The following is a 57,671-nucleotide window of genomic DNA, read 5'->3' as shown; positions in this document are numbered from 1 at the left end:
CCTTGAAGGTCACCCAGGGCGCCGTGCGGTTCGAGAACGTGCGCTTTCATTATGGGGAGGCGAGGAATGTGATCGAGGGGCTGAACTTGGCGATCAGGCCCGGGGAAAAGATCGGGTTGATTGGGCCGTCGGGGGCCGGGAAATCGACCCTGGTGAATTTGCTGTTGCGTCTGTACGACGTGCAGGGTGGGCAGATTCTGATCGATGACCAGGACATTGCGCAGGTGAGCCAGGCAAGCCTGCGTGCGCAGATCGGCATGATTACCCAGGACACATCGTTGCTGCACCGTTCGATCCGCGAGAACCTGCTGTACGGCCGTCCGGATGCGACTGAAGCCCAGTTGCAGGAAGCGGTGCGCCGCGCCCGCGCCGATGAGTTCATCCCTCACTTGTCGGACGCCCAGGGCCGTACCGGCCTAGATGCGCATGTGGGTGAGCGTGGGGTGAAATTGTCCGGCGGCCAGCGCCAGCGCATCGCGATTGCCCGGGTGCTGCTGAAGAACGCGCCGATTCTGATCATGGATGAGGCCACATCGGCGCTGGATTCGGAGGTGGAAGCGGCGATTCAGGAGAGCCTGGAAACGCTGATGCAGGGCAAGACCGTGATCGCCATCGCCCACCGGCTTTCCACCATTGCCCGCATGGACCGGCTGGTAGTGCTGGACAAAGGTCGCATCGTGGAAGTGGGCAGCCATGCGCAGTTGCTGGAGCAGCGGGGGTTGTATGCGCGGCTTTGGCAGCATCAGACAGGTGGGTTTGTGGGGGTTGATTAGGTGAGGCCTCGGCTTTGAGGTTTCAGGCTTGAGGAGGGAGATGAAACCTCGCGCCTGCTCAAAACCCGGGGCCGCTGCGCGGCCCATCGCGGCCGGTCCCACCCCTGATAGCGCTGGCCTTCGGGTGTCATGAAGGTGAGCAATTCTTCAAAGAGCAACTGCTTGCGCCGACTTGGAGGCTAGCAAACTTCCGGGTAGGAGCGGCCTTGCCGGGGCGCCGGACCGGCCGCGATAGGCCGCAAAGCGGCCCCACTCTGATAGTGCTGGCCTTCAGGTGTCATGTAGCTGAGCAACTCTTCAAAGAGCAACTGCCTGCGCCGACTTAGAAGCTAGCGAACTTCCGGGTGGGGGCGTCCCAAGTCAAAGGCTGTAAAACTGTCTCTCTCAAAAGCCGGGGCCGCTGCGCGGCCCATCGCGGCACGAGGCCGCTCCCACCCCTCATAGCGCTGGCCTTCGGGTGTCATATAGCTGAGCAACTCTTCAGCCTGCGCCGACTTAGAAGCTAGCGAACTTCCGGGTAGGAGCGGCCTTGCGCCGCNNGGGCCGCAAAGCGGCCCCAAGTCATAAGCTGTAAAACTGTCTCACTCTGCCCACTTCAATGGCCAGCTACCCTTGCAATGACTACGCAAGGAGGTAGCCATGATAGGCCGAGGTTCTCATCGCTTGCGTCTGGGCAGGTTCTCCGAACCTGGGCGTTTATACCTGCTGACCACCGTCACCCGAAACCGTACCCCACTCTTCAAACACTTGTACTACGCCAGGGCCGTGATCCAGCAATTGCGACTCACCGCTACGCACCGTCAGTGTCAAAGCCTCGCCTGGGTACTGATGCCCGATCACCTGCACTGGCTAATCACGCTCGGCCACTGCAGCCTCGGCGAACTGATGCGTGAGTTCAAATCACGCAGCAGTTGCGCGCTTTACAGGCAAGGCGCCGAGCACCAGCGGATCTGGCAGCCTGGCTTCCATGACCGCGCCCTGCGCCGTGACGAACAAGTGCGCAGGGTTGCTCGCTACATCATTGCCAACCCGATCCGCGCTGGCCTGGTAACGCGAGTGAGCGACTACCCACACTGGGACTGTGTCTGGCTCAATGCCCCTCGTTCCGGCGATAAGGCAACATCTCCCGTGCCTGCGCAGCATACGCCATCATCCCTTCACGCTCCTGGAGCAGAAAATCGGCCACCGCCGTGCGCAACCCGGGATGCAGCAGATAATGCCACGACCGGGTGATCACCGGCTCGAACCCGCGGATCAGCTTGTGCTCACCCTGGGCGCCAGCATCGAAACGTTGCAGCCCATGGGCAATGGCGAAGTCCATACCTTGGTAGAAGCACGTCTCGAAATGCAGGCGATCGAATTCGGCCAGGCAGCCCCAGTAACGGCCAAAGAAGCTGTCGCCACCTATCAGGCTCAGTGCCATTGCCACATCTCGCCCGGCCTGGCGGGCCATTACCACGCGCAGGGCGTGGGGCATGCGCTCGGCCAGCAGGCTAAAGAACTCGCGGGTCAGGTAAGGCGCCCGGCCGCGCACGGCGTAGGTGTTGGCGTAGCACAGGTAGACGAAATCCCATTGGGCTTCGTCCAGTTCGTCACCCCGATACCAGCGAAAATCGATGCCCTGCCCCGCCACCTGCTCACGCTCCTTGCGCATCTGCTTGCGCTTGCGCGAACTGAGGGTGTCGAGAAAATCCTGGAAATCGCGATAGCCGCGGTTCTGCCAGTGAAACTGGCAACCCAGGCGCTCCATCCAGCCCGGCAGACGCGCCATCTGTACATCCAATGCAGGCTCGGTGAAGTTGATGTGGGCGCCGGACAGGGCGGCTTTGCTCAGGTACTCGGGCAAGGCTTGCAGTAACAAGTGCCCGGCTGCCGGATCGGCCGTCAGCAAGCGCGGGCCACTGACCGGGCTGAACGGCACGGCCCCCAGCCATTTGGGATAGTACGCGATGCCCGCCCGTTCGCAGGCGTCCGCCCAACCATGATCGAACACGTACTCACCGTACGAATGCCACTTGCGGTAACCCGGCAGCAGCGCTTGCACCTTGCCCTCATGCTCAAGCACCAGGTGTTCGGCCGCCCATCCGGTGGTGCGCGCGACACTGCCACTGTCTTCCATCGCACTGAGAAAGGCATGGCTGAGAAACGGCTGGCCCGCAGGGACCAAGGCGTCCCAGGTGGCAGCTGGCATATCACGTAAATGAGCAAGGCTATACAGACTGGTCACAGGGTCGGCTCGCGGCATCAAGGCCCCCAGTATCACCAAGCCGGGCGCCGGACTCAAATGACGATCGCCTGGCGGCCTTCACTTCACAACAGTGCCACTATTCCGACATTAATCTGTCACTCGCCCCCGCAATACTTGCGCCTGTTTTCCGGAACCACAGAACCTGTCTATTCAGGCCCTTTCGGAGACGTGCCAACACAGGGGCGGGCGCTCGGCGTCCCCCATCTTATTCAGTAGGGAGAACCGTATGCGTCTTGTTTCTACACTTACCGGAGCAAGCCTGACCGGCATGGTGCTGGCCATGAGCACCACTCCGGCCAGTGCGGCCGTTGACGCCAAGCTGCTCGAAATGCTCCGCGCCAACGGCTCGATCAATCAGGCGCAATACAGCGAGCTGCAGGCTGACCTGGCCCAGGAAACCAAGGAAAAGGCCGCTCAGAAAGCCCAGTCCGAGCGCATGAGTTCGTTCGAGCAGAAAGTAGCCTGGGCAGCGAAGACTCAGATCAAAGGCGACGTGCGCCTGCGTTATGAAGACGTCAACGTGGACAACCCGATTTCCCGCAGTGGCAACCAGGACCGGGAACGTGTGCGTGCCCGCGTCGGTTTCTACAGCGAAATCAACCCGCAAGTAGACGCCGGGGTACGGGTAGCCACCGGCAGCAGCGCCGATGCACGTTCGACCAACCAGAGCCTGGACAACTACTTCGAGAAGAAATCGCTGTGGGTCGACCTGGCCTACCTCGACTGGCACCCCACTGCCGTGCCGAACCTGCACCTGATCGGCGGCAAGATGATGCAGCCCTGGGTGAGCATGGGCGACATCATCTGGGACAGCGACATCAACCCTGAAGGCGTAGCCGCCACCTACAAGACCAACCTGGGCCCTGCTGAAGTGTTCGGCAGCATTGGCCACTACAACCTCAAGGACAACGTCGACGGCGACGGCGTGCAGTTCAAGCACGATGCACAGCTCTACGCCGCGCAGCTTGGGACCAAGTTCAACGCAGCCGATACCGTCAAGGTCACGGTGGGCGGCAGCGTGTACGGCTACGACAACGACAAGTCATCTGCGGCCCTGCGCTCGCTGGGCAACACCACCGACGAATTCAACCTGGTCGAAGGCTTTGGCCAGGTGGACTTCACCGGCTTCGCCATCCCGCTGTCGGCCTATGGCCAATTCGTGAAGAACACCGAGAGCACCGATGGTCAGGACAAGGCCTGGCTGGCGGGTCTGAAGAGCAAGATCGGGGCATGGAGCCTGGACTACAACTACCGCGACGTGCAGCGCAATGGCGTCGTGAGCCTGTTCACAGACTCGGACTTCGGCAACGGCTTCACCGGTTCGCGCGGCCACAAGTTCAAGGTTGGCTATGAGATCGACAAGAACTTCGCACTCGGTGCGGCCTACATGATGGCCAAAACCGACTACTCCAACCTGCCCAACAGCAACGCCGATGTGGATACGCTGCAGGTGGACCTGGAAGCCAAGTTCTAAGCATCGCCAAGCTGCAAACGGCCGCCCCCATCCGGCCGTTTGCGCGTTTATGCGGGCATCGCCCGCCTTGCCGGCTTAGCGTTTGCGCAATATCACGCTGCCAATCGAATACCCCGCCCCGAACGAGCTGAGCACCCCCAACGCACCTTGCGGCAAGTCATCCTGATACAAGTGGAAGGCAATGACCGACCCTGCCGAACTGGTGTTGGCGTAGCGGTCCAGGATCACCGGTGCTTCCTGTTCACTCACTTCGCGCCCCAGCAGCTTCTTGACGATCAGGTGGTTCATGCTGAGGTTGGCCTGGTGCAGCCAGAAGCGCGCCACGTCGCTGGGCTGAAGGCCGTTTTCCTGCAAATGCTCGCCTACCAGCTCCGCCACTTTCGGGCACACCTCGCGGAACACCTTGCGGCCTTCCTGGATGAACAGCTTGTCTGCGGCGCCCTCGCCCTCCTCTGCTGCGCGGTTGAGGAAACCGAAGTTGTTGCGGATGTTGTTGGAAAACTCGGTCCACAGCTTGCTGCTGACCACGTCGAACTGGTGCACCGAAGTGGCTCGATCGGCGCGTTCGAGCAGCACCGCGGTCGCCGCATCGCCAAAGATGAAGTGGCTGTCACGGTCGCGGAAATTAAGGTGGCCGGTGCACACCTCAGGGTTGACCATGAGCACGGCACGCGCCTGCCCCAGCGCCACGCTGTTGGCGGCGGTCTGGATGCCGAAGGTGGCTGACGAACAGGCCACGTTCATGTCGAACGCAAACCCCTGGATGCCCAGCGCCTGCTGCACTTCGATGGCAATGGCCGGGTACGGGCGCTGCAAGTTGGAGCAGGCGACGATGACCCCGTCCACATCGGCCGCGCTGCGGCCAGCGCGCTCCAGCGCCTGATGTGCCGCTGCCACGGCCATTTCGCACAGCACCGACGGTTCGTCGTTGGCGCGCTCTGGCAGGCGCGGTTTCATGCGCTGCGGGTCGAGGATGCCGGCCTTGTCCATGACGAAGCGGCTCTTGATACCGGAGGCCTTTTCGATGAACGCCGCATCGGACAGCGGTGCGGCTTCGACCTCGCCACGCTCGATGGCCTGGGCGTTGTCCTGGTTGAATTGCTGCGACCAGGTGTTGAAGGACGCTACCAGTTCTTCGTTGGAGATGCTCTGGGCCGGGGTGTACAGGCCGGTGCCGCTGATCACGACATTATGCACGGTCGTTCCTCTGTTCGTGGGCCATCGCCACCCGGCGCTGGCTGGAAATACACTGGATTAGTGGCACTTTAGTACTAACTTCACGACGAGGGCCAAGCCCTTGTTTGACAGTAGCCCGTCTCACTTAAGCCATCACCCCGCGAGCGGTGAATGGACAAGCGAAGCAGGGCTGCCCGCACTGGGCCGCCAAGCGGCCTGACATTGTCTCAATAGTGCCACAACTGTGTGAGTTTAGCCTTCCACCAGGCTCCACTGCTTGCTCAATCGCTTGTCTGAAATCGGCACTTTTGTGCCCAACTGCTGGGCGAACAGCGACACGCGGTATTCTTCCAGCCACCAGCGGTACAGGGCCAGTTGCTCGTCGCGCTTGCCTTCCTGAGCATGTTTGTCGGCACGGGCCTTGTACTGCGCCCACAGATTGGCCAGTTCGCCACTCCATACCCGGTCCTTCTGCACCTGAGAACCCAACTTCTCCAGGCGCAGCTCGATGGCCCTGAGGTAGCGTGGCAGTTCCTTGAACCATACCGCCGGCGTTTCGCGCACAAAGCCGGGGTACACAAGGTTGCCCAACTGCTGCTTGATATCGTTCAGGGCCACGGCCTGGCTCAGGTCGATCTTGCCCTTGAAGCGTTTCTGCAACCCGTGCCACAGCTTCAGCACCTCGAGGGTTTGCCGCGCCAGGCGCTCGGCATGTTCGGCCCAGCTGCCCCGCTTGCGTTCGGCCAGCGCCGCCAGCGCGGCACCTTCACGGGGCAATACCGGCTCACCGTCGAGGATGCAACTGTCCAGGCTTGCCAGCAGAATGTCCTCGACCAGCGCGTCGACCCGGCCCATGTCGCGGTACAACAGCCCCAGTTCAGTCAGGCCAGGCAGTTTGCCACGCAGGAACTTGGCCGGCTCGGCCAGCTGTTGCAACAGCAGGCGCTGCAAGGCGCGGCGGTGCTGGAAGTCGGCCTCGGCCTGGGTCGAGAAGCGGCCTTCACGCACCGTGCCGTTATCCTCGACCAGTGCCGGGTAAACCGTCATCGACAGCCCTGCGATCTTTTGCTGCGCCGTGGGCTTCACTTCGCTGAAGGCCTTGGCCTGCACCGGCTGCTCGCTCTTGGCATCGCCTGGCACCGCCAGGGCTGCCTGGCTGGCAGCGGCGAACCGCGCCGTAAGCTCAGCCAGGTCACGCCCTTCACCCAGGAACTTGCCCTGCCCGTCGACCACCTCGATGTTCATGCGCAGGTGACCTTCAACCAGGCTGACCGACTCGTCCCAGGCGTCATCGGGCACGCGCGCACCGGTCATGCGCAGCAGTTCATGGCCCAAGGCCTGGGGCAACGCGCCTTGGCCAAACGTCATGCGGGCCAAGGCGGCCTTGACGAAGTCCGGCACCGGCACGAAGTTCTTGCGCAGGGCCTTGGGCAAGTTGCGAATCAGCGCCACGCACTTGGCCTCGAGCAGGCCGGGCACCAGCCACTCCAGGCGCTCGCCCGGCAGGCTCGGCAACAGGGGTGCCGGCACCCGCACGGTCACGCCGTCACGGGGGTGATTGGGCTCGAAGTGGTAGGTCAACGGCAAGCGCAGTTGGCCGACCTGCAAGCTGTCGGGGTACTGCGCGGCGGTCACCTCACTGGCCTCGCGCGCCAGCACGTCTTCCTCGCGCATGATCAGCAGGTTGGGATCTTTCTGGCTGCCCATGCGGTACCAGCTGTCGAAGGTGGCCGTCTGGTGGATCTCGGCCGGCAAACGCGCTTCGTAGAAGGCATAGAGCGTTTCTTCGTCGGCCAGAATATCGCGACGGCGGGCCTTGGCCTCGAGGGCGTCGAGCGTTTCGAGCAGGCGCTTGTTGGCCGCCAGGCACTTGGCCCGCGACTGGATCTCACCGCCCACCAGGGCTTCACGAATGAACAGCTCGCGGGAGGTGGCCGGGTCGATGGGGCCAAAGTGTACCGGCCTGCGGCCGACCAGGATCAACCCATACAGGGTGATCTGCTCATAGGCCACGACCTGTCCGCGCTTCTTCTCCCAATGGGGCTCGAAGTGGTTCTTCTTGATCAGATGGCCGGCCAGCGGCTCGATCCAGTCCGGCTCGATGCGCGCGACCACGCGGGCATAAAGCTTGGTGGTTTCCACCAGTTCGGCCGCCATGACCCACTGCGGACGCTTGCGCCCGATACCCGATGACGGGTGCACCCAGAACCTGCGCTGCCGCGCGCCTTGGTAGTCACCGTCTTCGGTCTTGTGGCCTATCTGGCTGAGCAGGCCGCTGAGTACGGCTTTGTGCAGCTTGGGGTAGTCGCACGGTTCCTTGTTGACCGTCAGTTGCAGCTCGCGGCAGATCAGCGCCAGCTGGCGATGGGCGTCGCGCCACTCGCGCAGGCGCAGGTAATTGAGGAACTGCTTGCGGCACCAGTTGCGCAAGGGGTTGGCCGTCAGCGCCTGGCGCTGTTCCTCGAAGCCCCGCCACAGGTTGACCAGTGCGGCGAAGTCCGAATCCACGTCCTTCCATTGTGCGTGGGCCTGGTCGGCGGCCTGCTGGCGCTCAGGGGGGCGTTCGCGTGGGTCCTGCACCGACAGGGCGCTGGTGACGATCAGCACTTCCTGCAGGCTGCCCAGGCGCGCGCCTTCGAGCAGCATACGGCCCAGGCGCGGGTCGATGGGCAGCCGCGCCAGCTGACGCCCGACCGGCGTCAGTTGGTTTTCACGGTTGACCGCCGAGAGCTCTTGCAGCAGGTTGAAACCGTCGCTGATCGCCTTGCCGTCTGGCGGCTCGATGAAGGGAAACGCGTCGATGGCGCCCAGGCGCAGGTGCAGCATCTGCAGGATGACGGCCGCCAGGTTGGTGCGCAGTATCTCGGGGTCGGTGAAAGCCGGCCGGCTGTTGAAGTCTTCTTCGCTGTAAAGGCGCACGCAGATACCCGGCTCCACCCGTCCACAACGGCCCTTGCGCTGGTTGGCGCTGGCCTGGGACACGGCTTCGATGGGCAGGCGCTGCACCTTGGCGCGGTAGCTGTAGCGGCTGATGCGGGCCGTACCGGTATCGATCACATAACGGATGCCGGGCACCGTCAGCGATGTTTCGGCCACGTTGGTGGCCAGCACCACACGCCGCCCGGCATGGGGCTGGAAGATCCGTTGCTGCTCGGCTGGCGACAGGCGCGCGTACAGGGGCAGGATTTCGGTATGGCGCAGCTGCGCCTTGCGCAGAATCTCGGCGGCGTCGCGGATTTCGCGCTCACCGGGCAGGAAGATCAGCACATCCCCCGGGCCCTTGCCCTGGCCGCGCTCGTGCTGGGCCAGTTCGTCGAGGGTGGCGAGGATAGCCTGGTCGACGGTGAGGTCGTCCTCGATCGGGTTGCCCTCCTCGTCCTGTTCGCTGGTCAGCGGGCGGTACCAGGTTTCCACCGGGAAGGTACGGCCGGACACCTCGATGATGGGCGCGTTGTCGAAATGCTTGGAGAACCGCTCCAGGTCGATGGTGGCCGAGGTGATGATGAGCTTGAGTTCGGGCCGCCGGTGCAGGAGGGTTTTGAGGTAGCCGAGCAGGAAGTCGATGTTCAGGCTGCGTTCGTGGGCTTCGTCGACGATGATGGTGTCGTAGCGTTCCAGGAAGCGGTCGTGCTGGGTTTCGGCCAGCAGGATGCCGTCGGTCATGAGTTTGACCAGTGTGTTGGCATCGCTCTGGTCTTCGAAGCGCACCTGGTACCCCACCAGGCCGCCCAACGGCGTGCCCAACTCCTCGGCCACCCGGGCAGCGACACTGCGCGCGGCGATCCGGCGTGGCTGGGTGTGGGCGATCAGGCCATGGCTGCCACGGCCCAGTTCCAGGCAGATCTTGGGCAGCTGGGTGGTCTTGCCCGAGCCGGTTTCGCCAGCGATGACCAGCACCTGGTGTTCGGCCAGGGCCTTTTTTATCTCGTCGCGCTTGGCGGCGATGGGCAGGCTGTCGTCGTAGCGCACCAATGGCACGCTCTGCTGGCGGGCGGTGACCTGGGCGCAGGACGCCTGCACCCGCTCAGCCCACTGCGCCAGCTTCGCCTCGTCGGGGCGCTTGCGCAGTTCGTGCAACTGGCGCCGCAGGCGGTGGCGGTCGGCGATCATGGCGTGGTCGAGGTTTTGCAGCAGTTTGTCGATGGCGTGGTCAGTCATTGGGCTTTTCGGTGATGCAGGTGGGCCTGCGGTGTGATCGGCATTCGAAAGAGGTGTGATTGTCGCAGATTTGGTTAGTGCGTGCTGGGGGTGCTTGAGCGGTTGGGCTGGCGGGTCGGTGTGAGGGTTCAGTTTCTCTCGGCGGGGGGTGTAGCTGGGGGGTGCAGGGATGATGGACGGTGATGTGGGTGAGAGCAGGCGGTGTGCGAACTGGCTGAGGTCGCCTGGGCCGATTTGCGCCCATCGCGGCCGATCCGCGCCCCGCCAAGGCTGCTCCACGGAGCATTGGACAGCCTCGTAACGCAGCGCAATGGGGTCGTTCCCACGCCAACGAAACCGCTCGAACGCTTGAGGCTCGAACGGCTTCATTTCAGGGCATCAGCGCACAGCGTTCTACTTGCCCGTCCAGTCCTTCACGCGCTCAGGGTGCTTGGCCACCCAGTCCTTGGCAGCCGCTTCGGGCTTGGCGCCTTCCTGGATAGCCAGCATCACCTCGCCGATCTCATCCTTGGACTGCCAGCTGAACTTCTTCAGGAACTCGGCCACTTCCGGGGCCTTGGTGGCCAGCTCCTTGCTGCCGATGCTATTGACGGTTTCAGCAGCGCCATACACGCCTTTGGGGTCCTCGAGGAACTTGAGTTTCCATTTGGCGAACATCCAGTGCGGTACCCATCCGGTCACGGCGATGGATTGCTGCTTGGCGTAGGCACGGCCCAGCTCGGCGGTCATTGCAGCACCGGAACTTGCCTGCAGCTTGTAGCCGGTCAGGTCGTAGTCCTTGATCGCCTGATCGGTCTTGATCATTACACCCGAGCCAGCATCGATGCCGACGATTTTCTGCTTGAACGAGGAATCGGTCTTCAGGTCAGCGATGCTCACCGCCTTGACGTACTCAGGCACGATCAGGCCAATCTTGGCATCCTTGAAGTTCGCGCCGTAGTCGACCACGTTGTCCTTGTTCTTGGTCCAGTACTCACCGTGGGTCACCGGCAGCCATGCCGACAGCATGGCATCGAGCTTACCGGTGGCCACGCCCTGCCACATGATGCCCGTGGCCACGGCTTGCAGCTTCACATCGTAGCCAAGCTTCTGCTTGATCACCTCGGCGGCCACGTTGGTGGTCGCCACACTGTCTGCCCACCCATCCACGTAACCAATGCTGACTTCTTTGGCCATGGCCTGTGCGCCGCTCAAGGCCAGTGCCAGGGCGGTACCTACGCCCAGGAAACGACGCATTTTTGTTGAAGTAGCCATCAAAGCATTCCCTCGTCAGGTCTCGGAGATTCCATCATCTGCCTGCAACCAAGCCAGACCTGATCCAAGTACGACGCCCAGGCGCTCATACGCGACAGCACTGTGCCATTAGCGGCAGCGGCATGAACCTGCCTGCGCGATCCTTGCATGCCAAAGGTTTGGCGCCGGGCTACTATTGACCCTTTTGCCCCCGATGATGGACCGCCCGATGCCCAGTTCCACCCGCCTGCTGACACTTCTGTACACCCTTGCTTGCCTGATCGGTCTGCTCGGGCTCGGCGTGCTCTGGCACGGGCTGGGCAGACCGGTGCACCTGCCCGACGCCGCCAATGCCACGCACAAGCTGCAGTGCGCATCCTATACCCCGTTCGACAAGGACCAGTCGCCCTACGATCAACCCATGCAACTGCGCCCGGCGCGCATGGATGCCGACTTGGCCCTGCTCGCTGAGCGATTCCAGTGCATCCGCACCTATTCGATGAGCGGTCTTGAGGCTATCCCAGCGCTGGCGCGCAAGCATGGACTGAAGGTGATGCTCGGGGCCTGGGTCAATGCTCACCCGGCCGACACCGACCGGGAAGTCGCGCTGCTGATCGCCGCCGCCAATGCCAACCCCGATGTGGTCAGCGCCGTCATCGTGGGTAACGAGACCTTGCTGCGCAAGGAAGTCACCGGCAAACGACTGGCCGAGTTGATCGCGCGGGTCAAGCGCCAGGTAAGCGTGCCGGTCACCTACGCCGATGTGTGGGAGTTCTGGTTGCAGCACCCCGAGATCGCGCCTGAAGTAGACTTTCTCACCATTCACTTGCTGCCGTATTGGGAAGACGAGCCACGGGGCATCGACGATGCGTTGGCCCATGTCGCCGACATACGCCGGCAATTCGGCCAGCGCTTCGCGCCCAAGGACATCCTGATCGGTGAAACCGGCTGGCCCAGCGAAGGCAGGCAGCGTGAAACCGCCCTGCCCAGCCGGGTCAACGAAGCGCGCTTCATTCGCGGCTTCGTCGCCATGGCCGAGCACAACGGCTGGCGCTACAACCTGATCGAAGCCTTCGACCAGCCCTGGAAACGCGCCAACGAAGGTGCCGTGGGCGGGTATTGGGGCCTCTACGATGCCGACCGGCAGGACAAGGGCATCCTTGAAGGGCCCGTCAGCAACTTGCCCGACTGGCCCACATGGTGGCTGGCATGCGCGGCGCTGGCGGGGCTGATGCTGTGCATGGCCGGGCGGCCACGCACACGCCGTGGCGCGTGGGCCATGCCAATACTGGCCATGTTCGGTGCGGCGTGCCTGGGCCTGTGGGGCGAGCTGATGCGCAGCCACGCCCGTTTCGCCCCCGAATGGATGTGGGCAGGGCTGTTGGCGGGGTTGAACGTGCTGGTACTGGCCCGGGCACTGCTGCACCTGTCCCAGCCGCAAGGCGTGCGCGGGCGCTGGTCTGCCTGGCTGCAAAGGCGAGCTGGCGGGTTGCTGCTGCTGGCCGGCTTTGCTGCCGCCGTAAGCACGTTGGCGATGGTGTTCGACCCCCGCTACCGCAGTTTCCCCAGTGCCGCGCTGGCCTTGCCAGCCCTGGTGTTCGTCCTGTGGCCCGTGCCAGTGCGGCGACGGGAGGCCACCTTTCTGGCAAGTATCATCGGGCTTGGCATACTGCCCCAGCTACTCATCGAGGGGATGAACAGCGGGCAGGCGTGGCGCTGGGCAGCAGTGAGCGCGCTGATGACCGCCGCCCTGTGGCGCAGCCAGAGACTCGGCCACGCCTGATACCTCTATTTGTCAGCGTCACGGAGCGCCCCCTGGCGGGCGCACGTTTACCTGACCAGGCGCAACCCGGCCAGGACCAATGCGAATACGGCGATGCTCGCGGTATACAGCACCAATGCTGGCACTGCGAACAGCAGGGCAATGCCGGCCAGCCATGTACCGGTCCGCCCCTGTAGCAGCCAGCCAAGCGCTGCCAGGGCCAGCCCGGTCCAGGCCAGGACCTGGTGGTGAATGCCCCACCCCAGCACTGCCCGCATCTCGCACTGCCAATAGGCGGCTGGCTCCGTGCACAACCCCACCCACTGGCCGTCCTCCATCAGTCCATAGCGCACGCCATAGCTGGCAGCGAGCCAGAGCCCGACGAACATCAGCAGTAGTGCGCCAGGCAGCCTGCGACTCATTGACTTTTCCCACTTGATTGATCAAAAAATCAATGATCGCTTACATCACGGTCTAAGGCAAAATACCTGCCTGCAACGCGGTTCAGATAACTGGCACACCAAAGGCCATCACGCCCGGCAACTTTGCCACGGCCCATGTGGTCTTAGCTTGCACACGCGCCACCTTGCGTTCTTTTGGGGGATTACATGCTTCGTTCTTTGCGCCTCGCTGCCGTTCTCGGCAGCCTGCTCATGGCTGTGGCCGCTTCTGCGCGGGATATCGACGCCGCGAGCTATGGCTACCCCCTGACCAACCCGTTCGAGGCGACCATCGCCACGACGCCGCCGGACCAGCGCCCGATGCTGCCCAGCGATGACGAGATCGACCAGTCCGACTACAGCCTCACCTTGCGCCCGGAGCGTGAATTCACGCTGCCGGACAACTTCTGGGCGGTCAAGAAACTCAAGTACCGCATGGCCCAGCAGGACCACGCTGCCCCCTTGATCTTCATCATTGCCGGTACCGGTGCGTCCTACAGCAGCAGCATCAACGAATACCTGAAAAAGCTGTACTACAAGGCCGGCTTCCACGTGGTGCAGCTGTCCTCGCCCACCAGCTACGATTTCATCAGCGCCGCGTCTCGCTTCGCCACGCCCGGCATCAGCCAGGATGACGCCGAGGACATGTACCGGGTGATGCAATCGGTCCGCGCCCAGCACCCTCGCCTGCCGGTGACCGAGTTCTACCTGACCGGCTACAGCCTGGGCGCGCTCGATGCGGCCTTCGTCAGCCACCTGGACGAAACCCGGCGCAGCTTCAACTTCAAGCGTGTGCTGCTGCTCAACCCACCCGTGAACCTCTACACCTCGATCAACAACCTGGACAAGCTGGTGCAGACCCAAGTCAAGGGCATCGACCGCAGCACCACGTTCTATGAGCTGATGCTGGAAAAACTCACGCGCTACTTCCAGGAAAAGGGGTTCATCGACCTCAACGAAGCGCTCTTGTACGACTTCCAGCAGTCGCGCCAGCACCTGTCCAACGAGCAGATGGCCATGCTCATCGGCACCTCGTTCCGCTTCTCGGCCGCCGATATCGCCTTCACCTCCGACCTGATCAACCGCCGCGGCCTGATCATCCCGCCGAAGGTCAAGATCACCGAAGGCACGAGCCTGACGCCCTACTTCAAGCGTGCCTTGCAGTGCGATTTCGACTGTTACATGAGCGAACAGGTAATCCCGATGTGGCGTGCCCGCACCGGCGGGGGCACCATCCTGGAGCTGACCAACCAGGTCAGCCTGTACGCCCTGGCCGATTACCTGCAAAACAGCCCCAAGATCGCCGTGATGCACAATGCCGACGACGTCATTCTCGGCCCTGGCGATATCGGGTTCCTGCGCAAGGTGTTCGGTGATCGCCTGACCCTTTATCCCCATGGTGGCCATTGCGGCAACATCAACTACCGCGTCAACAGTGACGCCATGCTGGAGTTCTTCCGTGGTTAACAAACTGCTCTTTGCCACGGCCCTGCTTGCCGCAGGCCATACCCTGGCCGCCGAGACCGCTCCCCGAGCCAGCGTCATCGAGGCTGATCCGCAGGTGATCGGTACCGCCCCGCTGGCACCGGAAGCCGATGGCTTCCTCGACCCGCTGCGCGAGTTGAAATTCAACCCGGGCCTGGACCAGCGTGAGTTCGAGCGCTCGACCCTCGAAGCGCTGAACGTCTACGACCCGCTCGAGTCGATGAACCGCCGCATCTATCACTTCAACTACCGCCTGGACCAATGGGTGCTGCTGCCGCTGGTCAATGGCTACCAGTACGTCACCCCGCGTTTTCTGCGCAGTGGCGTGACCAACTTCTTCAACAACCTGGGGGACGTGCCCAACCTGTTCAACAGCGTGCTGCAGCTCAAGGCCAAACGCTCGGCCGAGATCACAGCGCGGCTGATGTTCAACACGATCATCGGGGTAGGCGGTTTGTGGGACCCGGCGACCAAGATGGGCCTGCCGCGCCAGAGCGAGGATTTCGGCCAGACCTTGGGCTTCTATGGCGTACCGGCAGGCCCGTACCTGATGCTGCCGCTGTTGGGCCCTTCGAACCTGCGCGACACCGCCGGGCTGGTGGTGGATTATTCCGGCGAGCAGGCGATCAATTACCTGGACATGGCCAAAGTCAGCCGCGAGCACCCGGAGTTCTTCGGCCTGCGGGTCATCGACAAGCGCTACACCACCAACTTCCGCTACGGGCAGATGAACTCACCGTTCGAGTATGAAAAGGTGCGCTACGTCTACACCCAGTCGCGCAAGCTGCAGATCGCCGAGTGAGCCGGCAGCGCCACTGCCATTACGGCAGCGGCGCACTCGCTTTCAACGCCCTTTCTTTTCGTACAGCCTTGGGGCCCCGTCCGGTCGGGACTTGAACCGGCGGTGTGCCCACAAGTACTGCTCGGGGCATTCGCGCAGTACCTGCTCGACCCATTGATTGATTCGCAGGCAATCAGCCTCTTCGCTCTCACCGGGGAAATCGCTCAGTGGGGGATGAATCACCAACCGATAACCGCTGCCGTCTTCGAGTCGCTTCTGCGTGAAGGGAATGACCTGGGCGCGGCCCAGGCGCGCAAACTTGGTGGTGGCCGTGACCGTGGCTGCCGGGATCCCGAACAAGGGCACGAACAGGCTTTGCTTGGCGCCGTAGTCCTGGTCGGGTGCGTACCAGATTGCGCGGCCGGCGCGCAGCAGCTTGAGCATGCCCCTGACATCCTCGCGTTCGACGGCCAGTGAGTCCAGGTTGTGCCGTTCGCGTCCGCTGCGCTGGATGAAATCGAACAGGGCATTGCCATGTTCGCGGTACATGCCATCGATGGTGTGACGCTGGCCGAGCAAGGCCGCACCGATTTCCAGGGTAGTGAAGTGCACCGCCATCAGGATTGCGCCCTGCCCCGCCTGCTGGGCGGCCTGCAAGTGCTCAAGCCCCTCGACATGGGCCAGGCGCGCCAACCGCGTCTTGGGCCACCACCAGCTCATGGCCATTTCGAAGAAGGCGATGCCGGTCGAGGCAAAATTGGCTTTGAGCAGCCGTTGCCGTTCGTCCGCCGACAGCTCGGGGAAGCACAGTTCCAGGTTGCGCGCGGCGATACGCCTGCGTTCACCAGCAAAGCGGTACATGATCGCGCCTAACCCCGCACCCAGCTTGAGCAATGCCCGGTACGGCAGCTGCACCACCAGCCACAGCAGCCCCAGGCCCAGCCACAGGCCCCAGAACTTGGGATGAAGGAAATAGGGACGAAAACGCGGGCGATCCATTGAAGCTTCCAGCAAGACATGGGCCGCGCATTCTACAACGGATCGGCTCATGTTGCGGGCAACCGGTCTTATCGTTATAAGTCAGGGCACTTTTTCCGCAACAAGCCGTCTATGCAGACCATGAGCCCAAACCACACCCCCGACACCCCCTCCGTGTTCCAGCTCAAGGGCAGCATGCTTGCCATTACCGTTCTGGAACTGGCGCGCAACGACCTTGAAGCCCTCGATCGCCAGTTGGCGGCCAAAGTGGCGCAGGCGCCGAACTTCTTCAGTAACACGCCGTTGGTGCTGGCGCTGGACAAGCTGCCGGCCGGCGAAGGCGCGGTCGACTTGCCTGGTTTGATGCGGATTTGCCGCCACCATGGCCTGCGGACCCTGGCCATCCGCGCCAACCGCATAGAGGACATTGCCGCGGCCATCGCCATCGATCTGCCAGTGCTGCCCCCGTCCGGCGCCCGCGAGCGGCCACTGGAACCCGAGCCCGAGGCCAAGAAACCCGAGCCGGCCCCTGCCCCGCCACCGGTACTCGAACCTGAGGTGCGCCCCACGCGCATCATCACCGCTCCGGTACGTGGCGGCCAGCAGATCTATGCCCAAGGGGGCGACCTGGTGGTCACCGCCTCGGTCAGCCCGGGTGCGGAACTTCTTGCCGATGGCAACATCCATGTGTACGGCGCCATGCGTGGCCGTGCCCTGGCAGGTATCAAGGGCAATACCAAGGCGCGTATCTTCTGCCAGCAGATGACCGCCGAAATGGTCTCCATTGCCGGCCAGTACAAAGTGTGCGAAGACTTGCGCCGCGATCCTTTGTGGGGGGCGGGCGTACAAGTCAGCCTGTCTGGCGACGTGTTGAACATCACCCGTCTTTAACGGATACTTGCCAGCATTTTTAGAGCAACTTTTTTATCGTTGCCGTTATTTCAGTTATTTGCAGGGACTTGCGTCCCGATCATTTTAGGGGTGAAACACCTTGGCCAAGATTCTCGTGGTTACTTCCGGCAAAGGGGGTGTGGGCAAGACCACCACCAGCGCCGCCATCGGTACCGGCCTCGCACTGCGTGGCCACAAGACGGTTATCGTCGACTTCGACGTGGGCCTGCGTAACCTCGACCTGATCATGGGCTGCGAACGCCGCGTGGTGTACGACTTCGTCAACGTGGTCAATGGCGAAGCCAACCTGCAGCAAGCCCTGATCAAGGACAAGCGCCTGGAAAACCTGTACGTGCTGGCGGCCAGCCAGACCCGTGACAAGGACGCGCTTACTCAGGAAGGCGTCGAGAAAGTCCTGATGGACCTCAAGGAGCAGTTCGAGTACGTGATCTGCGACTCGCCGGCCGGTATCGAGAAAGGTGCCCACCTGGCCATGTATTTCGCCGACGAGGCCATCGTGGTCACCAACCCCGAAGTGTCTTCGGTCCGTGACTCCGACCGCATGCTGGGCATCCTGTCGAGCAAGTCGCGCCGCTCGGAAAACGGCGAGGAGCCGATCAAGGAGCACCTGTTGATCACTCGCTACCACCCCGAGCGCGTCGTCAAGGGCGAAATGCTGAGCGTGGCCGACGTGGAAGAGATTCTCTCGATCAAGCTCAAGGGCGTGATTCCCGAATCGCAGGCGGTGCTCAAGGCATCCAACCAGGGTATCCCGGTCATTCTCGATGACCAGAGCGATGCCGGCCAGGCGTACAGTGACGCAGTCGACCGCCTGCTGGGCAAAGAGAAGCCGATGCGCTTCATCGATGTACAGAAGAAGGGATTCTTCGAGCGCATTTTCGGGAGCAAATAAACCATGAACCTTTTTGACTTCTTTCGTGGCAGACAGAAACAGACCAGCGCGTCGGTGGCGAAAGAGCGTCTACAGATCATCGTGGCGCACGAGCGCGGACAACGCAGCGAACCGGACTATCTGCCCGAGTTGCAGAAGGAACTGCTGGAAGTGATTCGCAAGTATGTGAACATCGGCAATGACGATGTGCATATCGAGCTGGAAAACCAGGGCAGCTGCTCCATTCTGGAGCTGAACATCACCCTGCCGGATCGCTGATCCGGCCAAGAGCCAGGGCTGCGCTGTAGCCCATTCGCGGCACGAGGCCGCTCCGACAAGGGATCGCGTTCCACTGTCGGAGCGGCCTTGCCGCGTATGGGTTGCAGCACAGCCCCGCTTTTTTCTCCCGATTCAACAGAGACCACGCAATGCCGCTGTCCACCCTCCAGATCCTTCATGAAGACGCCGCCATCCTGGTGATCAACAAGCCGACGCTGCTGCTGTCGGTCCCGGGCCGGGCCGACGACAACAAGGATTGCCTGATCACCCGCCTTCAGGAAAACGGCTATCCCGATGCGCTGATCGTGCATCGCCTGGACTGGGAAACCTCGGGCATCATCCTGCTGGCCCGCGATGCCGACAGCCACCGCGAGCTATCGCGCCAGTTCCATGACCGGGAAACCGAAAAGGCCTACACCGCCCTGTGTTGGGGGCAGCCGGCCCTGGACAGCGGCAGCATCGACCTGCCACTGCGGTATGACCCACCCACCAAGCCACGCCACGTCGTGGATCATGAACAAGGCAAGCATGCGCTGACGTTCTGGCGGGTGGTGGAACGTTGCGGCGAGTACTGCCGTGTGGAGCTGACGCCGATCACAGGGCGCTCGCACCAACTGCGTGTGCACATGCTATCGATCGGCCACCCGCTGCTGGGTGATCGGCTGTATGCCAACCCCCAGGCCTTGGCCGCCCACGAGCGGCTGTGCCTGCATGCATCGATGCTCAGCTTTACCCACCCGGTGTCCGGTGAACGCCTCAGATTCGAGTGCCCGGCACCGTTTTGATGGGGTGTGGCTGTGGCTAGCAGTCCACGAGCGCTGCTGGCCCTGCCCTGCCGAGCTGTAATGCGAGCCGAAGCGCTGGGGCCGCAGTGCGGCCTGGAGCCTTCGCTATACCTGCGCAACCACTGTCGCCTGGCCAACCGCACAACCCACAGCCCGACACCGCTCGGCGACTCAATACGCTAAACTCGCGCCACTGCTGTCTGGAGTGAACTATGCGCGATGTACTCAATGCAGGCCTGATCGATTTTCTGAAGGCCTCCCCTACTCCCTTCCACGCTACTGCCAGCCTGGCCCTGCGCCTGGAGGCCGCTGGTTACCAGCGCCTGGACGAACGCGAGAGCTGGTCCGTCGTGTCGGGCGGGCGCTATTACGTCACCCGCAACGATTCCTCGATCATCGCGATCAAGATGGGCAGGCAGGCGCCGCTGCTCAACGGCATCCGCATGGTCGGCGCCCACACCGATAGCCCCTGCCTGCGGGTCAAGCCGCAGCCGGAACTGCAGCGCCAGGGCTTCTTGCAGCTGGGCGTGGAAGTGTATGGCGGTGCCCTGCTGGCGCCGTGGTTCGACCGCGACCTGTCGCTGGCGGGGCGGGTCACCTACCGCCGTGACGGCAAGGTGGAAAGCCAGCTGATCGACTTCAAGTTGCCGATCGCCGTCATCCCCAACCTGGCCATCCACCTCAACCGTACCGCCAACGATGGCTGGCATATCAACCCGCAGACCGAACTGCCACCGATCCTGGCCCAGGTGGCCGGTGACGAGCGCATCGACTTTCGCGCCCTGCTGACCGAGCAACTGGCACGCGAGCACCAACTCAACGCCGACGTGGTGCTGGACTACGAGCTGAGTTTCTACGATACCCAGGACGCCGCGCAGATCGGGCTCAATGGCGACTTCATTGCCGGCGCCCGCCTGGACAACCTGCTGTCGTGCTATGCCGGGCTGCAGGCCCTGCTGGCCGCTGACAGCGCTGAAACCTGCATCCTGGTGTGCAATGACCACGAGGAAGTCGGCAGCAGCTCGGCCTGCGGCGCCGACGGGCCGATGCTCGAGCAGACGTTGCAGCGCCTGTTGCCCGACGGTGACGCCTACGTGCGCACCATCCAGCGCTCGTTGATGGTCTCGGCCGACAATGCCCATGGCGTGCATCCGAACTACGCCGACAAGCACGACGGCAACCACGGCCCGAAACTCAACGCAGGGCCGGTGATCAAGGTGAACAACAACCAGCGCTACGCCACCAACAGCGAAACCGCCGGCTTCTTCCGCCACTTGTGCATGGCCGAAGAAGTACCGGTGCAGAGCTTCGTGGTACGCAGCGACATGGGCTGTGGCTCGACCATAGGGCCCATTGCGGCAAGTCACCTTGGCGTGCGGACGGTCGACATCGGGCTGCCGACCTTCGCCATGCACTCCATCCGCGAGCTGTGCGGCAGCCATGACCTGGCGCACTTGGTGAAGGTCCTGACAGCGTTCTACCGCAGCCACGACTTGCCGTGAGCCACGCGGGGCGCCGGGGTGCTACACACCCGGCGCCAACAGGCCGCGCTGCTGCACATGGCCGACGAGTCCGCCTCCAGCAGGCCAGGCCGGGGGTTAGCGACTATGCTAAGGGCATGTCTCACTGCAAAGGACTGTCGCCATGTCACCCTTCCTGGCCCTGCTGATTCCCGTCTGCGCATCGCTGTTGTTGCTGACCCTCGGGTTCGGCCTGCGCGAGCGCGATGTTGGCGTGCTGATGATGTGGGTGGGCACCCTGGGCATCTTCGGCCTGACCTGCTGGAAGATCCTGGAGAAACTGCCGTCATAAACCTCTACACTCGGGCAATCGTTTGACCTGAGGTAGATCTGCCCGTGCCTGCCCTTCTGCGTTACCTGTTTGTTGTGCTGTTGCTGTTCATAGGTTCTGCACACGCAGCAGGCCTGCCCGGCCTTCTGGGTTCCAGTGCCCCCGCCCAGCCCGAGGCTTCCGAGCCGCTGGGCAAATCCCTGGACGAGGTGATCAAGAGCCTGGAGAACGACCAGCAGCGTGCCAAACTCCTGGCCGACCTGAAAAAGCTGCGCGACGCTACGCAAAAGTCGCAACCGAGCGTTGAGCAAGGCGTGCTTGGCTTGATCGGTGGCGCCCTGCACGATTTCGAAAAGCAGTTCACCGGGGAAGCCAACCCGTTCCAGCGCTGGGGCATGGAAATCGACCAGGCCCAGGAAGAACTGGCGGCCTTGATGGTGCCCGTTCATCAATGGCCCGCGATCCTGTTCGGCTTTGCTGCGGTTATCGCGGTGTGGAGCGTACTGGCGTTCGCGTTCAACTGGGTGGGCCATCGGGTCCGCCTGCGGTTCGGCCTGAGCGAAGAACTGCCCCAGCATCCTCGCACCTGGGACCTGGTCCGCTTCGCCCTGCGCAAGCTGGGCCCCTGGTTGGTCGCGCTGGTGTTCACGGTGTACCTGAGCTTCGTACTGCCCCCGTCGCTGGGTAAATCGCTGGCCATGGTGCTGGCGTATGCCCTGGTGGTCGGCACCTGCTTCTCGGCCATCTGCGTGATCGCGTTTTCCCTGCTGGACGGCCCGCACCGCCACCGGGCATTGCACATCCTGCGCCACCGTGCATTCCGACCCTTGTGGCTGATCGGCAGCTTTGCAGCCTTCGGCGAGGCCATGAGCGACCCGCGCCTCACCGCTGCGCTGGGCATACACCTGGCTCATGGGGTGGCAACCCTGGCCAACGTCGTCGCCGCGGTGTGCACCGGCCTGTTCATCCTGCGTTTTCGCCGGCCGATTGCCCACCTGATCCGCAACCAACCCTTGTCGCGCCGCCTGACGCGACGAACCCTGAGCGACACCATCGAGATCCTGGGCAGTTTCTGGTTCATTCCGGCGCTGATTCTGGTGGCCATCTCGCTGTTCGCCACTTTCGTTTCGGCCGGTGATACCAGCACGGCGCTTCGCCAGTCACTGATGTGCACGGTGCTGGTGGTGGTGTGCATGGTGCTCAATGGCCTCGTCCGCCGCCACGCTGCCAACCCCAAGCGCGCCGGCAAGCGCCATGCGGTGTACGCCGAGCGGCTGCGCAACTTTGGCTACTTGTTGGTCCACCTGTTCATCTGGCTGGTGTTCATCGAACTGGGCCTTCGGGTATGGGGGCTGTCGATGATCAGCTTCGCCGAAGGCGATGGGCATGACATCAGCCTGCGCCTGATGGGCCTGGCAGGGACGCTGATTGTCGCGTGGCTGGTGTGGATCCTGGCGGACACGGCGGTACACCATGCGCTGGTCCGCTCGCGCCGCGGCATGGCCAACGCCCGGGCGCAGACCATGATGCCGTTGATCCGCAACGTGATGTTCGTGTTCATCTTCATCATCGCGGTGATCGTCGCCCTGGCCAACATGGGCATGAACGTGACGCCGCTGCTGGCCGGTGCCGGTGTCATCGGCCTGGCGATCGGCTTCGGCGCCCAGTCGCTGGTGGCCGACCTGATCACCGGGCTGTTCATCATCATCGAGGACTCCCTGGCCATCGACGACTACGTGGATGTCGGCGGCCACCTGGGTACGGTGGAAGGCCTGACCATCCGCACCGTGCGTCTGCGGGACATCGATGGCATCGTGCACACCATTCCTTTCAGCGAAATCAAGAGCATCAAGAACTACTCCCGCGAATTCGGCTATGCGATCTTCCGCGTGGCGATCCCCTACAACATGAACATCGACCAGGCGATCACACTGGTGCGCGAGGTCGGTCAGAAGCTGCGCAGCGATCCGCTGATGCGCCGCAACATCTGGTCGCCGCTGGAACTGCAAGGGGTGGAGAGCTTCGAGTCGGGTTCAGCGGTGTTGCGGGCACGCTTCAAGACGGCGCCGATCAAGCAGTGGGAAGTGTCGCGGGCCTTCAACCTGGCACTCAAGCGCCAGCTCGACGAAGCCGGGCTGGACTTGGCAACGCCCAGGTTGTCGGTGCAGGTGGTAACGGCCGGCGCAGGCGCCATGACACAAACCGAGCCGTCCGGTTGAAGCCGGTTGGCCATGGATCGCGTCCTCGCTGGCGCCCTCAAGAGGCCGCCCGGCTAGCCTGCCTGTGCCCTGATGCAGATGGCGTCATGGCGCCAGTATTCAAGGTCGCAGTCGATCAGTTGCCCCTGCTGGTCGCTGTTGACCCGGGTGATTTGCAGCCCAGGGCTGCCTGCTGACACCTTCAACGCACCGGCCGCCTGCACGGGCAATGCGGTGGGCAGGATCTCGAAGCACACCTGCCCGTAGTGCAGACCGTACTGGCGCGCGTAGATTTCGGTCAATGACTGGGCCAGGTCTTGCTCGAGGATGGCCGGAAAGTAACGCGGGTTGAGGTAGTGCTCGGCGTACAGCACCGCCCTGCCGTCGATGCGCCTGAGCCTGCAGATGCGCACCACACTGGACAACGCCGGCAGTTGCAACCGCGCGCAAATGGCCGCCGACGCCGGCTGCAGCCGAGCCGACAGCAACTCGGTACTGGCGGCCCGCCCCTGCTCACGCACCATTGCATGAAAGTGGCTGCGCGCGATGAGGTCATAGCTCAAGCGTTCGGGGGCGACGAACCAGCCCCGCCGCTCCTCGCGATAGATCAACCCCCTTGCCTCCAACTGCACCAACGCTTCGCGCAGGGTGATGCGCGTGGTGGCGAAGAGTTCGCTGAGCCGGCGTTCGGCAGGCAGCTTGCCGCCAGGCGCCAAAAGGCCGTGTTCGATCTGCTCCTCAAGGGCGTTACAGATGGCTGTTACCGCGCGCTGTGGCATCGGCTGCATCAAAGGTTACCTATCTGGACTAGGCCAGCCCCACTACAGGGCACGGGGCACTGGATACAAGCCTAGGCAGGGCTGATGAACATCCCGTGACAAGACTGCCCGGCTGGTGCTGCCAGAAACGGGCCAGGCCTTGTGAAGCCCGGCTCGCAGGTGGTCTACGCTGTATTGCCAGAGGCCGCGATCAGGCAGCTGGACCTGGGGCTACATCAAATTGTCACGCTACCGGCCTACCTTGGCTCAAGGTTTGCTGACCTAGACCAAGGCTGCAGACAACGGCTTCATACACAACAGCGTTCGGTCGATGCACCCACCCAAGGAGCTACGGATGAAAAAGTTGTTCATGGCGTCACTGCTCGGTTCGGCAATCGCGTTCTGCACGTCGGCCATGGCCGCAGATGACCTCAAGGCACTGGAGGATGCCGCCCGCAAGGAAGGCATGGTCAACAGCGTGGGCATGCCCGACGCCTGGGCCAACTGGAAGGACACCTGGCAGGACCTGGCCAGCAAGTACGGGCTCAAGCACAGCGACACCGACATGAGTTCGGCGCAGGAAATCGCCAAGTTCGAGGCGGAGAAAGACAACGCCAGTGCCGACATCGGCGATGTGGGCGCAGCGTTCGGACCCATCGCCATCGCCAAGGGCGTAAGCCAGACGTACAAGCCAAGCACCTGGGACCAGGTGCCAGAGTGGGCCAAGGACAAGGACGGCCATTGGGCGCTGGCCTACACCGGCACCATCGCGTTCATCATCAACAAGGACCTGGTCAAGGAGTCAGAGCGGCCCAAGACCTGGCACGACCTGGAGCGCGGCACGTACAAGGTGGCCATCGGTGATGTCGGCACCGCCGCCCAGGCCGCCAATGGTGTGCTGGCCGCCGCCATCGCCTACAAGGGCGATGAGAGCAACGTGGCCCCAGGCCTGCAACTGTTCACCAAGCTGGCCCAGCAAAAGCGCCTTTCTCTGGCTAACCCGACCATCCAGACCCTGGAAAAGGGCGAGGTGGAAGTGGGCGTGGTCTGGGACTTCAATGGCTTGAGCTACCGCGATCAGATCGACCCCAAGCGCTTCGAAGTGCTGATCCCATCGGACGGCTCGATCACCTCGGGCTACACCACCATCATCAACAAGTACGCAAAACACCCCAATGCCGCGAAGCTGACGCGTGAATACATCTTCAGCGATGCCGGGCAGATCAACTTGGCCAAGGGGCATGCACGCCCGATCCGCGCCGAGCACCTGAAGTTGCCGGAAGATGTGCAGGCCAAATTGCTGCCCAACGAGCAATATGCGCCTGCGCAGCCGATCAAGAACGCCGAGGTGTGGGAAGCGACCTCCAAGAAGCTGCCGCAGATGTGGCAGGAGCAGGTGATCATCGAGATGGAATGAGGCATGCAGACGGGCCTGCCAGCTGCCACGCTGGCCGTCCCGCCTGTATGGCAGCCCCAGCGAGCCGGCGTCGCGCCAGCAGTAACTCCCCGGCGCGCCTCCGCGCAATGCAAGCGCCCCCTTCCCCGATGGTTTTTTGCGGAGTCATCAATGAGCCACAACGTCATCCTGGTGCTGTTGGACGGGCTGAACTATCAGGTTGCCCACCACGCCATGGGCCACTTGCACGCCTATGTCGAGGCCGACCGCGCCGCGCTTTACCGCATGGAGTGCGAGTTGCCGTCGCTGTCCCGTCCGCTGTACGAGTGCATTCTCACGGGTGTGCCCCCTATCGACAGCGGCATCGTGCACAACAACGTCAACCGGCTTTCCAACCAGCGCAGCGTGTTCCACTACGCCCGCGAGGCCAACCTGGGCACGGCAGCGGCGGCCTATCACTGGATGAGCGAGCTCTACAACCGCTCCCCGTTCGACCCCCAGCGTGACCGGCATACCCACGCCCCCAAGTTGCCCATCCAGCACGGGTTGTTCTACTGGGACGATCGCTACCCCGATTCACACCTGCTGGCGGACGGCGAATACCTGCGCCGGCGCCATGCGCCCAACTTCCTGCTGGTGCACCCGATGAGCATCGACGATGTGGGCCACCACCATGGGCTGGACAGCAGCCAATACCGCAATGCTGCCCGCAGCGCGGACATCCTGCTGGCCGATTACCTGCCCAGGTGGCTCGACGAGGGCTATCAAGTGCTGGTGACCGCCGACCATGGCATGAACAACGATCGCTCGCACAACGGGCTGCTGGCCGAAGAACGCGAAGTACCCCTGTTCGTGTTCGGCGCAGCCTTCAGCCTCGACCCATCGGCCAAGCCACTGCAGACCGACCTGTGCGGGACCATCTGTGAGTTGCTTGGCGCCGCTCACGACAAATCGGTCTGCCGGGAGTTGCTCAAATGAGCCAATCGCCTCGTGGCCGTTACCTGGCGTTGCTGTGCCTGGTGCCCTTCGCTGCCGTTTTCGTGATCTTCCAGATCGCCCCGCTGGCCTGGGTGGCGCTGAGCAGCCTGCCGTCGGAGGCGGGTTGGGGCATGGACAACTTCAGCAAGGTGTTCGCCTCCAAGTTCTACCTGCAAGCCCTGCAACGCAGCCTGGAGATCAGCTTCTGGTCCAGCCTGTTCGGCATCATCATCGCGACCCTGGGCGCCTATTCGCTGCGTCAGGTGGACTCGCGGCTACGCGACTTCGTCAGTGCCTTTGCCAACATGACCAGCAATTTTGCCGGCGTGCCGCTGGCGTTCGCGTTCATCATCCTGCTCGGCTTCAACGGCGCATTGACCTTGTTGCTCAAGCAGATGGGCCTGCTGGAAGACTTCAGCATCTACTCCAAGAGCGGGCTGATCCTGGTGTACACCTATTTCCAGATCCCCTTGGGTGTCCTGCTGCTGTACCCGGCCTTCGACGCGCTGCGCGAAGACTGGCGCGAGTCGGCTGCGCTGCTGGGCGCCAATCACTGGCAGTTCTGGCGGCACATCGGGCTGCCGGTGCTGGCCCCGGCGCTGCTGGGCACCTTCGTCATCCTGCTGGCCAACGCCCTGGGCGCCTACGCCACGGTCTATGCCCTGACCACCGGTAACTTCAACGTACTGCCCATACGCATCGCGGGCCTGGTGGCCGGCGACATCAGCCTCGATCCGAACCTTGCCAGTGCCCTGGCAATGGTGCTGGTAGGGCTGATGACGGTGGTTACCGTGGTGCATCAATGGTTGTTGAAAAGGAGCTACCATGCGCGCTGACCCCAAAGGAGGCGGCTGGTACCACCGCGCCGTGGTCTACCTGCTGTTTCTGATTCTGCTGATGCCACTGGCCGGCACCCTGCTCTACTCCCTGGCCACCAGTTGGTCGGCCACCCTGCTTCCCAGCGGCCTGACCCTGAAGTGGTACGTGGCGTTGTGGAGCGAGCCGCGCTTTCTGGCGGCATTCGGCCAGTCGCTGCTGGTGTGCGTCGGTGCGCTGCTGCTGTCGGTCGTGCTGATCCTGCCACTGCTGTTCGTGGTGCACTATCACTTCCCCCGGCTCGACGCGTTGATGAATGTCCTGATCCTGCTGCCGTTTGCCGTACCACCTGTGGTGTCGTCGGTGGGGTTGCTGCAACTGTATGGCAGTGGGCCGATGGCCATGGTGGGGACACCGTGGATTCTGATCGGCTGCTACTTCACCATCGCCCTGCCCTTCATGTACCGGGCCATCACCAACAACCTGCAGGCCATCAATCTGCGCGACCTGATGGACGCGGCGCAGTTGCTGGGCGCCAGCACCTGGCAGGCGGCTTTGCTGGTGGTACTCCCCAACCTGCGCAAGGGCCTGATGGTGGCCCTGCTGCTGTCGTTCTCGTTCCTGTTCGGGGAGTTCGTGTTCGCCAACCTGCTGGTGGGCACGCGCTACGAGACCCTGCAGGTGTACCTCAACAACATGCGCAACAGCAGCGGCCACTTCAACAGTGCGCTGGTGATCTCCTATTTCGCCTTCGTGCTGATCCTGACGTGGGTCGCCAACCGCTTGAACAAGGACAAGACCTGACATGAGCTACGTCAGCGTACGCAACCTGCAAAAAAGCTACGCCGGTAGCCCGGTATTCAGCCAGATCGATTGCCAGATCGAACGGGGCGAGTTCATCACCCTGCTCGGCCCCTCAGGGTGCGGCAAGTCCACGCTGCTGCGCTGCATCGCCGGGCTCACGCCCGTTGACAGCGGGCAGATCCTGCTCGACGGCATCGACATCGTGCCGCAGAGCCCGCAGAAGCGCGGTATCGGCATGGTCTTCCAGAGCTACGCGCTGTTTCCCAACATGACGGTGGAGCAGAATGTCGCCTTCGGGCTGCGCATGCAGAAGGTCAGGGGTGATGAAAGCCAGGCGCGGGTGCGCGAGGCATTGCAGCTGGTGGAATTGAATGACTTCGCCGCACGTTACCCTCACCAGTTGTCTGGCGGGCAATGCCAGCGCGTCGCCCTGGCCCGCTCCCTGGTCACCCGCCCCCGACTGCTGTTGCTGGACGAGCCGCTTTCGGCACTCGATGCGCGTATTCGCAAACACCTGCGTGAACAGATCCGCGCCATCCAGAGGGAACTGGGTTTGACCACGATCTTCGTTACCCATGACCAGGAAGAGGCCTTGACGCTGTCAGACCGCATCTTCCTGATGAATCAGGGCCGTATCGTGCAAAGCGGTGATGCAGAGACTCTCTACACGGCCCCGGTGGACCTGTTTGCCGCCGGTTTCATCGGCAATTACAACCTGCTGGACGCCGACAGTGCCAGCCGCCTGCTGCAGCGGCCTGTCACCGGGCGCCTGGCCATACGCCCAGAATCCATCACACTGGGTCTGCACGGCGAACTCGACGCCCAGGTGCGCAGTCACAGCCTGCTGGGCAACGTGATACGTTATCGGGTGCAGGTACGCGAGGTAGAGCTGGTGGTGGATGTGCTCAACCGCTCACCCGCCGACCTGCATGCCGACGGTCAGCGGGTCAGCGTGTCGATAGACCCCAGTGCGCTACGGGAAGTGGCTTAAGGAGATGCATGTATGGCGCTAGCCATTTTCGATCTGGACGAAACCCTGATTCACGGCGACTGCGCGTCACTGTGGAGCGAACACATGGCCCGGCTGGGGTGGGTGGATGGTGACACGTTCTTGCGCCGTGACCGCGCGCTCATGGAGGCCTACAGCAAAGGCGAGCTGGCGATGGAAGACTACATGGCGTTCAGCCTGGAGCCGATTGCCGGGCGGACCCTGGAAGAGGTCGCACACTTGGTCGAGCCGTGGGTGGAAGATGTCATCGAACCGATCATTTTAGGCGATGCCTGCCGCTGCATCGCCGAACATCGCAAGCGCGGGGACCGGGTGCTGATCATTTCTGCGTCAGGGGTACACCTGGTTGGACCGATTGCTGCACGCCTGGGCGTGGACGAATACCTGGCAATCGACTTGGAGGCCCGCAATGGCGTCTATACCGGGGCTACCCATGGCGTACTCACCTACCAGGAAGGCAAGATCACCCGCTTGATGGCCTGGCTGGACCAGGAGCAGGAAAACCTGGAGGGCGCGAGCTTCTATTCCGACTCGCGCAATGACCTGCCCTTGTTGCTGAAGGTGGATCACCCTTGTGCCGTGAACCCGGACCCTGTGTTGCGCGAGCATGCGCAAGCCCACGGTTGGCCGATCTTGAGCTGGCACTGAACCCGCGTTCGCTGTTCAGTGCCAAGGCTTGCCCTGCCCCCGTGGGCCTGCGTTCACGCAGGCCCGCAGGGACTATGAGGGCGCCATGAGGCCAGTACCCGAGCAGGCAAGCGGGCCCGACACTAGGCCAGGCTCGGGTCGATGATCATGACCAGCTTGCCGGACACCTGGTTGGTCTCGAGTTCGGCGTAGGCTGCCTGGGCGAACTCCACCGGGTAGGTATCGACCAACTGCGGTGACAACCGCCCCTCGGTGAACAGCGGCCAGACTTGCTGGTGCAAGTCACTCAACAGTTCGGCCTTGAATGCATCGTCACGGTTGCGCAAGGTCGAGCCCGTGATCTGCGCCCGCTTGCCCATGACCTGGGCCAAGTCCAGTTCGAACGTGCGTCCACCCATCACGCCGATGATCACCCAGCGCCCGTCGCGGGCCAGCAGCTTGAGGTTCAGCTCGCCATAGCTGGCGCCGACCGGGTCGAGAATCACATCGAATGGGCCGATGGCTTCCAGGTCATCGAGGTTCTGGTTGCGCACCACGCCACCTGCCGCGCCCAGGGCCTGGCAATACGCCAGTCGCTCGGCCGAGCCGACGCTGACCCAGACGCTGTTGCCGAACGCCTTGCACAGTTGAATGGCAGCCGACCCCACGCCGCTGGCACCGGCGTGCACCAGCACCTTCTCGCCGGCTTTGACGCCGCCCAGCTGGAAGATGTTCAGCCACGCCGTCGCGTAGACCTCCGGCAGGGCTGCCGCTTCATGCAGGCTAAGCCCTTCGGGCACAGGCAGCACGTGCCGCGCATCGACGATCACTTCCTCGGCCATGGCACCGCTGGCCAGCAGTGCGCACACCCTGTCGCCCACCCGCCAGGCTGCCCCGGCCCCCACTTCTGCGATCACGCCGGCACATTCCAGGCCCATGTAGGGGCTGGCGCCGGGCGGCGGCGGATAGAGCCCTTTCATCTGCAGCAAATCGGCACGGTTCAACCCCGCAGCCGCGACCCGGATGCGTACTTGTCCTGCGTCACACGCCGGACGTTCGGCTTCGACCCAGGTGACATGTCCGTCAACGCCTTGCAATGCCTTCACAGTGCCTCCATAGTTGAATCATATGACCGAGCCTGGGCCACCCGTGCCCAGGCTTTTTGCAGTATGCGCCCGGTTTTTATGGAACCGGCGAACGGAAAAGACGGCCTACTATGCGTGATCAATTGCCCCCACGTCGAATCAGCATGAAGCATTTCCTACCCAGCACCGCCCTGGCACTGATGATCGGCCTTGGCAGCCTTACGCTCGGCGGCAATGCGGCGGCCGCCAACAAATGGGACAGCCTGCAACCGGACCGCGACGAAATCGTCGCCAGCCTCAACGTGGTGGAGCTGCTCAAACGCCATCACTACAGCAAGCCGCCCTTGGATGACGCCCGTTCGGTCATCATCTACGACAGCTACATCAAGCTGTTGGACCCGGCGCGCAGCTATTTCACCGCCGCCGACATCGCCGAATTCGACAAGTGGAAGACGCAGTTCGACGACTTCCTCAAAAGCGGCAACCTCGACCCTGGCTTCACCATCTACAAGCGCTACCTGGACCGGGTCAAGCAGCGCCTGGACTTCGCCTTGGCCGAGCTCAACAAGGGCGTGGACAAGATCGACTTCACGGTCAACGAGACCTTGCTGATCGACCGCAAGGACGCGCCTTGGCTCAAGGACCAGGCTGCCCTGGACGACCTGTGGCGTAAACGCGTCAAGGACGAGGTGCTGCGCCAGAAGATTGCTGGCAAAGAGCCCAAGCAGATTCAGGAAACCCTGATCAAGCGCTACAAGAACCAGCTGGCACGCCTGGATCAGACCCGCGCCGAAGACATTTTCCAGGCGTACATCAATACGTTTGCCCAGTCCTACGACCCGCACACCAACTACCTGTCGCCGGACAACGCCGAAAACTTCGACATCAACATGAGCCTGTCGCTCGAAGGGATTGGCGCGGTGCTGCAAAGCGACAACGATCAGGTCAAGATCGTGCGCCTGGTACCGGCGGGGCCTGCGGCCAAGACCAAGCAGGTCGCGCCGGCCGACAAGATCATAGGCGTTGCTCAGGGCAACAAGGAAATGGTCGACGTCGTCGGCTGGCGCCTGGACGAAGTGGTCAAGCTGATTCGCGGCCCCAAGGGCTCGGTGGTACGCCTTGAAATCATCCCGGCGAGTAACGCCCCCAGCGATCAGACCAGCAAGATCGTGTCGATCACGCGTGAAGCGGTCAAGCTCGAAGAGCAGGCGGCCAAGAAGTCCGTGCTCAAACTCAAGCAGGACGGGCGTGACTACAAACTCGGCATTATCGAGATCCCGGCGTTCTACCTGGACTTCAAGGCCTACCGCGCAGGTGATCCGGAGTACAAGAGCACTACGCGTGACGTGAAGAAGCTGCTGACCGAGCTGCAGAAAGAGAAAGTCGACGGCGTGGTCATCGACTTGCGCAACAATGGCGGTGGTTCGCTGCAGGAAGCGACCGAGCTGACCAGCCTGTTCATCGAAAAAGGCCCTACTGTGCTGGTGCGCAATAGCGATGGCCGTGTGGATGTGCTTGAAGATGAAAACCCAGGTGCCTTCTACAAGGGGCCGCTGGCCTTGCTAGTCAACCGCCTGTCCGCCTCGGCATCGGAGATTTTCGCTGGCGCCATGCAGGATTATCATCGCGCGTTGATCATTGGTGGCCAGACCTTCGGCAAGGGCACCGTGCAGACCATTCAGCCACTTAACCATGGCGAGCTCAAGCTGACCCTGGCCAAGTTCTACCGGGTTTCCGGGCAGAGCACCCAGCACCAGGGCGTATTGCCGGACATCGACTACCCGTCGATCATCGACACCAAGGAAATCGGCGAAAGCGCCCTGCCCGAAGCGATGCCATGGGACACCATCCGTCCTGTCGTCAAGCCTGCGGTAGACCCCTTCAAGCCTTACCTGGCCCAGCTCAAGGCTCAGCACCAGGCACGCAGCGACAAGGATGCCGAGTTCATCTACATCCGCGACCGCCTGGCATTGACCCAGAAACTGATGACCGAAAAGACCGTCAGCCTCAATGAGCAAGAGCGTCGGGCGCGTCACGATGAAGTCGAGGCCAAGCAACTGGCGCTGGAAAACATCCGTCGCAAGGCCAAGGGCGAGGAACCGCTCAAGGAGCTGAAGAAAGAAGATGAGGATGCACTGCCGGCCGAGGATGAAGACACCAAGCCGGAAGACGACGCCTACCTGTCGGAAACCGGGCGCATCCTGATCGATTACCTCAGCGCCAGCACCAAGGTGGCTAAGAAGTAAGCGGCAGACCCTGGGGAGGGACGATCCATTCGCCACCCTCCCCTGATGTGTAAAGAAAAGCCGGGCTCATTGATGCCCGGCTTTCTTTTTGGGTCATTGGTAGGAGCGCCTGGAGAAGGGTTGGAGGGCTCAGCGTTGCTGGGTCTGATCAGGCGGGATCGGGATACGTGTATTCGAATACGCGTGCGACTTCAGAGGCATGCCAGGAAGCGGCCTCCATGCCATCGACAGGCCCTGTGAAGCGCCCTAACCGCTCGACGCACTCAAAGAAGCCTGTGCGCGGCAAGCGGCTGGCACCCTGGCTGATCACCAATGAACTGCGCAGGGGTTGTTCGGCACGCGCATCCAGCACTGCCAGGTACTCAAGCGCTGCGGTCAGTGTCTGCATGGCAGGACTTGGCAGTTGCAGGCGCTCGATGAGCGCTCGGTAGGTCAGCAAATGACGTTGCCGTCGGGCCAGATCCAGCTCGCCCAGCAGGTTGTCCCAGTGCTGGCGGCTGATCCTGACCTGACTCATGAAGCCTCGCTCCAGCCAGGCACACCCAAGTGCCAGGCCAGGGCACGGCGAATGGCGGCATCGGGCTCCCGCTCGCCCGACTCGATCATCGCCAGGTAAGCCGGGCTCACCCCCACATTGCGGGCCAGGTGCTCGGCGGCGATGCCTTTGTCCCGGCGTATGGCACCTACTTCGCTAAATGCGGGCAAAGCGGCATGTAAGGCGGCTTCTTCGACAGGTGACTGTACTGGGGTATTCGCTGGGGCCTGCCCTGCTGCCTTGAGCAGCGCCTGGTAGTCTTCCCACGGTACGACGGCATACTCGGGTTGACCGTCGCGGCTGATGACCTGAATATCCATTGCAAAAATCCCTTCGAGAGGACTACTGAAGGTAATCCATTGGCGTGTTTCATGTGCCAATTATATGACCAAGTTCAGGATCTTTGCAGTCGAGCGCCGGCAAGGTTCTACCGTGTCACTGACGCCTCAAGGGATTTCACGCTCCAGACGCAGGTCTTCGGGGGTGGCTGGAAGACGCTCAACTACCTGCAGCCGTTCTGGCGACTGGGTGTCCCGCCAGGCCTTGAAGCGCTCCAGTTCATCGGAAACGGTCTTGAGCACCCACCCCAGCACGGCGATGTCATCCAGAAAACCTACGCCCAGCAACCAGTCCGGGATGGCGTCGATGGGGCTTACGAAATAAAGCAGACCGGCAACGATCGTAATCAAGGCCTTGCGGTTGATCGCCCGGTACTCGCCTCGCCACCATGCCAGGCACAGGGCCTGCATCAACTTCACGTCTTCGCGCAGTTTGCCCAAGCGTGGCCCTTTGCGGGCCACCGCGAACAGCAGCGCCGGCAAGCGCCCACGGCTGAGCAGGCGCTCTGCCAGGGGCAGGAAGCGCGTGAAATTCCAAGGTGCCTTCATGGTGCCTCCAGACGGAAAAGGTTATCCACATTTATTGTGGATAACCTTGTGAACAGGGGGACATTTCCGAGCCCGCTGGCCCATAAACAGGGCACCGGACAAGATCGGGCATTTTTTACACAGCGGTTACAGAGCACTGCGCGGGCCCGCCCTAGGACAGTTATTTCAGACGCAGCTTACACCCAGCGCCTGTCCTTGTTCGGACCGTGGGCGCCAGAGCAGGTTCGAACGGGATGCCCAAATGCGAACGTCCTGTAAGGCAGCTCCGCCACAGGTTCAGCACGGCTCTGAATGTCATCAGATACCCGTGTAGGCGGAGTACGCTGTACCCGCGCAGTTACGGCCTTGCCGGGGCTGCGGATCGGCCGCGCAGCCTCCCCAGGATTTAGCTTTGCCGCAGATACTATTAGGGCCGCATAGCGGCCCCAATGGTATCAAGTGAACCGAACGCTCCGTGATGACAGCGCGCTCGTTTCAATCGAAACACGCCTTACTTGGCAGGTGCTTCAGCCGGTGCGTCGGCAGGCGCTTCGGCCTCAGGCTCACCACCTTGCAGCTGCGCTGGGTCCTTGATCGCGATCAGTTCCAGGTCGAACACCAGAACCGAATTGGCCGGGATCAACGGGCTCGGGCTCTGGGCGCCGTAGGCCAGGTCAGCAGGGATGAACAACTTGTACTTCTCGCCAACGTGCATCAATTGCAACGCTTCGACCCAACCTGGGATCACGCCGCTGACCGGCAGGTCGATCGGGCTGCCGCGCTCGACGGAGCTGTCGAAGACCTTGCCGTCGATCAACTTGCCTTCATAGTGAACGGTCACCACGTCGGTTGGCTTGGGCTGCGGGCCATCGGCCTTCTTGACAACTTCGTACTGCAGACCCGAGGCGGTGGTCACCACGCCTTGCTTCTTGCCGTTTTCTTCAAGGAACTTCTTGCCCGCAGTGGCCGCCTCTTCGCTAGCCTTGGCCAGGCGTTCTTCGGAACGCTTCTGCAAGGCAGTGAAGGCTTCTACCAGTTCTTCGTCCTTCAGGCGCTGCTCTTTCTTGCCAACGGCGTCCTCGATACCCAGCGCTACCGCCTTGGAATCGAGGTCGTCCATGCCTTCCTGCGCCAGGCTCTTGCCCATGTTCAGGCCAATGCCGTAGGAAGCTTTCTGCGCAGGCGTCTTCAGTTCGGGGCTGCTGGCCTGCTGATCACAACCAGCCAGTACCAGGCCTACCAGGGCAACCGCAGCCGCCAAACGATGCTGTTTCATGCTAATTCCTTGTTCATGCGCCATAAGGGCAATCAGGGTAGAGGCCGCGAGCTTAGCAGGCAGCCCTCACCAATGGCTACCGGCATAGGAGCGGGTTTGAGTAAGTAAGTTCAGCAAGTGAATCGTAATTCATCAACCAGGTAACAGCTTCATGCCATGACCTGACAGATCCCCCGCGCCAGCGCTAAAGTCATATTTAAAACAGCAGGTACCGACAAAGAAATCATCCACGATCAAGTGACGCATCGGTGCTCGACGGTGGCATGTGGGTATGCCGTGGGTCTATGCTTTGAGGCATTCTAGCTGGAGTGATTATTCGCGTTTATGTCCAAGGTCATCATCAAATCCCCCGCCGAGCTCGACCTGATGCGCCGCGCAGGCCAACTGCTGGCACAGGTGTTCGCCGAACTCGACAGTTTCATCCGTCCAGGCATCACCACCCTGCAGATCAATGACCACGCAGAAGACTTCATCGTCCAGGCCCTTAGGGCAAGACCGGCCAGCAAAGGCCAGTACGGCTTCCCCTATGCGCTCAATACCTCGGTCGATCATGTGGTGTGCCATGGCATGCCTGACGCCGATGAAGTACTCAAAGAAGGTTCGATCGTCAACGTCGACATCACGCTGGAACAAGGCGGTTACATTGCTGACTCTTCTAAAATGTACGCCATCGGGCAGATCGATGATGAAGCCCGGCGCCTGATCGACACCACCTATGCGGCGCTGTGGAAAGGCATCGAGCAAGTACGACCTGGGGCCACCCTGGGTGACATTGGCCATGCCGTGCAGGCGCATGCCGAGGCCGCAGGCTACAGCGTGGTCCGAGAGTATTGTGGGCATGGCATTGGCCAGCAGATGCATGAAGCGCCAGAGGTGCTGCATGTCGGTCAGCGCGGCATGGGCATGAAGCTCAAGCCAGGCATGGTGTTCACCATCGAGCCCATGATCAACCAGGGCGGGCGCGGCACCCGCACGCTCAAGGATGGCTGGAGCGTGGTGACACGTGACGGCAGCCTGTCAGCGCAATGGGAGCACACGGTGGCCGTGACGGACGAAGGGTTCGAGGTACTGACCCTGCGGGCCGAGGAGCGCCCAGGCCTCAATGGCCAGGCGGCCCGGGCCTGAAAGGCGACTATAAAACTGAAATGCAGGCATAAAAAAAGCGACCCTAGGGTCGCTTTCTTATTGCTTCAGGGTGTTCAGTGGGCCCTTGAAGCTGAATATGGCGCAGCGGACGGGACTCGAACCCGCGACCCCCGGCGTGACAGGCCGGTATTCTAACCGACTGAACTACCGCTGCGCTATACATCGAGTGGTGGGTGATGACGGGATCGAACCGCCGACCCTCTGCTTGTAAGGCAGATGCTCTCCCGGCTGAGCTAATCACCCTTCGTCTCGGTGTGGGGCGCATTCTACGGACGGCCCTGCCCCCTGGCAAGCACTTTCTTTCACTTTATTTCGAAAAAAGTACAGATCTTTCAACGACCTAGCGTAACGGCCCGATTTCGTCCGGTTTGTGCACTGCTGGCCCTCTGACAGGGTTGGCCTTCCGGGGCTGGTAGGAGAATAATGCCCGCCTTATGCATTAATGAGAGACTTCCCCGATGTGGTTCAAGAACCTGCTGACCTACCGCCTGACCCAGGACGTGCCCTTCGAGCCTGAAGCTTTGGAGGCTGCCCTGGCCAGCAAGCCAGCCCGTCCGTGCGCCAGCCAGGAGCTGACCACCTACGGTTTCGTCGCCCCGTTCGGCAAGGGCGAAGATGCCCCGCTGGTGCACGTCAGTGGCGATTACCTGCTGATCGCTGCACGCAAGGAAGAACGTATTCTGCCCAGCAGCGTGGTCAATGACGCGGTCAAGGAAAAGGTCGAAGAGATCGAGACCGAACAGATGCGCAAGGTCTACAAGAAGGAGCGTGACCAGATCAAGGACGAGATCATTCAGGCCTTCCTGCCTCGCGCCTTCATTCGCCGCTCGATGATCTTCGCTGCCATCGCCCCGCGCCTGGGGGTGATTCTGGTCAACTCGGCCAGCGCCAAACGCGCCGAAGACCTGCTGTCCACGCTGCGCGAAGTGATGGGCTCGCTGCCCGTGCGGCCGGCCACCGTCAAGATCGCCCCGGTGGCCACCATGACCGACTGGGTCAAATCCCAGAATGCCGCCGAAGGCTTCTATGTGCTGGACGAATGCGAGCTGCGCGACACGGCCGAAGATGGCGGCATTGTGCGCTGCAAGCGCCAGGACCTGACTGGCGAGGAAATCCAGCTGCACCTGAGTACCGGCAAGGTCGTGACCCAACTCGCCCTGGCCTGGCAGGACAAACTGTCGTTCGTGCTGGACGACAAGATGGTCATCAAGCGCCTGAAATTCGAGGAACTGCTGCAGGAGCAGGCCGAGCAGGATGGCGGTGACGAGGCCGCGCAGCAGTTCGACGCCAGCTTCCAGCTGATGATGATGACATTTGCAGAGTTCCTGCCCGTGCTCTTCGAAGCTTTGGGCGGCGAAGAAATCCCGCAAGGGGTGTGAGCCCGCTGCGGGTTGGCAGTACCCACGACACTTGAGTGCGGCACCGTTGCCGCACTTGACCCCCTGCCTGCAGCGACAATGCCCGGGCATGCAGTCGAACTGGAGATAACCCCATGCGCGCCCTCGCCGCCTTGAGTCGATTCGTCGGCAACACCTTTGCCTTGTGGGTATTGGTGTTCGCCGTGCTGGCCTTCCTGCAACCGCAATGGTTCATTGGGTTGAAGGTGGCCATCGTGCCCTTGCTGGGGCTGGTGATGTTCGGAATGGGCCTTACCCTCAAGCTCGACGACTTCGCTGCCCTGGCCCGCCAACCCTGGCGGGTCATGCTGGGGGTGGTCGCGCATTTCGTGATCATGCCGGGCATGGCCTGGCTGCTGTGCCAGCTCTTCGAGCTACCGCCGCAGATCGCCGTGGGCGTGATCCTGGTCGGCTGCTGCCCGAGCGGTACGGCCTCGAACGTGATGGTGTGGCTGTCGCGCGGCGACCTCGCGCTGGCCGTGGCCATCGCAGGCGTCACCACGCTGCTGGCGCCACTGCTGACCCCTGCGCTGATCTGGTTCCTGGCGTCGGCCTGGCTTCCGGTGTCCTTCATGGATATGTTCTGGTCGATCCTGCAGCTGGTCATGCTCCCGATCGTACTCGGCGTGCTGGCCCAACGCCTGCTGGGTGAGCGCGTGCAGACCGCAGTTCAGGTTTTGCCACTGGTATCGGTGGTGAGCATCGTACTGATCGTATGCGCCGTGGTGGCCGCCAGCCAGGCGAAAATCGCCGAGTCGGGGCTGTTGATCATGGCGGTGGTCATGTTGCACAACAGCTTCGGTTATTTGCTGGGGTACATCACCGGCAAGCTGTGCAAACTGCCCTTGGCCCAGCGCAAGTCGCTGGCGCTGGAGGTCGGCATGCAGAACTCCGGGCTAGGAGCAGCCCTTGCCGCTGCGCACTTCTCGCCCCTGGCGGCCGTGCCCAGTGCGCTGTTCAGCGTGTGGCACAATATTTCCGGGGCGCTGCTTTCCACCTGGTTCCGGCGGCTGGAGGACACCTCCTCCGACGTCGAGGGCGCAAAACGTGTCAGACGCTGACAGGCGATTGGCCCGCAGGCTTGCCCGGCAGACCGTAGATGTGCACCATGGGCTCACGGTGAGGACGACCTCACGACGCCCAGCGTGATCATCCAGGGGACGGCCCCATCACTTGCAACGATGGAGACGCATCATGTCCTGGATCATCCTGTTCTTCGCCGGCCTGTTCGAGGTCGGCTGGGCCGTTGGCCTCAAGTATACCGACGGCTTCAGCAAGCCACTGCCCACCGCGCTGACGGTTGCCGCCATGGCCGTCAGTCTCGGCCTGCTGGGCCTGGCGATGAAAGAGCTGCCGCTGGGGACGGCCTATGCCATTTGGACCGGCGTCGGCGCGGTGGGCACCGTGATCGCCGGCATCATCCTGTTCGGTGAGTCCATGGCGTTGGTTCGACTGGTCAGCGTGGCACTGATCGTATGCGGCCTGATCGGCCTCAAGGTCAGCGCCAGCTGATACCGGTCAGCTGGCCAGGTTTGCTCAGCGAATGCCTGCGCGCAGGCCAATGACCTGCTCGCGCAGCCGCTCTGGTAGCGCCTCCTGTGCAGGGATGGCGCTGCCTGCCACGACGGTCACCCGGGACCACATTCTTCTGAAAAACCCTTTGGCCGGGTCGCGACTGAAGAAACTGCCCCACAGCCCTTGCAGCGCCAGGGGAATCACCGGCACCGGCGTCTGTTCAAGGATATGGCTCAAGCCGCCCTTGAACACGTCGACCTCACCATCCCCTGTCAGCTTGCCCTCGGGAAAGATGCACACAAGCTCGCCGTCAGCCAGGTAACGGGCAATGCGGGTGAAGGCGCGTTCGTACGTCGCCAGGTCCTCGCTGCGTCCGGCAATCGGAATGGCGCCTGCGGTGCGAAACACGAAGTTGAGCACGGGCAGGTTGTAGATCTTGTAGTACATGACGAAACGAATGGGACGGCGTATCGCGCCAGCGAGCAACAAGGCATCGACGAACGACACGTGGTTGCACACCAGCAATGCCGCGCCTTCGTCGGGAATGTGCTGCAGCCCCTGGTGCTTGACGCGGTACATCGAGTGACTGAGCAGCCAGATGAGAAACCGCATGGTGAATTCAGGCACGATGCTGAAAATGTAGGCGTTGACGGCGATGTTCAGCAGCGAGACGACCAAAAACAGCTGCGGGATGTCCAGCCCAGCCACGCCCAGCAGCACCATGGTCAACAGGGCCGATACCACCATGAACAATGCATTGAGGATGTTGTTGGCAGCGATCACCCGCGCGCGCTCGTCTACGGCGGTGCGTGCCTGAATCAATGCGTACAGCGGCACGATATAGAAACCGCCAAACACCCCGAGCCCGACGATGGACAGCAGAATCCACCACGCCTGGCTCAGGCCCAGCAGGTCGAGCCAGTCATGGGCGCTGGCAGCGCTGGGCACATCCCCGGAATGCCACCACCATAGCAGGCCGAACACGGTCAGGCCAAAGGAGCCGAACGGCACCAGCCCGATCTCCACCTTGCGCCCGCTCAGACGCTCACACAACAAGGAACCCAGGGCGATGCCCACCGAGAACAGCGTCAGCACCAGGGTGACCACGGTGCCATCGCCGTGCAGCCAGTCCTTGGCATAGGCCGGGATCTGGGTCAGGTAGATGGCGCCGACGAACCAGAACCAGGAGTTGCCGACGATCGAGCGCGATACCGCAGGCGGCTGGGCAAGGCCCATGCGCAGGATGGTCCACGACTGCCTGAAGATGTTCCAGTCCAGCTTCATGTGGGGTGAGGCAGCGGCGGCACGGGGAATCCAGCGGCTGGCCAGGTAGCCCAGTACGGCAGTGCCTACCACGCCACCGGCTACCACCGCGGCATAGCGTTCGGTCGACATCATCACCCCGGCGCCGATGGTGCCGGCGAGGATAGCCAGGAAGGTGCCCGTCTCCACCAGCCCATTGCCGCCTACCAGCTCTTGCTCACGCAGCGCTTGGGGCAGGATCGAGTACTTCACCGGCCCGAACAGCGCCGAATGGGTACCCATGCCGAACAAGGCCACCAGCATGAGGGCCAGGTGATTGGTCGCAAAACCCAGCGCGCCGATCGACATGATGCCGATCTCCGCCAGCTTGATCACACGAATGAGCGCGTCCTTGGGAAATTTCTCCCCGAACTGTCCACCCAGCGCCGAAAAAAGAAAGAACGGCAGGATGAACAGCAAGGCACACAGATTGACCCAGATGGATCGGTCACCGTCCCCAAGGCTCAGCTTGAACAGGATGGCCAGGATCAGCGACTGCTTGAACAGGTTGTCGTTGAACGCACCGAGCGACTGAGTAATGAAAAAAGGCAGGAAGCGCCGCTTGCCGAGCAAGGTGAATTGCGAGGAATGACTCATCGTCCTTGGTCCTGGGTGAAGCCGCGAGGGCACGGGTGAAGGAAGGTCGTGGGGATTGCACAGATATCGGGGATAGGCAACTGGTAGATCTGCGAGTAGCGAGCTTGATCACTCAGGTGGCAATGTCAGGGAAATTCGCCCAGGAAGTCAATGGAATGACCCCTCCCCGCAAGCGAGCAACCCGCTCACCTGCACTCACGGCCATGTTGATGCTTTGCGCAGCGATAGGGCCTGTCACCGCCCTGGCTAACAAGCCTGACGCGCAGCAAAAGACGTTCATCGACAATTTGCTCTCGCAGATGACCTTGCAGGAAAAGATCGGACAGTTGCGAATGGAATATGCCGCTCAAGGTGATGCGCCTCAAGACATGAACACAGCCATCGCAGCCGGGAATGTGGGGGCGATGTTCACCCACCCGGCTGCCAACAGTACGGATTTGCGCAGGCTACAGGCCATGGCGGTCGAGCGTAGCCGGCTGGGTATCCCGCTGTTCTTTGCAGGTGATGTAATCCATGGACGTCGCACCATTTTTCCCATCAACTTGGGTCAGGCGTCCAGCTGGGACCTGCGCGCGGTGGAAAAAAGTGCACGCGTTGCAGCAATCGAGGCGACCAACGATGGCTTGGACATGACCTTCGCTCCCGTCTTGGATGTCAGTCGCGACCCGCGGTGGGGACGCATCTCCGAAGGCTACGGCGAAGACACGCACCTGGCCTCGCGCATGGGTGAGGCTGCCATCCGCGGTTTGCAACGACCGCATCTGGCAGCACCGGACAGCCTGATGGTTTGTATCAAGCATTTTGCCGGTTATGGAGCGGCTGAGGGAGGGCGCGACTACAACACGGCTGACATGAGCGAACAACGCCTTCATCAGGATTACCTGCCCCCCTTCAAGGCTGCCATCGAAGCCAAGGCCGGTGCCGTGATGACTGCACTGTCCAGCCTTAATGGCATCCCTGCAACGGCCAACGGCTGGCTCTTGAAAGACCTGCTTCGCACACAGTGGCAGTTCAAAGGCTTAGTCATCAGCGACCACGGCGCAGTGGCAGAGCTGATAGACCATGGCGTGGCCCGTGATGGCACCCAGGCGGCCAAGGCAGCGCTGACCGCTGGCACACAAATGAGCATGAGCGACCGTCATTACCGTGACCAGCTGGCTGGCTTGATCAAGCAAGGACAGGTCAGCGAAGCCGAGCTGGACGGCGCGGTTCGCCAGGTGCTCACAACCAAGTACGAATTGGGCCTGTTTGATGCCCCTTATCAGCGCCTGGGTGCCGACGCCGCTAGCGAGCAGATCGGACAGCATCGTGCCCAAGCGCGGGATATGGCGCGCCGCTCCTTGGTGCTGCTGAAAAACCGAAACCGCACGCTGCCGCTGCATAAAAGCATGAACATCGCCTTGATCGGCCCATTGGCCGATAACGCGGCAGACATGCTTGGCAGTTGGTATGCCAATGGCAGACCCGAGGAGGTGGTCACGCTTCGCTCCGGCATGCATCAGGCTCAGGCGGGCAAGGGTCGATTGCGCTATGCCAAAGGGGCCAACATCATTGACGATCCATCGGCCCTGATGCTTCTTGCGGACAAACACGTCGACATCGACCCAAGCCCTCCCGCAGCGATGCTCAAGCAGGCCCTGGCGGTGGCTCGGCAAGCCGATGTAATCGTCGCGGTGCTTGGCGAGGCGCGCGGCATGTCCCATGAGGGTGCGAGCAGGACCGAGCTGGGTCTACCCGGCGGACAACGTGCGCTGCTCAAGGCATTGAGCGATACCGGCATTCCAGTGGTACTGGTTTTGATGAATGGCCGCCCGCTTGCCCTCGACGACGAAACCAAGTGGGCCGATGCCGTACTGGAAACCTGGTATAGCGGGAGCGAGGGGGGTAATGCCATCGCTGATGTGCTGTTTGGCGACTACAACCCCTCCGGGAAACTCCCAGTGACGTTCGTGCGCAACGTCGGCCAGATCCCCCTGTATTACAACCATCTGAACACCGGCAGGCCGTTCGACCCCATCAACCCCGCACCTTACCGGTCGCGCCACTTCGACGTCGATGACACCCCTCTTTTTCCTTTTGGCTTCGGGCTAAGCTACACCCAGTTCGATGTCTCAGCCCCACGCTTGTCCACCGACCGTCTGCGTCCGGGTGAGCGCTTGAAGGTTCGAGTCACTGTTACCAATCAGGGACCGTTGGCGGGCGAAACAACCGTGCAACTCTATCTTCGGGACCTGAGCGCCTCTGTCAGTCGGCCCGTCAAAGAACTCAAAGGCTTCCAGAACATCTTCCTGGAGCCTGGTGCTGCCAGAGACCTGACGCTGGAGATTGCACCCACCGCGCTAGCATTCGTGGACCGTAACCTGCAATGGGTGACCGAGCCCGGTGACTTCGAAGTGATGGTCGGACTGGACTCGCACCACGTCAAAACAGCCACATTCGAACGCCTGCCGTGACTGCTTGCCCCGACGACCCCGCTACAGGATCGCTATAGGTTGACCGAAGCCTTGCGTACCCATTCTTTGGCTCAATTGAAACGGTACAAGTCCTTGGCCGTCTCCAGCAACAGCGCCTTGCGCAACTCGCTGGAGCAGCCTAGGGCCTGCAATTGCTCGAGCGCCTGGCCATAACTCATCGTGCGTTCGTGCTGCGTATGCGGCCAATCGCTGCCCCACATCAGGCGCTCGGCCCCATAGTGCGCTTCCAGCGCGCCCAGCGCCTGGCGGGCGAACAGCTCGTTCTGCTCGGGCGAGCCTTCCAGGCGGTAGATACCGGAAACCTTCACCCAGACATTGCCCTGCCCGCCCAGGGTCAATAGGTCGGCGAAGCCTGCCTGCCCCAGCCCGCTGCGCGCATCGGGCCTTCCCAGATGGTCGATGACGATATCCAGCCCGTACGGTTGCAGCGCCCGCACCAGGGTGGGAATGTCCGCCAGTTGTCGATGCAGCTCGACGTGCCAGCCCAGTTCGGCCATGCACGCGAAACGATGGCGCCACTGGGGGGCCGCAAGGTCCGGCAGTGGTTGCCCCATCAGGTTCAGGCGCACGCCTCTGACCCCAAGCTGGTCCATCTGTATGAGGGTTTGGCGCGCAACGTCCGGCTCAAGCATCACCACCCCCCGCAGGCGCCCCTGAGCGGCTTGCAGGGCACCCAGCAGATAGCCATTGTCGGTCCCCAGGAAACTGGGCTGCACCAGAACGCCGTGACTGAAACCGTGCGCCTGCAACTGGCTGAGGTAATCCGCCAACGGTGCATCGTACGCGGGGGCATAACGGCGCTCGCGCGCCAATGTCAGCCCTTGACTGAACACGTGGGCATGGCTGTCGATGGCAATCATGGATGAAGCAGGGTTGTGAGGCATGTCTTTGATCTTTCGGTCAGGTTACTGGGCGGCCACACCGGGCGCTTGCGGGGCAGGCTCGAGGTTGCGGCCGCGCGTTTCAGGCAGGCACAGTGCAGCGATCACCGCCACGCCGTAGGCGATGCCGGCATCAATGCCGATGGCGGTACCCAGCGACATGGATTCGCTCATGTGCCCGACCAGGAAGGGGAAGACCGCCGAGAGCACACGGCCAAAGTTGTAGCAGAAGCCAACCCCCGCTCCCCGCACATCGGCAGGATACAGCTCGTTGAAGAAGGCGCCGAGGCTTGCTGGAATGCCGGCTGCGAAGAAGCCCAGCGGGAAACCCAGGAACAGCATCTGCGTATTGCTCAACGGGAAGAAGACATAGGCCTGAACCGTCAGCACGCAGCACAGCGCAAACAGCAGGATGTTGCGACGCCTGCCGATGCGATCGATCAACAACCCGCTGACCACGCAGCCACACCAGAACGCAAAGATGATCACCGCCAGGTAGCCACCGGAATTGAGCACCGACAAGTTGCGTTCGGTCTTAAGGAAAGTCGGCAGCCAGGTCATCACCGCGTGGTAGCCACCATGCGCCCCCAGGCCCAGCAAGCCGCCCAGCAACGTGACGCGCAGCAATTCAGGGCGAAAGATCCCCGCCATCGAGGCGAAGAAACCCTGGGGAATGGCGTTCTGTTTCTGCAGGCGTTGAAAGCTGTCCGGTTCTGGAACGTTGCGACGCACCCAGATGATCAGCAGCGACGGCAACAGGCCCACGAAGAACATCACGCGCCAGGCGAATTCCTGCGGCACCAGCGAATAGATCAAGGTGAACAACGCTACCGCCAGGCCCCACCCTACCGCCCAGGCGCTTTGCACCGTACCCATGACCTTGCCGCGGTACTTGGGGTTGATGGTCTCGGCCATCAGCACGGCCCCGGCCGCCCACTCCCCACCAATGCCAAAGCCTTGCATGGCCTTGACGAACAGCAGTGGATAGAAGCCTGTGACGAAAGCCGAGAGGAATGTGAAGCAGGAGAACCACAGGATCATCCACTGCAAGGTGCGCACGCGGCCGTACCGATCCGACAGGGTTCCGCCAAGCCAGCCGCCGATCGCCGAGGTCACCAGGGTCAGGCCACTGATCAGGCCCGCATCGCCTTTGGACAGCGAGAAAGCCGCGATCAGCGCGGGAATGGCCAGGCCGAACATCTGCACTTCCAGCGCATCGAGCGACCAGCCCCCAAAACAGGCCCAGAAAGTCTTGCGTTCGCGCGATGTAATTTGGCGGTACCAGCTGAACATGATTCTTATCCTTTTAAGGGTGAAGGGTACGCTGGGTTGCCCTCAACGCAGACAACCGAGCAGGCGAAGCCACTGCGCCCTGGTGACGGGGCGCAGGCAGGTAAAGAAGGTTGAAACGGCGCGGTCAGCGAATATCGATGCGGTAGCGGAAGTGCTGCGCGTGTCCCCGCGACCGGCGCCACTCCAGGGGTTTGCCGGCGTAGTCACGGGCCAGCCGTTCGATCACTACGATCGGGCTGCCAGCCGGTACCTGCAGAAGGCGCCCATGCACTTCATCCACGGCCTCGGCAGTCAGGGCTTCTTCGGCGGCTGCGACCACTTGCCCACACAGCTGTTCGTAGATCGGGTAGAGCAATGGGCCCTTGTTATCCAGATCAGTCTCCAGCAGCAACTGGAACGGCTGGCGGGCCAGCCAGATGTCCTCGGCCAGCACGGGCTGGGCATCGAGCAGACGAAGCCGCTGCAGATGGATCACATCGGCCCCGGGTACGAGCCCCAAGGCCTGAGCCACGGCAGACGGTGCCGCCACGGCGTTCATGCTCAGGATGCGACTCATCGGCACGACGCGCTCGCCGTTGACAGCTTCGAAGCGGAAGAAGCGAAACAGCGAGGATTGGAACTGTGGACGGCGGATGAAGGTACCTCGCCCCTGCTGGCGCTCAAGCACGCCTTCGGCGACCAGCGCATCGATGGCCTTGCGCACCGTGCCCACCGACAGGTCGAATTCACTCGCCAGTGCAGCCTCGGTGGGGATCGCCTCACCCGGGTGCCAGCGGTTGTTGGCGATCTGCGCTACCAGATGGTCGCGTAGCTGTTGATAGCGTGGCAGTCGTGTGTCGCTGGCGAGTGGAAGCATGGCTGTATTCTCGTCTTGTTATATAGACATCTATATGAATTTTTCGAGAGTATTTGCTTCCAGGCATCGCCTGTCAATCCTCCACCCGTCTGCTGGGCCCCGCACGAGCCCGCAATTTGGGTGCGTCACGCTGCGACCACCTGCCACTGCGACCATCGTCTGCGCTGACGGCGCGCCACCTGTCGTGCCAGACTGGCTGACCGGGCCTCGTTATCCATTTAGCTTCGGAGTCACCATGTCGTTGTCCAGCGGGCTGATCGCCGCGGTCGCCCTGGCCTATATGGCCGTCATGTTCGCCATCGCCTTCTATGGCGACCGGCGCAGCACCCCTTTGCCGCCCAAATTGCGTGCCTGGGTGTACAGCCTGTCGCTGGCGGTGTATTGCACCAGCTGGACGTTCTTCGGCGCGGTCGGACAAGCGGCCGAGCAGCTGTGGGCATTCCTGCCGATCTACCTGGGGCCGGTATTGCTTCTGGTCTTCGCACCCTGGGTGGTGCAGAAGATGGTGCTGATCAGCAAACAGCAGAACATCACTTCCATTGCCGACTTCATCGCTGCCCGTTACGGCAAATCCCAGACGCTGGCCGTGGTCGTGGCTCTGATCTGCCTGGTGGGCGTGCTGCCCTACATCGCCCTGCAGCTCAAAGGCATCGTGCTGGGCGTCAATCTGTTGATCGGCGCCAGTGCAGACGCCACCGGCACGCGCGTACAGGACACTGCGCTGGTGGTGTCGCTGGTGCTGGCGCTGTTCGCCATCGTATTCGGCACGCGCAGCCTGGACGTCACCGAGCACCACCGGGGCATGGTGCTGGCGATCGCGTTCGAGTCGTTGATCAAGCTGTTGGCGTTTCTGGCCGTGGGGATCTTCGTCGTCTTCAACCTGTACGATGGGTTCGATGACCTGTTCACCCAGGCGCGCCAGTCCATCGAGCTGCACGATTACTGGACAGAGACCATCAACTGGCCGTCGATGGTGGTCCAGACGGCTGTCGCCATGATGGCCATCATCTGCCTGCCTCGGCAGTTCCACGTGACCGTGGTGGAAAACATCGAGCCACAGGACATGCGCCTGGCACGCTGGGTGTTCCCGATGTACCTGGCCCTGGCTGCACTGTTCGTGGTGCCCATCGCCCTGGCGGGGCAGATGTTGCTGCCAGGGACGGTGATGTCGGACTCGTTCGTGATCAGCCTTCCCCTGGCCGAGGCCCACCCCAGCCTGGCGCTGCTGGCATTCATCGGTGGCGCGTCAGCGGCTACCGGCATGGTCATCGTAGAAGCGGTCGCGTTGTCGACCATGGTGTCCAACGACATGCTGCTGCCCTGGTTGCTACGTCGCAACAACGCCGAGCGACCGTTCGAGGTGTTCCGGCACTGGATGCTTTCGGTCCGGCGGGTCACCATCGTGGTCATCCTGCTGCTGGCGTACGTCAGCTACCGCCTGCTGGGTTCTACGGCCAGCCTGGCGACCATCGGCCAGATCGCGTTTGCTGCCGTGACCCAACTGACGCCCGCCATGCTCGGGGCGCTGTACTGGAAACAGGCCAACCGCCGGGGTGTATTCGCAGGTCTGGCGGCGGGCATCTTCCTGTGGTTCTACACCCTGGTGCTGCCCATCGCCGCCCACAGCCTGGGCTGGTCGTTGCAGGTATTCCCAGGGTTGGCGTGGTTGCACGGCAACCCCCTGAATCTGCCGATCAGCCCGCTGACCCAAGGCGTGGTGCTGTCGCTTGCCGGCAACTTCACCCTGTTTGCCTGGGTCTCACTGCTGTCGCGTACCCGCGTGTCCGAGCACTGGCAAGCGGGCCGCTTCATTGGCCAGCAGACCAGCGCCCGCCCCAGCAGCAAGCCCTTGCTGGCGGTGCAGATAGACGACCTGCTGACCTTGGCATCGCGTTTCGTGGGTGAGGAGCGCGCGCGCCAGAGCTTCATCCGTTTCGCCTACCGCCAGGGCAAGGGCTTCAACCCCAACCAGAACGCCGACGGTGACTGGATCGAGCACACCGAGCGGTTGTTGGCCGGTGTCCTGGGCAGTTCGTCTACCCGTGCAGTGGTCAAAGCAGCGATCGAAGGCCGCGACATGCAGCTCGAAGACGTGGTGCGCATCGCCGATGAAGCGAGCGAAGTGCTGCAGTTCAACCGGGCACTGCTGCAGGGCGCCATCGAAAACATCAACCAGGGCATCAGCGTGGTCGACCAGAACCTGCATCTGGTGGCCTGGAACCGGCGTTACCTTGAGCTGTTCAATTACCCGGACGGGCTGATCAGCGTGGGACGGCCCATTGCCGACATCATTCGCTACAACGCCGAGCGCGGCCTGTGCGGCCCAGGGGAGGCCCAGGTGCACGTAGCCCGGCGTCTGCACTGGATGCGCCAGGGCCGGGCCCACTCGTCCGAGCGGCTGTTCCCCAATGGGCGCGTGATCGAGTTGATCGGCAACCCGATGCCCGGTGGCGGTTTCGTGATGAGCTTTACCGACATCACGCCGTTCCGCGAAGCCGAGCAAGCGCTGCGCCATGCCAACGAAAGCCTTGAGCAACGCGTGGCAGAGCGCACCTACGAGCTGTCGCAACTGAACCAGGCGCTGACCGAAGCCAAGAGCCATGCCGAAGCGGTCAGCCAGTCCAAGACTCGCTTTTTGGCTGCGGTCAGCCACGACCTGATGCAGCCTCTGAACGCCGCCAGGTTGTTTTCCGCGGCCTTGTCGCAGCAAGCCGAAGGCATGACCGAGGAAGCCCGGCAACTGGTTCAGCACATGGACACTTCACTGCGTTCGGCCGAAGAACTGATCAGCGACCTGCTGGACATCTCGCGCCTGGAAAACGGCAAGATCACCCCCGACGCCAAGCCATTTGCCTTGAACGATCTGTTCGACACCCTTGGGGCGGAATTCAAGGTACTGGCGGCAGAGAAAGGCCTGGCGTTCCGCCTGCGCGGCAGCCGCCTGCGGGTCAACAGTGACATGAAGCTGCTGCGCCGCGTGCTGCAAAACTTCCTGACCAACGCCCTGCGCTATGGCAAGAGCCCGATCCTGCTGGGTGCCCGCCGCCAGGGCGAGCGCCTGTGGCTGGAAGTCTGGGACAGGGGCCCTGGCATCGCCGACGACAAGCTGCACGTGATCTTCCAGGAGTTCAAACGCCTGGACAGCCATCAGACCCGCGCCGAAAAAGGCCTGGGCCTGGGCCTGGCGATCGCGGACGGACTGTGCCGAGTCCTGGGTCACACACTGGAGGTACGTTCCTGGCCAGGCAAGGGCACCGTGTTCCGTGTGAGCGTGCCGATCTCTCTACAACCAGCCCCTGTCACTTCGGCGGTGGAGCAGCGCAGCGAGCCGCTGGCCGGGCTGCAGGTGTTGTGCGTGGACAACGAAGACAGCATCCTGATTGGCATGAACAGCCTGCTCAGCCGCTGGGGCTGTCAGGTGTGGACCGCACGCAGCCGCAGCGAGTGCGAGGCCCTGCTGGCCGAGGGCATGCGCCCACACCTGGCCTTGGTGGACTATCACCTGGATGAAGGCGACACCGGCACGCGCCTGATGGGCTGGCTACGCACCCGATTGGGCGAACCGGTGCCCGGGGTGGTCATCAGCGCCGACGGCAGCAAGGAAACCATCGCCCTGGTGCATGCCGCAGGCCTGGACTATTTGCCCAAGCCGGTCAAGCCGGCTGCATTGCGGGCCCTGCTCAACCGTCATCTGAGCCTGGTGCAGTAACTGCCTGGTCGGGCACTTCATCGGCGAAGGCGCGTTCGAGCAAGTCGGGCGACAGGCTTTTGCTGGCCCGGGCGCCGAGCAGCTTGAGCTGCTCGCTGCGACTGACGAGATTGCCGCGCCCTTCGCACAGTTTGTTACGTGCTGCCGCATAGGCCTTGTCCACCTGTTGCAGGCGGCTGCCCAGCTCATCCAGGTCCTGGATGAACAACACGAACTTGTCGTACAGCCACCCGGCACGTTCGGCGATTTCCCGGGCGTTCTGGCCTTGGCGTTCCTGCTTCCACAAGCTGTCTATCACCCGCAAGGTGGCCAGCAAGGTGGTGGGGCTGACGATGACGATTTGCCGGTCGAAGGCTTCCTGGAACAGGTTGGGCTCGGCCTGCAGTGCCGCCGAGAACGCGGCCTCGATGGGCACGAACAACAGTACGAAATCCAGGCTGTGCAGGCCTTCGAGACGGCTGTAGTCCTTGCTCGACAGGCCCTTGACGTGACTGCGCAGCGACTGGACGTGCTGCTTGAGCGCCGCGTCGTCGTTGCCTGACACGAACTGCTGATACGCCGTCAGGCTGACCTTGGCATCGACCACCACCTGCTTGTTGCCCGGCAACATGATCAGCACATCTGGCTGGAAGCGCTCACCGTCAGCGCTCTTGAGGCTCACCTGCGTCTGGTACTCCCTACCCTTCTCCAGCCCTGCGTGTTCGAGCACGCGCTCCAGGATCAGCTCGCCCCAATTACCCTGGGTTTTCTGCCCCTTGAGCGCCTGGGTGAGGTTGGTCGCTTCATCGGACAGACGCAGGTTGAGTTGCTGCAGGCGCTCGAGCTCCTTGCCCAGCGAAAAACGCTCACGGGCCTCCTGCTGGTAACTTTCCTCGACACGCTTTTCGAACGCCTGGATACGCTCCTTCAATGGGTCGAGCAGTTGGCCAAGGTGCTGCTGGCTGGTTTGAGCAAAGCGCTGCTCACGCTCATCGAAGATCTTGGTGGCCATGTCGGCAAACTGGGCGCGCAGCGTATCGCGGGCCTCCTGCAGGTCTTCGAGACGCTGCTGGTGGCTTTCCTGCTGTTCACGCAGCTCGGCTTCGAGGCGTGCGGCCTGGGACTCCAGACGACGCTGCTCGGCCTCGCGAGTCGCGCGTTCCAGGTTCCAGGCATGGGCCGCATCACGGGCGTTGTCCCGCTCGATCTGCAGCAACTCCAGCTCTCGCCCCTGGGCTGCCAGCTGCGTCTGCTTGAGGGTATTGGCTTCGCTGAGGTCACTGACTTCATCACGGCTGGCCTCGAGCTGCGCCTGCAAACCGGCCTGGGCCAGCTGCGCTGCGTTCAGACGCTCTTCAAGCAAAGCACGCTCGCCATGCCGTGCTGCATGCCGACGCTGAAGCTGCATGACCCACACCAGGCACGGCACCGCGCCCGCCACCAAGCCCAGCAGAATGCTGGCCAGATCCACTGTCATGCCTACCCCGGTCACTGTCTGGCAAATTCGCTGAAGCTTAACAGCCTGACCGGCAGGTTGCCCGTGCCGCCGTCACAGGCGGTGGTCCTCAGTGCCCAAACCACTGACGCAGTAGCCGACGGGCCTCCTGGGACCCCTTCCCGGCCGCCAATTCCAGCCAGCTACGGGCCTGCTCGGGCGCAGACGCCCGGCACGCCCGGGCATACTCCACCTGGGCACGACAATCGCCAGCGCGTGCGGCCTGGCGTAGCAGGTCATGGCCGATACGCCGATCACGGGCGCTGCCACAATCGCGGCAAAGCATCTGCCCCAGGCGGCTTTGAGCCACCACCACACCCTCGCGGGCTGGGCGCTTGAGCAACCGCCCAGCCAAGTGCTTGACCTGAGGCTTGTCACCCAGACGCGAATTGTCGAGTAGCCACAGGGCAACCTTTAGGGTGAACCGTCCGGAACGCTCTGCAGACGAGGGCATGGGGCTGGCAAGTTGTTTACTGCGAGACTTCATGAGCGGCAGGTCAGGCAAATCGAAAAGCGCGCCACTCTACCGGTTTTCGACGTGCGGGCCTAACCCTGAGGATTTTTTTTATAAAAATTTCATGTGATTGTTTCTTGACGTTTGCGAGACGATGGATGGTCATTCGAACTGGTCTGATTCTTGGCGAGACCCGAGGCAGCTTGGCGCCAACCCCGCACTAGAGCAAGCGGCGGCGACAATCCACAGTTCCTGTGGATAAGTCGGTGGACAACACCCTATTCCCCCCCGCCAAGCCCCGAATTACGGGGGCTGCTGTCAAACTGACGATTTTTTCACCAACGAAAAATAGTGTTTTTTTTCATTGACTTAACTGGCTAGTCAAGTCATTGGCGACTGGAGCGAAAGGTGGGACAGGTTTGATACACGTCCTCCTTTCGGTGTGAACAAACATCAACCGCGCATCCGTTCGTGTGTGAGCAAGGCGGCCAGCACACCCTTCGAGCACGCTCGGCCCCTTCCCACCGCCGGCATTAAGCGCCATACTGCTCGGCTACCCACGCACAATCAGGGCTTGCCTTCACCGAAAGGCTCAGGTAGGATGCGCCTCGTTAGTACCAAGCTGAAAGTCAATTCTGGCCCACAGTGTCCTTGCAGACTCGCTCTCCCAATAGCGCGCTGCTGAAACCAGGACCGGCCCTTTCGATGATTCGCCCGCAGCCGATACGCTGCCGCGACATCCATCACGAGTCCAATTGATCAGGATCCCGCGCGAAGGCCTAGAACCTTGGCTCCGCGTGCTGCCTGCCCTCTGAAGTACCTACCAGTCAGCCCAAGCGCCCACCATTGATTGCGCTCCCTCTGGCTGCTTTGTTCCAGCAGGTTCTCTCGTCCCTTAATAAAGACGTCACTGGAACGTTTCTATGATGCACGGATCTACTCCCCGTGTTTAATGCAGGAACCTCCAATAATATGCAAACTCAACATCAAATCCAGGCTGCAATCGGTACCCTTTCCCAGGCGTTCTCGCCGTTGAAATGCTTGCTCGTCGCACCCCGCAAAGGCAGCTTTAGCTTTACGCTGGTGGACGAACACGGTATCGCCTGCCATACCGAACGCCTGTACCACGAGCAGTACAGCCGCAGCGAACCGCTGCAGGCCGTCATCGCCCGTACCCGCCAGTCACTCACCGCGTGAGCGGTGAATGCTGCGGCATTCACCCATCAGATACACCCCCTCCCAGCTTGCCTGCACAAATCCAGCGTAATTGCCTTCGGGTATATCGCTCGGCTTGTCAGGCAGCAATCGATTTAAAAACAGCCTTTTACGTCACCCTTATCACACTACACTTCAACTCGAGCGGTGCACGCCGCTTCCGGCGGGCCTGACCGTTCACACAGCTGCCAAGCGCCTGCGCCCGCCGGTCCCTTACTGCTCGGGGGCACCATGGGTATTGCGGCCAAAGAACTACGTCAGCATGTCATCAGGCCCACACTGATCTACCTTGACCGTCACTGCGCCAGCGCCGAAGTGTTGTTGCTCGGCATCGCTGCCTGCCAGTCGGCTTTGGGATCGGCGCTGCACGGCAGACGCGGGCATGGCCTCTTTCGCATAGATGATCAGCGTCATCGGGCGCTCTGGGACGACTACCTGGCACGCGATCCAGACTTGGCCAGCCGTGTACGCGGCCTGGCCAGCCAACATGCCTTCCTGGGCGGACCCGACCTGGAACTCACCGTCAACCTGCGCTACGCCACTGCCATTGCCTGGCTGCTTGTGGAGGCCCAGGTGGTGACCTTGCCTGCCGTGGACGACCGGATGGGCCAGGCGCGTATCTGGCGGCAGATTTTCAACCCTCAGGGTCGCTTGCGAGACTTCACCGAAGCCTGGCAAGCCTGCATTGGTCAGAAACTGCCAGTAGCTTCTTGAGACGGTTCTTACAGACTCAACTGAGAAAAGGAATTTTAGTCGGATTGTCCTACAAAACCGCTCTATCTCCTGCGATTGCGCCTATAGCGCGACGCGTGATTTGTTGGTAGCTTTTCGCCTCGGAGATCCCAAGGAGTTCTAATAATGAAAAAAGTAATGCTCAAAACCTCCCTTGGCGTTGCTGTTGCGCTCGCATCGAGCCAACTGTTCGCCAGCGGCTTCGCGTTGAACGAACAAAGCGTCAGCAGCATGGGGACAGGTTTCGCGGGACGTTCCTCTTCTGCCGAGGATGCCAGCACCGTATACGGCAACCCGGCCGGCATGTCCCGCCTCAAGCGCCAGCAGGTCACCGTCGGTGGCGCAGCGGTCATCGCCAAAACCGATATCTCGGGGCCTGGCAGCAACCTTGGGGGGGAAACTGACGGTGACATGGTACCGGTCGTCGGCGTACCCATGGGTTACTACGTCAAGCCCATCGACGACCACTGGACCGTCGGCTTCGGTGTCTACGTGCCCTTCGGTCTGGTGACCGATTACGGCAGTGACGACGCGGCGCGCTATTGGGGCAAGAAAAGTCACGTGGAAGTGGTGACGTTCCAGCCTACCGTCAGCTATGCCTTCAATGACAAGGTATCGATCGGCTTCGGCCCGACCTTCAACCGGATCAAGGGCGAACTGGGTTCCAACCTGATCAACCCGGCCACCCCTGGGCGCAACGACGGTGAAGTCAAGATCAAGGGTGACGACACGGCAGTCGGCTACAACATCGGCCTGATGGTGCAAGCCACCGACCGCACGCGCATCGGCCTGACCTATCACTCCATGGTCGACTACAAGCTCGAGGGCAAGACCAAGGTCAACACCCCGCTGATCGGGCCATTCAACGGCAGCAAGTTCGATGCCTCGCTCAAGATCAAGACGCCGGAGTCGGTTGACCTGTCGGTCACGCATGAACTCGACGACCAATGGACGCTGTACGCTGGCAGCACCTGGACGCGCTGGAGCCGCCTGAAGGACATCACTGTACAGAACGATGTCCCGCGCCCATTGATCGGCTCTGCCTTCCAGACCATTTCGGAAGAACAGAACTGGCATGACACCTGGGCCCACGCCGTGGGTGCGTCGTACAAGGTCAACAAGGAGTGGGTGCTGCGCACCGGCTTCACGGTCGACCAATCGCCGACCAACAACCAGGACCGTTCGCCGCGCATCCCCACGGGCGATCGCAAGATCTTCAGCCTGGGCGCCGGCTGGAGCCCGAGCGAGGACATGACCATCGACGTGGCGTACTCCTACCTGTGGGAAGAAGACACCAAGGTCAATCAGGTCAGCGCCACCAAGGGCGCCTACCGTGCCAAGTACGAGAACAGCGCGCACGGTGTAGGGGCATCGCTCACTTACCGCTTCTGATCGTTACCGTTATCTTAAAAAACCGCCTTGTGGCGGTTTTTTCATGTTGGCACTTGCCACTCGTCGCCCAGGTGGTCGCGCAGGTAGTGCATGAAGGCGTGTACCTTGCTCGTGAGTGCGAAGCGGTCGGCCACGCAGAGATAAACGTCCATCGGTGCTGTCTGCGCGTACGCCTGCCCGTCAGGGCCATGTTCGAACAGCGGCACCAGGGCACCGCAAGCCAGGTGCGGCCGGGCAATGAACGCTGCCAGGCGCGTGATGCCGCCGTCATGCACCGCCATCTGCGTTAGCGCATCGATGTCGTCGCAGATGAGCACGTCGCCAAATTCGGGCTCCAGGCGCTGCCCATCACGCATGAATCCCCAACGCAACAGACGGCCATCGACCGGGTAGCGAAACACCAGACAGCGGTGATTGCGCAGTGCCTCCGGCGTCTGTGGCACGCCGGCACTGGCCAGGTACCCTGGTGCGGCACAGCAGACGAAAGGAATGCGGGCGATGTGCTTGGCTATCAGGTGCTCGTCCAACTGGGGCGTGATGCGCAGGCTGACATCGATACCTTCACGTGCGTGGTCAACCTTTCTGTCGCTCATGACCAGTTCAATCGAAATGCGCGGGTACAGCACGCTGAACGCGGGTATCAGGGGCGCCAGGACGTGACGACCGAACGCAGAGGTCGACGCGATGCACAGGCGACCTTGAGGTTCGCTTTCCGGGGTCATCACCGCTTGTTCAGCGCGCGCCAAGTCACGCTCTATCAGCCTGACATGCTTGTAGTACTGGGTGCCGGCGGGAGTCAGCGTCATACGCCGCGTTGTGCGGGTCAGCAAACGGACCTGCAAATGCCCTTCAAGCCGGGCCAGGTTCTGGCTCACAGCTGCTGGGGTAATGCCCAGGCTGCGGGCACCTGCTGCGATACTTCCGGCTTCGACGACCTTGATGAAGCTGCGGATGGCGTTGAGCAGGTCCATGCTGTGCCCTTGAGATTCGTAAGTTTTGCTTTATAAAGGAGTTAGGCGGAGCGGTCTACTGGTGAAGCGCAGTGGGTTGATAGGGTAAGGCCTCAATCGGACTCCAGGAGGTCGCATGACTGATGTCACTCAAAGCCGTCGTCGCAGGTTGCATGTGAATGCCACGCCGTATGTGTTTGCCTTTTACATGTCGGCCATCATGGCATTGCTGATGTGTTTCGTGATCACGGCAGCCAACGCCGGAATCGATCAGGATTATATGAGCAACGTACTGAAAGCTTATCGATTGGCGATGCCGGTAGCTTTTGTGTGCGTGTTGATTGTAAGGCCGATTGTGGGAAGGCTGGTTGCGATGACCGTGCATACGGCTTGAATGGCCGTGCAGCTGCTATCGTGGATAGGTAGATTAATCATCAGCAATCGCTATGCAGGGTACCCTCTTCACTAACCCCCTACCTGTAAATAACGGTCACTGCTATCGGTTTGGCTGTTGATCTTGATCTTGATCTTGCTCTTGATCTTG

General features: G+C 62.1%; 48 protein-coding genes, 2 tRNA genes and 1 pseudogene (1 of these 51 running past the window's edge). 30 read left to right on the top strand and 21 right to left on the bottom strand.

Translation table 11 applies throughout. From position 1 onward, the window contains the following. Both B2S33_RS19155 and B2S33_RS19150 read left to right on the top strand, forming a co-directional pair. Positions 1-773, top strand: partial view of an ABC transporter ATP-binding protein gene (locus B2S33_RS19155; RefSeq protein WP_288650861.1) — the 3' end only. It extends 1,060 nt beyond the left edge of the window; only the last 773 of its 1,833 coding nucleotides appear in the window; its start codon lies off the left edge, out of view; the stop codon is at positions 771-773. 639 nt (positions 774-1,412) lie between these two features. Then, positions 1,413-1,865: pseudogene (locus tag B2S33_RS19150) on the top strand (REP-associated tyrosine transposase); the annotation flags it as partial. On the opposite strand, the gene B2S33_RS19145 reads toward B2S33_RS19150, so the two are convergent. Continuing rightward, complete coding sequence (locus B2S33_RS19145) at positions 1,864-3,000, bottom strand: GNAT family N-acetyltransferase (RefSeq protein ID WP_288650870.1); 1,137 nt, start codon at positions 2,998-3,000, stop codon at positions 1,864-1,866. The pseudogene B2S33_RS19150 and the gene B2S33_RS19145 overlap by 2 nt on opposite strands. Positions 3,001-3,247: 247 nt before the next feature. Between B2S33_RS19145 and B2S33_RS19140 the strand changes: the two genes are divergently transcribed. Beyond that, positions 3,248-4,495: a putative porin gene (locus B2S33_RS19140; RefSeq protein ID WP_027915803.1), complete on the top strand. Its 1,248-nt coding sequence runs from the start codon at positions 3,248-3,250 to the stop codon at positions 4,493-4,495. A gap of 75 nt (positions 4,496-4,570) precedes the next feature. Here B2S33_RS19140 and B2S33_RS19135 read toward each other — a convergent pair whose 3' ends face one another. From B2S33_RS19135 to B2S33_RS19125, 3 genes are all read right to left on the bottom strand, one after another. Continuing rightward, positions 4,571-5,692, bottom strand: a complete 1,122-nt coding sequence (locus tag B2S33_RS19135; protein WP_110607529.1) for a beta-ketoacyl-ACP synthase III — start codon at positions 5,690-5,692, stop codon at positions 4,571-4,573. A gap of 231 nt (positions 5,693-5,923) precedes the next feature. After that, entirely contained in the window at positions 5,924-9,829 is a 3,906-nt protein-coding gene (gene hrpA, locus B2S33_RS19130) for an ATP-dependent RNA helicase HrpA (protein ID WP_027915801.1), read from the bottom strand. Between the two features lie 393 nt (positions 9,830-10,222). Continuing rightward, on the bottom strand, positions 10,223-11,083 hold the full coding sequence (locus tag B2S33_RS19125; RefSeq protein WP_027915800.1) for a glycine betaine ABC transporter substrate-binding protein: 861 nt from the start codon (positions 11,081-11,083) through the stop codon (positions 10,223-10,225). 196 nt (positions 11,084-11,279) lie between these two features. On the opposite strand from B2S33_RS19125, the gene B2S33_RS19120 reads away from it, so the two are divergent. After that, on the top strand, positions 11,280-12,845 hold the full coding sequence (locus B2S33_RS19120; RefSeq protein ID WP_145281027.1) for a beta (1-6) glucans synthase: 1,566 nt from the start codon (positions 11,280-11,282) through the stop codon (positions 12,843-12,845). 47 nt (positions 12,846-12,892) lie between these two features. Here the strand turns inward: B2S33_RS19120 and B2S33_RS19115 are convergent, their stop codons facing one another. After that, complete coding sequence (locus B2S33_RS19115; RefSeq protein ID WP_145281008.1) at positions 12,893-13,246, bottom strand: hypothetical protein; 354 nt, start codon at positions 13,244-13,246, stop codon at positions 12,893-12,895. A 186-nt stretch (positions 13,247-13,432) separates the two neighbouring features. Here B2S33_RS19115 and B2S33_RS19110 point away from each other — a divergent pair, with 186 nt between their 5' ends. Then, positions 13,433-14,731, top strand: coding sequence for a serine/threonine protein kinase (locus B2S33_RS19110; RefSeq protein WP_027915797.1), 1,299 nt, complete (start codon positions 13,433-13,435; stop codon positions 14,729-14,731). Beyond that, complete coding sequence (locus B2S33_RS19105) at positions 14,724-15,551, top strand: MlaA family lipoprotein (protein WP_023534883.1); 828 nt, start codon at positions 14,724-14,726, stop codon at positions 15,549-15,551. Before B2S33_RS19110 ends, B2S33_RS19105 begins: the two co-directional genes overlap by 8 nt. A gap of 42 nt (positions 15,552-15,593) precedes the next feature. Here B2S33_RS19105 and B2S33_RS19100 read toward each other — a convergent pair whose 3' ends face one another. Next, on the bottom strand, positions 15,594-16,529 hold the full coding sequence (locus B2S33_RS19100) for a lipid A biosynthesis lauroyl acyltransferase (protein WP_028686847.1): 936 nt from the start codon (positions 16,527-16,529) through the stop codon (positions 15,594-15,596). A 111-nt stretch (positions 16,530-16,640) separates the two neighbouring features. Between B2S33_RS19100 and minC the strand changes: the two genes are divergently transcribed. The 7 genes from minC to B2S33_RS19065 all read left to right on the top strand — a co-directional run bounded on the left by minC (position 16,641) and on the right by B2S33_RS19065 (position 23,365). Beyond that, complete coding sequence (gene minC / locus B2S33_RS19095; protein WP_027915794.1) at positions 16,641-17,399, top strand: septum site-determining protein MinC; 759 nt, start codon at positions 16,641-16,643, stop codon at positions 17,397-17,399. 100 nt (positions 17,400-17,499) lie between these two features. Continuing rightward, positions 17,500-18,312: a septum site-determining protein MinD gene (gene minD, locus B2S33_RS19090; protein WP_012313198.1), complete on the top strand. Its 813-nt coding sequence runs from the start codon at positions 17,500-17,502 to the stop codon at positions 18,310-18,312. A gap of 3 nt (positions 18,313-18,315) precedes the next feature. Next, positions 18,316-18,570, top strand: a complete 255-nt coding sequence (minE, locus tag B2S33_RS19085; protein WP_009682849.1) for a cell division topological specificity factor MinE — start codon at positions 18,316-18,318, stop codon at positions 18,568-18,570. A gap of 149 nt (positions 18,571-18,719) precedes the next feature. Beyond that, positions 18,720-19,355: an RluA family pseudouridine synthase gene (locus B2S33_RS19080; RefSeq protein ID WP_027915793.1), complete on the top strand. Its 636-nt coding sequence runs from the start codon at positions 18,720-18,722 to the stop codon at positions 19,353-19,355. 212 nt (positions 19,356-19,567) lie between these two features. Beyond that, positions 19,568-20,857, top strand: a complete 1,290-nt coding sequence (locus B2S33_RS19075; RefSeq protein WP_288650860.1) for a M18 family aminopeptidase — start codon at positions 19,568-19,570, stop codon at positions 20,855-20,857. 142 nt (positions 20,858-20,999) lie between these two features. Next, a complete protein-coding gene (locus B2S33_RS19070; protein ID WP_165919273.1) occupies positions 21,000-21,167 on the top strand; it encodes a hypothetical protein in 168 nt (55 codons plus the stop codon). Positions 21,168-21,211: 44 nt separating this feature from the next. Continuing rightward, positions 21,212-23,365, top strand: coding sequence for a mechanosensitive ion channel family protein (locus B2S33_RS19065; RefSeq protein WP_027915791.1), 2,154 nt, complete (start codon positions 21,212-21,214; stop codon positions 23,363-23,365). 53 nt (positions 23,366-23,418) lie between these two features. Here B2S33_RS19065 and B2S33_RS19060 read toward each other — a convergent pair whose 3' ends face one another. Beyond that, positions 23,419-24,132, bottom strand: coding sequence for a UTRA domain-containing protein (locus tag B2S33_RS19060; protein WP_288650859.1), 714 nt, complete (start codon positions 24,130-24,132; stop codon positions 23,419-23,421). A 325-nt stretch (positions 24,133-24,457) separates the two neighbouring features. On the opposite strand from B2S33_RS19060, the gene B2S33_RS19055 reads away from it, so the two are divergent. From B2S33_RS19055 to B2S33_RS19030, 6 genes are all read left to right on the top strand, one after another. Then, positions 24,458-25,519 carry an ABC transporter substrate-binding protein gene (locus B2S33_RS19055; RefSeq protein ID WP_288650858.1) on the top strand — a complete coding sequence of 354 codons (1,062 nt, stop codon included), beginning with the start codon at positions 24,458-24,460 and terminating at the stop codon, positions 25,517-25,519. Between the two features lie 150 nt (positions 25,520-25,669). After that, positions 25,670-26,476, top strand: coding sequence for an alkaline phosphatase family protein (locus B2S33_RS19050; RefSeq protein ID WP_027915788.1), 807 nt, complete (start codon positions 25,670-25,672; stop codon positions 26,474-26,476). Beyond that, on the top strand, positions 26,473-27,312 hold the full coding sequence (locus B2S33_RS19045) for an ABC transporter permease (RefSeq protein WP_288650857.1): 840 nt from the start codon (positions 26,473-26,475) through the stop codon (positions 27,310-27,312). The genes B2S33_RS19050 and B2S33_RS19045 overlap by 4 nt, the downstream gene beginning before the upstream one ends. Beyond that, complete coding sequence (locus tag B2S33_RS19040) at positions 27,302-28,096, top strand: ABC transporter permease (protein ID WP_027915786.1); 795 nt, start codon at positions 27,302-27,304, stop codon at positions 28,094-28,096. The genes B2S33_RS19045 and B2S33_RS19040 overlap by 11 nt, the downstream gene beginning before the upstream one ends. 1 nt (position 28,097) lies before the next feature. Next, positions 28,098-29,087: an ABC transporter ATP-binding protein gene (locus B2S33_RS19035; RefSeq protein WP_027915785.1), complete on the top strand. Its 990-nt coding sequence runs from the start codon at positions 28,098-28,100 to the stop codon at positions 29,085-29,087. Between the two features lie 12 nt (positions 29,088-29,099). Further along, complete coding sequence (locus tag B2S33_RS19030) at positions 29,100-29,753, top strand: HAD family hydrolase (RefSeq protein ID WP_027915784.1); 654 nt, start codon at positions 29,100-29,102, stop codon at positions 29,751-29,753. A gap of 122 nt (positions 29,754-29,875) precedes the next feature. Here the strand turns inward: B2S33_RS19030 and B2S33_RS19025 are convergent, their stop codons facing one another. Continuing rightward, entirely contained in the window at positions 29,876-30,838 is a 963-nt protein-coding gene (locus B2S33_RS19025) for an NAD(P)H-quinone oxidoreductase (protein ID WP_027915783.1), read from the bottom strand. A 143-nt stretch (positions 30,839-30,981) separates the two neighbouring features. Here B2S33_RS19025 and B2S33_RS19020 point away from each other — a divergent pair, with 143 nt between their 5' ends. Next, positions 30,982-33,063: a carboxy terminal-processing peptidase gene (locus B2S33_RS19020; RefSeq protein ID WP_168199520.1), complete on the top strand. Its 2,082-nt coding sequence runs from the start codon at positions 30,982-30,984 to the stop codon at positions 33,061-33,063. A gap of 148 nt (positions 33,064-33,211) precedes the next feature. Here the strand turns inward: B2S33_RS19020 and B2S33_RS19015 are convergent, their stop codons facing one another. From B2S33_RS19015 to B2S33_RS19000, 4 genes are all read right to left on the bottom strand, one after another. Next, a complete protein-coding gene (locus B2S33_RS19015) occupies positions 33,212-33,580 on the bottom strand; it encodes a hypothetical protein (RefSeq protein ID WP_027915781.1) in 369 nt (122 codons plus the stop codon). Further along, positions 33,577-33,918, bottom strand: coding sequence for a helix-turn-helix domain-containing protein (locus B2S33_RS19010; RefSeq protein ID WP_288650856.1), 342 nt, complete (start codon positions 33,916-33,918; stop codon positions 33,577-33,579). The genes B2S33_RS19015 and B2S33_RS19010 overlap by 4 nt, the downstream gene beginning before the upstream one ends. Before the next feature lie 126 nt (positions 33,919-34,044). Beyond that, the gene (locus tag B2S33_RS19005; RefSeq protein WP_027915779.1) at positions 34,045-34,485 is read right to left on the bottom strand and encodes a YkvA family protein; all 441 of its coding nucleotides are present in this window, start codon (positions 34,483-34,485) and stop codon (positions 34,045-34,047) included. 490 nt (positions 34,486-34,975) lie between these two features. Beyond that, a complete protein-coding gene (locus tag B2S33_RS19000) occupies positions 34,976-35,740 on the bottom strand; it encodes an FKBP-type peptidyl-prolyl cis-trans isomerase (RefSeq protein ID WP_027915778.1) in 765 nt (254 codons plus the stop codon). A 324-nt stretch (positions 35,741-36,064) separates the two neighbouring features. Here B2S33_RS19000 and map point away from each other — a divergent pair, with 324 nt between their 5' ends. Continuing rightward, positions 36,065-36,865 (top strand): type I methionyl aminopeptidase, encoded by an 801-nt coding sequence (gene map, locus B2S33_RS18995; protein ID WP_027915777.1) that lies wholly within the window; start codon positions 36,065-36,067, stop codon positions 36,863-36,865. 98 nt (positions 36,866-36,963) lie between these two features. Here the strand turns inward: map and B2S33_RS18990 are convergent. Beyond that, a tRNA-Asp gene (locus B2S33_RS18990) sits at positions 36,964-37,040 on the bottom strand. Between the two features lie 13 nt (positions 37,041-37,053). Further along, a tRNA-Val gene (locus B2S33_RS18985) sits at positions 37,054-37,129 on the bottom strand. Positions 37,130-37,344: 215 nt separating this feature from the next. Between B2S33_RS18985 and rdgC the strand changes: the two genes are divergently transcribed. From rdgC to sugE, 3 genes are all read left to right on the top strand, one after another. Continuing rightward, positions 37,345-38,265 carry a recombination-associated protein RdgC gene (rdgC, locus tag B2S33_RS18980; RefSeq protein WP_027915776.1) on the top strand — a complete coding sequence of 307 codons (921 nt, stop codon included), beginning with the start codon at positions 37,345-37,347 and terminating at the stop codon, positions 38,263-38,265. Between the two features lie 113 nt (positions 38,266-38,378). Then, complete coding sequence (locus B2S33_RS18975) at positions 38,379-39,344, top strand: bile acid:sodium symporter family protein (protein WP_027915775.1); 966 nt, start codon at positions 38,379-38,381, stop codon at positions 39,342-39,344. 133 nt (positions 39,345-39,477) lie between these two features. Then, positions 39,478-39,795, top strand: a complete 318-nt coding sequence (gene sugE / locus B2S33_RS18970; RefSeq protein ID WP_023533912.1) for a quaternary ammonium compound efflux SMR transporter SugE — start codon at positions 39,478-39,480, stop codon at positions 39,793-39,795. A 24-nt stretch (positions 39,796-39,819) separates the two neighbouring features. Here the strand turns inward: sugE and B2S33_RS18965 are convergent, their stop codons facing one another. Beyond that, positions 39,820-41,697, bottom strand: coding sequence for a 1-acyl-sn-glycerol-3-phosphate acyltransferase (locus tag B2S33_RS18965; protein ID WP_027915774.1), 1,878 nt, complete (start codon positions 41,695-41,697; stop codon positions 39,820-39,822). Between the two features lie 155 nt (positions 41,698-41,852). Between B2S33_RS18965 and bglX the strand changes: the two genes are divergently transcribed. Further along, the gene (bglX, locus tag B2S33_RS18960) at positions 41,853-44,150 is read left to right on the top strand and encodes a beta-glucosidase BglX (protein WP_288650855.1); all 2,298 of its coding nucleotides are present in this window, start codon (positions 41,853-41,855) and stop codon (positions 44,148-44,150) included. A gap of 71 nt (positions 44,151-44,221) precedes the next feature. On the opposite strand, the gene B2S33_RS18955 is transcribed toward bglX, so the two are convergent. The 3 genes from B2S33_RS18955 to B2S33_RS18945 form a co-directional block, all read right to left on the bottom strand. Next, positions 44,222-45,055: an amidohydrolase family protein gene (locus B2S33_RS18955; RefSeq protein ID WP_145281018.1), complete on the bottom strand. Its 834-nt coding sequence runs from the start codon at positions 45,053-45,055 to the stop codon at positions 44,222-44,224. A 21-nt stretch (positions 45,056-45,076) separates the two neighbouring features. Next, positions 45,077-46,345, bottom strand: a complete 1,269-nt coding sequence (locus B2S33_RS18950; protein ID WP_027915771.1) for an MFS transporter — start codon at positions 46,343-46,345, stop codon at positions 45,077-45,079. A gap of 124 nt (positions 46,346-46,469) precedes the next feature. Continuing rightward, complete coding sequence (locus tag B2S33_RS18945; protein ID WP_288650854.1) at positions 46,470-47,201, bottom strand: GntR family transcriptional regulator; 732 nt, start codon at positions 47,199-47,201, stop codon at positions 46,470-46,472. A 235-nt stretch (positions 47,202-47,436) separates the two neighbouring features. Here B2S33_RS18945 and B2S33_RS18940 point away from each other — a divergent pair, with 235 nt between their 5' ends. Beyond that, complete coding sequence (locus B2S33_RS18940) at positions 47,437-50,910, top strand: hybrid sensor histidine kinase/response regulator (RefSeq protein WP_049695572.1); 3,474 nt, start codon at positions 47,437-47,439, stop codon at positions 50,908-50,910. On the opposite strand, the gene rmuC is transcribed toward B2S33_RS18940, so the two are convergent. Together rmuC and B2S33_RS18930 are read right to left on the bottom strand one after the other, a co-directional pair. After that, entirely contained in the window at positions 50,882-52,252 is a 1,371-nt protein-coding gene (rmuC, locus tag B2S33_RS18935; RefSeq protein WP_165919274.1) for a DNA recombination protein RmuC, read from the bottom strand. The two genes, B2S33_RS18940 and rmuC, sit on opposite strands and share 29 nt — an antisense overlap. 202 nt (positions 52,253-52,454) lie before the next feature. Continuing rightward, positions 52,455-52,871 carry a sel1 repeat family protein gene (locus B2S33_RS18930; RefSeq protein ID WP_181074336.1) on the bottom strand — a complete coding sequence of 139 codons (417 nt, stop codon included), beginning with the start codon at positions 52,869-52,871 and terminating at the stop codon, positions 52,455-52,457. Positions 52,872-53,810: 939 nt separating this feature from the next. Here B2S33_RS18930 and B2S33_RS18925 point away from each other — a divergent pair. From B2S33_RS18925 to B2S33_RS18915, 3 genes are all read left to right on the top strand, one after another. Next, the gene (locus tag B2S33_RS18925; RefSeq protein WP_027915766.1) at positions 53,811-54,035 is read left to right on the top strand and encodes a hypothetical protein; all 225 of its coding nucleotides are present in this window, start codon (positions 53,811-53,813) and stop codon (positions 54,033-54,035) included. A gap of 249 nt (positions 54,036-54,284) precedes the next feature. Further along, positions 54,285-54,767, top strand: a complete 483-nt coding sequence (locus B2S33_RS18920; RefSeq protein WP_110607519.1) for a hypothetical protein — start codon at positions 54,285-54,287, stop codon at positions 54,765-54,767. A 144-nt stretch (positions 54,768-54,911) separates the two neighbouring features. Continuing rightward, a complete protein-coding gene (locus B2S33_RS18915; RefSeq protein WP_023533893.1) occupies positions 54,912-56,177 on the top strand; it encodes an OmpP1/FadL family transporter in 1,266 nt (421 codons plus the stop codon). A gap of 41 nt (positions 56,178-56,218) precedes the next feature. Here the strand turns inward: B2S33_RS18915 and B2S33_RS18910 are convergent, their stop codons facing one another. Further along, positions 56,219-57,148, bottom strand: a complete 930-nt coding sequence (locus B2S33_RS18910) for a LysR family transcriptional regulator (protein WP_027915764.1) — start codon at positions 57,146-57,148, stop codon at positions 56,219-56,221. Positions 57,149-57,263: 115 nt separating this feature from the next. Here B2S33_RS18910 and B2S33_RS18905 point away from each other — a divergent pair, with 115 nt between their 5' ends. Further along, a complete protein-coding gene (locus B2S33_RS18905) occupies positions 57,264-57,521 on the top strand; it encodes a DUF2798 domain-containing protein (protein WP_027915763.1) in 258 nt (85 codons plus the stop codon). Positions 57,522-57,671 lie beyond the last annotated feature (150 nt).

Origin of the sequence: Pseudomonas sp. UBA5568 (assembly GCF_002425525.1) — a bacterium.
GTDB lineage: Bacteria > Pseudomonadota > Gammaproteobacteria > Pseudomonadales > Pseudomonadaceae > Aquipseudomonas > Aquipseudomonas fulva.
The sequence above is the reverse complement of the archived record's forward strand: the minus strand, read 5'-3'. Positions and strand labels throughout refer to the sequence as shown.

What these genes read in the sequence shown, in the direction of transcription:
- B2S33_RS19140 (WP_027915803.1), top strand. Translation starts at nt 3,248, where the DNA reads ATGCGTCTTGTTTCTACACTTACCGGAGCAAGCCTGACCGGCATGGTG.
- hrpA (WP_027915801.1), bottom strand. Translation starts at nt 9,829, where the DNA reads ATGACTGACCACGCCATCGACAAACTGCTGCAAAACCTCGACCACGCC.
- B2S33_RS19125 (WP_027915800.1), bottom strand. Translation starts at nt 11,083, where the DNA reads ATGGCTACTTCAACAAAAATGCGTCGTTTCCTGGGCGTAGGTACCGCC.
- B2S33_RS19120 (WP_145281027.1), top strand. Translation starts at nt 11,280, where the DNA reads ATGGACCGCCCGATGCCCAGTTCCACCCGCCTGCTGACACTTCTGTAC.
- B2S33_RS19115 (WP_145281008.1), bottom strand. Translation starts at nt 13,246, where the DNA reads ATGAGTCGCAGGCTGCCTGGCGCACTACTGCTGATGTTCGTCGGGCTC.
- B2S33_RS19110 (WP_027915797.1), top strand. Translation starts at nt 13,433, where the DNA reads ATGCTTCGTTCTTTGCGCCTCGCTGCCGTTCTCGGCAGCCTGCTCATG.
- B2S33_RS19100 (WP_028686847.1), bottom strand. Translation starts at nt 16,529, where the DNA reads ATGGATCGCCCGCGTTTTCGTCCCTATTTCCTTCATCCCAAGTTCTGG.
- minC (WP_027915794.1), top strand. Translation starts at nt 16,641, where the DNA reads ATGCAGACCATGAGCCCAAACCACACCCCCGACACCCCCTCCGTGTTC.
- minE (WP_009682849.1), top strand. Translation starts at nt 18,316, where the DNA reads ATGAACCTTTTTGACTTCTTTCGTGGCAGACAGAAACAGACCAGCGCG.
- B2S33_RS19080 (WP_027915793.1), top strand. Translation starts at nt 18,720, where the DNA reads ATGCCGCTGTCCACCCTCCAGATCCTTCATGAAGACGCCGCCATCCTG.
- B2S33_RS19075 (WP_288650860.1), top strand. Translation starts at nt 19,568, where the DNA reads ATGCGCGATGTACTCAATGCAGGCCTGATCGATTTTCTGAAGGCCTCC.
- B2S33_RS19070 (WP_165919273.1), top strand. Translation starts at nt 21,000, where the DNA reads ATGTCACCCTTCCTGGCCCTGCTGATTCCCGTCTGCGCATCGCTGTTG.
- B2S33_RS19060 (WP_288650859.1), bottom strand. Translation starts at nt 24,132, where the DNA reads ATGCAGCCGATGCCACAGCGCGCGGTAACAGCCATCTGTAACGCCCTT.
- B2S33_RS19055 (WP_288650858.1), top strand. Translation starts at nt 24,458, where the DNA reads ATGAAAAAGTTGTTCATGGCGTCACTGCTCGGTTCGGCAATCGCGTTC.
- B2S33_RS19050 (WP_027915788.1), top strand. Translation starts at nt 25,670, where the DNA reads ATGAGCCACAACGTCATCCTGGTGCTGTTGGACGGGCTGAACTATCAG.
- B2S33_RS19045 (WP_288650857.1), top strand. Translation starts at nt 26,473, where the DNA reads ATGAGCCAATCGCCTCGTGGCCGTTACCTGGCGTTGCTGTGCCTGGTG.
- B2S33_RS19040 (WP_027915786.1), top strand. Translation starts at nt 27,302, where the DNA reads ATGCGCGCTGACCCCAAAGGAGGCGGCTGGTACCACCGCGCCGTGGTC.
- B2S33_RS19035 (WP_027915785.1), top strand. Translation starts at nt 28,098, where the DNA reads ATGAGCTACGTCAGCGTACGCAACCTGCAAAAAAGCTACGCCGGTAGC.
- B2S33_RS19030 (WP_027915784.1), top strand. Translation starts at nt 29,100, where the DNA reads ATGGCGCTAGCCATTTTCGATCTGGACGAAACCCTGATTCACGGCGAC.
- B2S33_RS19020 (WP_168199520.1), top strand. Translation starts at nt 30,982, where the DNA reads ATGAAGCATTTCCTACCCAGCACCGCCCTGGCACTGATGATCGGCCTT.
- B2S33_RS19015 (WP_027915781.1), bottom strand. Translation starts at nt 33,580, where the DNA reads ATGAGTCAGGTCAGGATCAGCCGCCAGCACTGGGACAACCTGCTGGGC.
- B2S33_RS19010 (WP_288650856.1), bottom strand. Translation starts at nt 33,918, where the DNA reads ATGGATATTCAGGTCATCAGCCGCGACGGTCAACCCGAGTATGCCGTC.
- B2S33_RS19005 (WP_027915779.1), bottom strand. Translation starts at nt 34,485, where the DNA reads ATGAAGGCACCTTGGAATTTCACGCGCTTCCTGCCCCTGGCAGAGCGC.
- B2S33_RS19000 (WP_027915778.1), bottom strand. Translation starts at nt 35,740, where the DNA reads ATGAAACAGCATCGTTTGGCGGCTGCGGTTGCCCTGGTAGGCCTGGTA.
- map (WP_027915777.1), top strand. Translation starts at nt 36,065, where the DNA reads ATGTCCAAGGTCATCATCAAATCCCCCGCCGAGCTCGACCTGATGCGC.
- rdgC (WP_027915776.1), top strand. Translation starts at nt 37,345, where the DNA reads ATGTGGTTCAAGAACCTGCTGACCTACCGCCTGACCCAGGACGTGCCC.
- B2S33_RS18975 (WP_027915775.1), top strand. Translation starts at nt 38,379, where the DNA reads ATGCGCGCCCTCGCCGCCTTGAGTCGATTCGTCGGCAACACCTTTGCC.
- sugE (WP_023533912.1), top strand. Translation starts at nt 39,478, where the DNA reads ATGTCCTGGATCATCCTGTTCTTCGCCGGCCTGTTCGAGGTCGGCTGG.
- B2S33_RS18965 (WP_027915774.1), bottom strand. Translation starts at nt 41,697, where the DNA reads ATGAGTCATTCCTCGCAATTCACCTTGCTCGGCAAGCGGCGCTTCCTG.
- bglX (WP_288650855.1), top strand. Translation starts at nt 41,853, where the DNA reads ATGACCCCTCCCCGCAAGCGAGCAACCCGCTCACCTGCACTCACGGCC.
- B2S33_RS18955 (WP_145281018.1), bottom strand. Translation starts at nt 45,055, where the DNA reads ATGCCTCACAACCCTGCTTCATCCATGATTGCCATCGACAGCCATGCC.
- B2S33_RS18950 (WP_027915771.1), bottom strand. Translation starts at nt 46,345, where the DNA reads ATGTTCAGCTGGTACCGCCAAATTACATCGCGCGAACGCAAGACTTTC.
- B2S33_RS18945 (WP_288650854.1), bottom strand. Translation starts at nt 47,201, where the DNA reads ATGCTTCCACTCGCCAGCGACACACGACTGCCACGCTATCAACAGCTA.
- B2S33_RS18940 (WP_049695572.1), top strand. Translation starts at nt 47,437, where the DNA reads ATGTCGTTGTCCAGCGGGCTGATCGCCGCGGTCGCCCTGGCCTATATG.
- B2S33_RS18930 (WP_181074336.1), bottom strand. Translation starts at nt 52,871, where the DNA reads ATGAAGTCTCGCAGTAAACAACTTGCCAGCCCCATGCCCTCGTCTGCA.
- B2S33_RS18925 (WP_027915766.1), top strand. Translation starts at nt 53,811, where the DNA reads ATGCAAACTCAACATCAAATCCAGGCTGCAATCGGTACCCTTTCCCAG.
- B2S33_RS18920 (WP_110607519.1), top strand. Translation starts at nt 54,285, where the DNA reads ATGGGTATTGCGGCCAAAGAACTACGTCAGCATGTCATCAGGCCCACA.
- B2S33_RS18915 (WP_023533893.1), top strand. Translation starts at nt 54,912, where the DNA reads ATGAAAAAAGTAATGCTCAAAACCTCCCTTGGCGTTGCTGTTGCGCTC.
- B2S33_RS18910 (WP_027915764.1), bottom strand. Translation starts at nt 57,148, where the DNA reads ATGGACCTGCTCAACGCCATCCGCAGCTTCATCAAGGTCGTCGAAGCC.
- B2S33_RS18905 (WP_027915763.1), top strand. Translation starts at nt 57,264, where the DNA reads ATGACTGATGTCACTCAAAGCCGTCGTCGCAGGTTGCATGTGAATGCC.